This window comes from Mesorhizobium sp. BR1-1-4 (assembly GCF_020165375.1).
GTDB classification, from domain to species: domain Bacteria; phylum Pseudomonadota; class Alphaproteobacteria; order Rhizobiales; family Rhizobiaceae; genus Mesorhizobium; species Mesorhizobium australicum.
The window spans coordinates 1-57414 of the sequence record NZ_JAIUIB010000001.1; the positions used below are offsets into that span (position 1 = coordinate 1).

50 protein-coding genes and 1 pseudogene (1 of these 51 only partly in view) are annotated in these 57414 nt (G+C 63.4%); 27 read left to right on the forward strand and 24 right to left on the reverse strand.

Features of this window, described 5'->3' with window-relative positions; genetic code table 11:
* From LB571_RS00005 to LB571_RS00020, 4 genes are all read right to left on the reverse strand, one after another.
* The coding region (locus tag LB571_RS00005) for an E3 binding domain-containing protein (protein ID WP_224591446.1) at positions 1-746 on the reverse strand (746 nt) is incomplete at its 3' end.
* A 3-nt stretch (positions 747-749) separates the two neighbouring features.
* Positions 750-1748: an alpha-ketoacid dehydrogenase subunit beta gene (locus LB571_RS00010; protein WP_224591449.1), complete on the reverse strand. Its 999-nt coding sequence runs from the start codon at positions 1746-1748 to the stop codon at positions 750-752.
* Positions 1748-2776: a thiamine pyrophosphate-dependent dehydrogenase E1 component subunit alpha gene (locus LB571_RS00015; protein ID WP_140616772.1), complete on the reverse strand. Its 1029-nt coding sequence runs from the start codon at positions 2774-2776 to the stop codon at positions 1748-1750. The genes LB571_RS00010 and LB571_RS00015 overlap by 1 nt, the downstream gene beginning before the upstream one ends.
* Before the next feature lie 2 nt (positions 2777-2778).
* Entirely contained in the window at positions 2779-4107 is a 1329-nt protein-coding gene (locus LB571_RS00020; protein WP_015315453.1) for an NAD(P)H-dependent oxidoreductase, read from the reverse strand.
* A gap of 283 nt (positions 4108-4390) precedes the next feature.
* On the opposite strand from LB571_RS00020, the gene LB571_RS00025 reads away from it, so the two are divergent.
* Positions 4391-5446, forward strand: coding sequence for a phosphopantetheine-binding protein (locus LB571_RS00025; RefSeq protein ID WP_224591452.1), 1056 nt, complete (start codon positions 4391-4393; stop codon positions 5444-5446).
* Complete coding sequence (locus LB571_RS00030; protein WP_224591456.1) at positions 5443-6915, forward strand: class I adenylate-forming enzyme family protein; 1473 nt, start codon at positions 5443-5445, stop codon at positions 6913-6915. The genes LB571_RS00025 and LB571_RS00030 overlap by 4 nt, the downstream gene beginning before the upstream one ends.
* On the opposite strand, the pseudogene LB571_RS00035 reads toward LB571_RS00030, so the two are convergent.
* Positions 6912-8854, reverse strand: a pseudogene (locus tag LB571_RS00035) (tripartite tricarboxylate transporter permease). The gene LB571_RS00030 and the pseudogene LB571_RS00035 sit on opposite strands and share 4 nt — an antisense overlap.
* Positions 8855-8904: 50 nt before the next feature.
* On the reverse strand, positions 8905-9900 hold the full coding sequence (locus LB571_RS00040; protein WP_224591458.1) for a Bug family tripartite tricarboxylate transporter substrate binding protein: 996 nt from the start codon (positions 9898-9900) through the stop codon (positions 8905-8907).
* A 208-nt stretch (positions 9901-10108) separates the two neighbouring features.
* On the opposite strand from LB571_RS00040, the gene LB571_RS00045 reads away from it, so the two are divergent.
* On the forward strand, positions 10109-11008 hold the full coding sequence (locus LB571_RS00045) for a hypothetical protein (RefSeq protein WP_224591461.1): 900 nt from the start codon (positions 10109-10111) through the stop codon (positions 11006-11008).
* Here LB571_RS00045 and LB571_RS00050 read toward each other — a convergent pair.
* Positions 10995-11774 (reverse strand): phosphodiesterase, encoded by a 780-nt coding sequence (locus LB571_RS00050; protein WP_224591464.1) that lies wholly within the window; start codon positions 11772-11774, stop codon positions 10995-10997. The genes LB571_RS00045 and LB571_RS00050 overlap by 14 nt on opposite strands.
* Positions 11775-11840: 66 nt before the next feature.
* Positions 11841-12629 carry a 3-hydroxybutyrate dehydrogenase gene (locus LB571_RS00055; RefSeq protein ID WP_140662924.1) on the reverse strand — a complete coding sequence of 263 codons (789 nt, stop codon included), beginning with the start codon at positions 12627-12629 and terminating at the stop codon, positions 11841-11843.
* Between the two features lie 244 nt (positions 12630-12873).
* On the opposite strand from LB571_RS00055, the gene LB571_RS00060 reads away from it, so the two are divergent.
* Entirely contained in the window at positions 12874-13662 is a 789-nt protein-coding gene (locus tag LB571_RS00060; protein WP_140616765.1) for an acetoacetate decarboxylase, read from the forward strand.
* Positions 13655-14815, forward strand: coding sequence for a patatin-like phospholipase family protein (locus tag LB571_RS00065; RefSeq protein ID WP_140616764.1), 1161 nt, complete (start codon positions 13655-13657; stop codon positions 14813-14815). The genes LB571_RS00060 and LB571_RS00065 overlap by 8 nt, the downstream gene beginning before the upstream one ends.
* 63 nt (positions 14816-14878) lie before the next feature.
* Here the strand turns inward: LB571_RS00065 and LB571_RS00070 are convergent, their stop codons facing one another.
* The 3 genes from LB571_RS00070 to LB571_RS00080 all read right to left on the reverse strand — a co-directional run bounded on the left by LB571_RS00070 (position 14879) and on the right by LB571_RS00080 (position 18924).
* Positions 14879-15904, reverse strand: coding sequence for a transporter (locus LB571_RS00070; protein ID WP_224591467.1), 1026 nt, complete (start codon positions 15902-15904; stop codon positions 14879-14881).
* A gap of 89 nt (positions 15905-15993) precedes the next feature.
* Positions 15994-17604, reverse strand: a complete 1611-nt coding sequence (locus LB571_RS00075; RefSeq protein ID WP_224591470.1) for an inorganic phosphate transporter — start codon at positions 17602-17604, stop codon at positions 15994-15996.
* A 105-nt stretch (positions 17605-17709) separates the two neighbouring features.
* Positions 17710-18924, reverse strand: a complete 1215-nt coding sequence (locus LB571_RS00080; RefSeq protein WP_224591473.1) for an ROK family transcriptional regulator — start codon at positions 18922-18924, stop codon at positions 17710-17712.
* 216 nt (positions 18925-19140) lie between these two features.
* Here LB571_RS00080 and LB571_RS00085 point away from each other — a divergent pair, with 216 nt between their 5' ends.
* The 6 genes from LB571_RS00085 (at position 19141) to LB571_RS00110 (ending at position 25316) form a co-directional block, all read left to right on the forward strand.
* Complete coding sequence (locus tag LB571_RS00085; RefSeq protein ID WP_224591478.1) at positions 19141-20379, forward strand: extracellular solute-binding protein; 1239 nt, start codon at positions 19141-19143, stop codon at positions 20377-20379.
* 187 nt (positions 20380-20566) lie between these two features.
* Positions 20567-21451: a carbohydrate ABC transporter permease gene (locus tag LB571_RS00090; RefSeq protein WP_140720142.1), complete on the forward strand. Its 885-nt coding sequence runs from the start codon at positions 20567-20569 to the stop codon at positions 21449-21451.
* Positions 21451-22296 carry a carbohydrate ABC transporter permease gene (locus tag LB571_RS00095; RefSeq protein ID WP_140662936.1) on the forward strand — a complete coding sequence of 282 codons (846 nt, stop codon included), beginning with the start codon at positions 21451-21453 and terminating at the stop codon, positions 22294-22296. Before LB571_RS00090 ends, LB571_RS00095 begins: the two co-directional genes overlap by 1 nt.
* Positions 22293-23315, forward strand: coding sequence for an SIS domain-containing protein (locus LB571_RS00100; protein ID WP_041163308.1), 1023 nt, complete (start codon positions 22293-22295; stop codon positions 23313-23315). The genes LB571_RS00095 and LB571_RS00100 overlap by 4 nt, the downstream gene beginning before the upstream one ends.
* Positions 23315-24253, forward strand: a complete 939-nt coding sequence (locus LB571_RS00105; RefSeq protein ID WP_015315436.1) for a PfkB family carbohydrate kinase — start codon at positions 23315-23317, stop codon at positions 24251-24253. Before LB571_RS00100 ends, LB571_RS00105 begins: the two co-directional genes overlap by 1 nt.
* Positions 24240-25316, forward strand: coding sequence for an ABC transporter ATP-binding protein (locus tag LB571_RS00110; RefSeq protein ID WP_140616756.1), 1077 nt, complete (start codon positions 24240-24242; stop codon positions 25314-25316). The genes LB571_RS00105 and LB571_RS00110 overlap by 14 nt, the downstream gene beginning before the upstream one ends.
* A 54-nt stretch (positions 25317-25370) precedes the next feature.
* Here LB571_RS00110 and LB571_RS00115 read toward each other — a convergent pair whose 3' ends face one another.
* Positions 25371-25904, reverse strand: coding sequence for a TetR/AcrR family transcriptional regulator (locus tag LB571_RS00115; RefSeq protein ID WP_224591482.1), 534 nt, complete (start codon positions 25902-25904; stop codon positions 25371-25373).
* A 146-nt stretch (positions 25905-26050) separates the two neighbouring features.
* Between LB571_RS00115 and LB571_RS00120 the strand changes: the two genes are divergently transcribed.
* Together LB571_RS00120 and LB571_RS00125 are read left to right on the forward strand one after the other, a co-directional pair.
* Entirely contained in the window at positions 26051-27430 is a 1380-nt protein-coding gene (locus LB571_RS00120; RefSeq protein WP_224591486.1) for an efflux RND transporter periplasmic adaptor subunit, read from the forward strand.
* Positions 27427-30510: an efflux RND transporter permease subunit gene (locus tag LB571_RS00125; protein WP_015315432.1), complete on the forward strand. Its 3084-nt coding sequence runs from the start codon at positions 27427-27429 to the stop codon at positions 30508-30510. The genes LB571_RS00120 and LB571_RS00125 overlap by 4 nt, the downstream gene beginning before the upstream one ends.
* Before the next feature lie 103 nt (positions 30511-30613).
* On the opposite strand, the gene LB571_RS00130 is transcribed toward LB571_RS00125, so the two are convergent.
* On the reverse strand, positions 30614-31069 hold the full coding sequence (locus tag LB571_RS00130) for a L,D-transpeptidase (RefSeq protein ID WP_224587925.1): 456 nt from the start codon (positions 31067-31069) through the stop codon (positions 30614-30616).
* Positions 31070-31372: 303 nt separating this feature from the next.
* Here LB571_RS00130 and LB571_RS00135 point away from each other — a divergent pair, with 303 nt between their 5' ends.
* Complete coding sequence (locus tag LB571_RS00135) at positions 31373-31522, forward strand: hypothetical protein (RefSeq protein WP_224591489.1); 150 nt, start codon at positions 31373-31375, stop codon at positions 31520-31522.
* Positions 31523-31779: 257 nt separating this feature from the next.
* A complete protein-coding gene (locus tag LB571_RS00140) occupies positions 31780-31947 on the forward strand; it encodes a hypothetical protein (protein WP_015315429.1) in 168 nt (55 codons plus the stop codon).
* A 73-nt stretch (positions 31948-32020) separates the two neighbouring features.
* Here LB571_RS00140 and LB571_RS00145 read toward each other — a convergent pair whose 3' ends face one another.
* The gene (locus LB571_RS00145) at positions 32021-32722 is read right to left on the reverse strand and encodes a response regulator transcription factor (protein WP_015315428.1); all 702 of its coding nucleotides are present in this window, start codon (positions 32720-32722) and stop codon (positions 32021-32023) included.
* Positions 32723-32767: 45 nt separating this feature from the next.
* Here LB571_RS00145 and LB571_RS00150 point away from each other — a divergent pair, with 45 nt between their 5' ends.
* Positions 32768-33541 (forward strand): response regulator, encoded by a 774-nt coding sequence (locus LB571_RS00150; protein ID WP_224591492.1) that lies wholly within the window; start codon positions 32768-32770, stop codon positions 33539-33541.
* Positions 33542-33617: 76 nt separating this feature from the next.
* Positions 33618-35705, forward strand: coding sequence for a PAS domain S-box protein (locus LB571_RS00155; protein ID WP_224591494.1), 2088 nt, complete (start codon positions 33618-33620; stop codon positions 35703-35705).
* A 129-nt stretch (positions 35706-35834) separates the two neighbouring features.
* Here LB571_RS00155 and LB571_RS00160 read toward each other — a convergent pair whose 3' ends face one another.
* Complete coding sequence (locus tag LB571_RS00160) at positions 35835-36242, reverse strand: hypothetical protein (protein WP_140712743.1); 408 nt, start codon at positions 36240-36242, stop codon at positions 35835-35837.
* Positions 36243-36655: 413 nt separating this feature from the next.
* Here LB571_RS00160 and LB571_RS00165 point away from each other — a divergent pair, with 413 nt between their 5' ends.
* On the forward strand, positions 36656-37858 hold the full coding sequence (locus tag LB571_RS00165; RefSeq protein ID WP_140616752.1) for an aromatic ring-hydroxylating oxygenase subunit alpha: 1203 nt from the start codon (positions 36656-36658) through the stop codon (positions 37856-37858).
* Positions 37859-37970: 112 nt separating this feature from the next.
* On the opposite strand, the gene LB571_RS00170 is transcribed toward LB571_RS00165, so the two are convergent.
* The gene (locus tag LB571_RS00170) at positions 37971-39389 is read right to left on the reverse strand and encodes an aminotransferase (protein ID WP_140874882.1); all 1419 of its coding nucleotides are present in this window, start codon (positions 39387-39389) and stop codon (positions 37971-37973) included.
* Positions 39390-39657: 268 nt separating this feature from the next.
* On the opposite strand from LB571_RS00170, the gene LB571_RS00175 reads away from it, so the two are divergent.
* The 3 genes from LB571_RS00175 to LB571_RS00185 are packed head-to-tail and all read left to right on the forward strand — an operon-like array spanning position 39658 to position 42519.
* On the forward strand, positions 39658-40575 hold the full coding sequence (locus tag LB571_RS00175; RefSeq protein ID WP_140712737.1) for an ABC transporter permease: 918 nt from the start codon (positions 39658-39660) through the stop codon (positions 40573-40575).
* Positions 40572-41393 carry an ABC transporter permease gene (locus tag LB571_RS00180; protein ID WP_140616749.1) on the forward strand — a complete coding sequence of 274 codons (822 nt, stop codon included), beginning with the start codon at positions 40572-40574 and terminating at the stop codon, positions 41391-41393. The genes LB571_RS00175 and LB571_RS00180 overlap by 4 nt, the downstream gene beginning before the upstream one ends.
* Positions 41394-41445: 52 nt before the next feature.
* Positions 41446-42519: an ABC transporter ATP-binding protein gene (locus tag LB571_RS00185; RefSeq protein ID WP_224591497.1), complete on the forward strand. Its 1074-nt coding sequence runs from the start codon at positions 41446-41448 to the stop codon at positions 42517-42519.
* Here LB571_RS00185 and LB571_RS00190 read toward each other — a convergent pair.
* From LB571_RS00190 to betI, 3 genes are read right to left on the reverse strand one after another with little or no spacing between them, the layout of a single operon-like run.
* Positions 42483-43793, reverse strand: coding sequence for a flavin monoamine oxidase family protein (locus LB571_RS00190; protein WP_224591500.1), 1311 nt, complete (start codon positions 43791-43793; stop codon positions 42483-42485). The genes LB571_RS00185 and LB571_RS00190 overlap by 37 nt on opposite strands.
* On the reverse strand, positions 43790-44872 hold the full coding sequence (locus tag LB571_RS00195) for an ABC transporter substrate-binding protein (RefSeq protein ID WP_140616746.1): 1083 nt from the start codon (positions 44870-44872) through the stop codon (positions 43790-43792). Before LB571_RS00195 ends, LB571_RS00190 begins: the two co-directional genes overlap by 4 nt.
* Before the next feature lie 41 nt (positions 44873-44913).
* Positions 44914-45627, reverse strand: coding sequence for a transcriptional regulator BetI (gene betI, locus LB571_RS00200; protein WP_140662953.1), 714 nt, complete (start codon positions 45625-45627; stop codon positions 44914-44916).
* A 344-nt stretch (positions 45628-45971) separates the two neighbouring features.
* Between betI and LB571_RS00205 the strand changes: the two genes are divergently transcribed.
* The 4 genes from LB571_RS00205 to LB571_RS00220 are packed head-to-tail and all read left to right on the forward strand — an operon-like array spanning position 45972 to position 50682.
* A complete protein-coding gene (locus LB571_RS00205) occupies positions 45972-47591 on the forward strand; it encodes a phytoene desaturase family protein (protein ID WP_224591503.1) in 1620 nt (539 codons plus the stop codon).
* Positions 47578-49143 carry a phytoene desaturase family protein gene (locus LB571_RS00210; RefSeq protein WP_224591506.1) on the forward strand — a complete coding sequence of 522 codons (1566 nt, stop codon included), beginning with the start codon at positions 47578-47580 and terminating at the stop codon, positions 49141-49143. The genes LB571_RS00205 and LB571_RS00210 overlap by 14 nt, the downstream gene beginning before the upstream one ends.
* Before the next feature lie 43 nt (positions 49144-49186).
* Positions 49187-50419, forward strand: coding sequence for an aminomethyltransferase family protein (locus LB571_RS00215; RefSeq protein ID WP_224592204.1), 1233 nt, complete (start codon positions 49187-49189; stop codon positions 50417-50419).
* 2 nt (positions 50420-50421) lie between these two features.
* Complete coding sequence (locus LB571_RS00220) at positions 50422-50682, forward strand: hypothetical protein (RefSeq protein WP_015315412.1); 261 nt, start codon at positions 50422-50424, stop codon at positions 50680-50682.
* 6 nt (positions 50683-50688) lie between these two features.
* Here the strand turns inward: LB571_RS00220 and LB571_RS00225 are convergent, their stop codons facing one another.
* The 4 genes from LB571_RS00225 to LB571_RS00240 form a co-directional block, all read right to left on the reverse strand.
* Positions 50689-51747 (reverse strand): dipeptidase, encoded by a 1059-nt coding sequence (locus LB571_RS00225; protein ID WP_224587899.1) that lies wholly within the window; start codon positions 51745-51747, stop codon positions 50689-50691.
* A gap of 146 nt (positions 51748-51893) precedes the next feature.
* Entirely contained in the window at positions 51894-52193 is a 300-nt protein-coding gene (locus LB571_RS00230) for a GNAT family N-acetyltransferase (RefSeq protein WP_015315410.1), read from the reverse strand.
* 2 nt (positions 52194-52195) lie between these two features.
* Positions 52196-52816, reverse strand: a complete 621-nt coding sequence (locus tag LB571_RS00235) for an alpha/beta hydrolase (protein ID WP_224591509.1) — start codon at positions 52814-52816, stop codon at positions 52196-52198.
* A 4-nt stretch (positions 52817-52820) separates the two neighbouring features.
* The gene (locus LB571_RS00240) at positions 52821-53753 is read right to left on the reverse strand and encodes a VOC family protein (protein WP_140616739.1); all 933 of its coding nucleotides are present in this window, start codon (positions 53751-53753) and stop codon (positions 52821-52823) included.
* A gap of 226 nt (positions 53754-53979) precedes the next feature.
* On the opposite strand from LB571_RS00240, the gene LB571_RS00245 reads away from it, so the two are divergent.
* Positions 53980-55539: an alkaline phosphatase family protein gene (locus LB571_RS00245; protein ID WP_224591512.1), complete on the forward strand. Its 1560-nt coding sequence runs from the start codon at positions 53980-53982 to the stop codon at positions 55537-55539.
* Between the two features lie 64 nt (positions 55540-55603).
* Here the strand turns inward: LB571_RS00245 and LB571_RS00250 are convergent, their stop codons facing one another.
* Positions 55604-56893 carry a PRC-barrel domain-containing protein gene (locus LB571_RS00250; RefSeq protein ID WP_140712719.1) on the reverse strand — a complete coding sequence of 430 codons (1290 nt, stop codon included), beginning with the start codon at positions 56891-56893 and terminating at the stop codon, positions 55604-55606.
* Between the two features lie 288 nt (positions 56894-57181).
* Here LB571_RS00250 and LB571_RS00255 point away from each other — a divergent pair, with 288 nt between their 5' ends.
* Positions 57182-57414: the 5' portion of a diacylglycerol/lipid kinase family protein gene (locus LB571_RS00255; RefSeq protein WP_140662967.1), read on the forward strand. 688 nt of this gene lie beyond the right edge of the window; the window shows 233 of its 921 coding nt (coding positions 1-233); the start codon lies at positions 57182-57184; the stop codon falls past the right edge of the window.

Consider the following 57414-nt stretch of genomic DNA (forward strand, 5'->3'; position numbering starts at 1 on the left):
AGGCGCCGCGCGATGGTCTTGCGCATATTGTCGTGCGGGACGAGTTCGTAGGAGCCTTCCTCGAACAGTTTCAGCACGTCCCCTTCTCCCTTGAGGGGAGGGTGGCCGGCCGAAGGCCGGTCGGGTGGGGTCGCTTCGACGGGGCTCGGCGCAAAAGCGGTGCCTCCTGAGGCGACCCCCTCCGTCCGCTTCGCGGACACCTCCCCCTCGAGCGGGGAGGAGAGTACCGCATCAATATCCGCCTTTACGACGCGGCCATGTGGGCCTGTGCCTGATATGCCGGAGAGATTCAGTCCTGCTTCACGAGCCAATCGACGCGCCAAGGGTGTAGCGCGGGTTTTCCCCTCCCCCTCGAGGGGAGGGTGGTCGGCCAAACGCCGGTCGGGCGGGGTCGGTTCGACCGGACTCAGCGCGAGGGCGGTGCCTTCTGAGGCAACCCCCTCTGTCGACTTCGTCGACATCTCCCCCTCAAGGGGTGAGATTGGCGCCTTGTCCTTATAAGCCTCGCCGTCAGCATAAATCCAAGCCACCGCCGATCCGACCGCGATATCGACTCCTTCCTTGCCGGTCACGTCGCGCAACACACCGCTGGCCGGAGCGTCGATCTCCATCGCGGCCTTGTCGGTCTCGATCTCGAACAGCACGTCGCCCTTCTTGACCGTGGCGCCTTCCTCGGCGAACCAGCGCGAAATCTGTCCGGTCGCCATATCCATGTCGACCTTGGGAAGAATGACTTCGGTCGGCATGGATCAGCGAACCCCTTTGACGAGGTCGCGCGCGGCGGTGACGATGTCGGGAACCTGCGGCACCGTCGCTTTTTCCAGCTCCGGATTGTAGGGGATCGGCGTTTCCGCACCGCCCAGCCGCACGATCGGCGCATCGAGATAGTCGAACGCCTCGCTTTCGGCGATCATGGCGCTGACCTCGGCGCCGATGCCCAGCGTCTTGACCGCCTCATAGACGCACATCAGCCGCGAGGTCTTCTTGACGCTGTCGATAACGGTCTGCTTGTCCATCGGCCGAATGGTCCGGAGGTCCACGACTTCGACGTCGATGCCTTCGGCCTCCAGTGCGGCGGCGGCGTCGAGCGCCTTCTGCACCATGATCGAGGTGGCGACGATGGTGAGATCACGGCCCTCGCGGCGGATATCTGCCTTGCCGATCGGCACGGTGTAATAGCCTTCGGGCACCGGGCCCTTCATCTTGTAGAGCAGCTTGTGCTCGAAGATCATCACCGGATCGGGATCGGCGACCGCAGCCAGAAGCATGCCCTTGGCATCATGGGGCGTCGACGGCTGGATAACCTTCAGGCCCGGCACGTGGCCAAGCCAGGCTTCCAGGCTCTGGCTGTGCTGCGCGGCCGCCCCCGTTCCGGAGCCGGCGGGAAAGCGCATCACGACGGGCACCGAAACCTCGCCGCCCAGCATGAAGCGCATCTTGGCAGCCTGGTTGACGATCTGCTCCATCGCCAGCGTGGCGAAATCGGAGAACTGGAATTCGAAGATCGGCCGCATGCCGGTCAGCGCGGCGCCGACAGCGACCCCCGCACCGCCCAGTTCGGAAATCGGCGTGTCCAGCACCCGGTCCGCGCCGTAACGATCGACGAGGTCGCCGGTCACCTGGAAGGCGCCGCCATAGACGCCGATGTCCTCGCCCATCAGGAAGACGCGCTCGTCCATGTCCATGGCGGTCGCCATGGCTTCCTGGATCGCCTGGGCGTAGCTTAGTTCACGCACCATCGCGTCCATCACGCCTGCTCCGTATACACGTAGTTGCCGGTCTCGCTGACGTCAGGCGACGGGCTCGCCTTGGCGAACTCGATGCCGTCGGCGATCTCCCGCGCCACCACCTCGCGGATAGCTTCGATGCCCTTGTCGTCGATGAATCCGAATTCCCGCAATTCGTTCTCGAACAGCGTGATCGGATCGCGGTTCGACATCCAGTCCTCTATTTCTTCCTTGGTCCGGTAGCGGTTGCGGTCGCTCTTGGAATGGCCGCGATGGCGATAGGTCTTGGACTCGATCAGCGTCGGCCCCTCACCCGCCCGTGCCCGCTCGACCGCCTTGTACGAAGCCTCGGCGACCTCGGAAAAGATGTTGCCGTTGACGATGACGCCCGGCATCGAATAAGCGGCGGCGCGGTCGGCGATGTTCTTGACCGCGGTGGACCGGGCAGTCGATGTCGACATGCCGTAGCCATTGTTCTCGCACACGAAAATAACGGGCAGCTTCCAGACCGCCGCCATGTTGAGCGCCTCGTGGAAGGCGCCTTCATTGTTGGCTCCGTCGCCGAAGAAGGAGACGACAACCTTGCCGGTCTTCATCATCTTGGCGGAGAGCGCGGCGCCGACGGCGATCGGAATGCCGCCGCCGACAATGCCATTGGCGCCGAGATTTCCCTTGGCGACATCGGCGATGTGCATCGAACCGCCGCGGCCCTTGCAATAGCCGGTGGTCTTGCCGAAGAATTCCGCGAACATGCGCTTCACCTCGGCGCCCTTGGCGATGCAGTGGCCGTGGCCGCGATGGGTCGAGGTGATCTGGTCGTCCTCGCCAAGCGGCATGCAGATGCCCATGGCGCTCGCCTCCTGGCCGATCGACAGATGCATGGTGCCGTGGATGAGGCCGCGCGTGTAGCTTTCTTCCGCGCCCTCCTCGAAGCGGCGGATCAGGTACATCTTGTAGAGCACCTGCTTCAGCTGCTCGGCGCTGTACTGGCGATAGACGAAGGGCAGGTTGGCGCGGCTGTCCGCGACGGCTTTGCTGGCTCCGGCCATGGTTACGCCTCCACGGTTCCGTAGACGAGCTTGTCCTGACGGGCGCGCAGTTCGGCGATCTTGGAGCCCGCTGCCGGGGCGGCATTGGCGTAGGTGATGAGCTCACCCTTCTTGATCGGCGCCGTCACCGACCCGCCCTGCAGCAGGCCGCATGGAATGGCCCTCGCGGCATGCGCTTCCGGTGCAGTCATGATCCAGGCGCGGTAGCAATATTCGCCGATCGCATCGAGCTTCTCGCCGGGCTGCATGTCCTTCTTGGCCACGGCGGCCACTTCGGCTACCGGCTTGGCCAGCGGCACCATGTCGGCCTTGCCGTAGAGCACGACGCGGGCGCAGGTCAGCGGCACTTCGAGCGAGGTCAGGTGATAGGGACGATGGAACGTGAAGTACGGGCCCTTGCCCATCTTCAAATCTTCCATGCGCTCCGAAATGCGCGGATGCGACATGTCGGCGACGACGAAGACACCGGGCGCGACACCCTTGCCGATCGAATAGTCGACGACGCCGACCCTCGACAGCACGCCGCCATCCTTCTGCGGCACCAGCACCTTGTTCAATTCGCCGAGCGTCGCGGCCGGGCCATGCATGCCGGCCTTGTCGGGCACCAGCCCGGTGGCGTTGGCGATCGCCGCCATCTCGACCATGGTCTTCGAGCCGTCGACGAACTCCACCAGCATGCGCACATTCATGTGCCGGCGCCTGGCCTCCTCCTCATAGGCGGGCGGCGTGGCGTCGATGTTGAGCGGGTTGTTCTTGCCCTTGCCGGCGGCGACGATCGGGTGGCCCATGGCCGAAACGAATTCGATCAGCTCCATGCAGGAGGAGGGTTCGTCGCCGGCGCCCAGCGAATAGGTGACGCCGAGCCGATCGGCTTCGCTCTTGAGATAGGCGCCAATGGTGACGTCGGCCTCGACATTCATCATCACCAGATGCTTGCCATGCTCCATGGCGCGCAAGCCGATTTCGGCGCCGACGGCGGGAACGCCGGTGGCATCGATGACGACGTCGATAAGATCGTTGTTGATGACCAGGCTGGCGTCGTTGGTCACCGCCACCTTGCCGGCTTCCATGGCGGCCGTCATCGCCGAGGCGTTCGATACCTCGCGCGCATGGCCGGTTTCCTGGAAGGCGATATCCACCGCCTTGCTGGCGGCGGGCAGGTTCAGCTCGGAGATCGCGCCGATCTCTATGCCCGACATATGGGCGACGCGGGTGACGATGTCGGTTCCCATTTCGCCCGAGCCGATCAGCCCGATCCGGATCGGCTTGCCCGATTTGCCGCGTTCCTCGAGATCGCGGGCAAGGCCCGTCAACGAAACATTGGACGCCATACCGCTCATTCCTCCCATAATGCAGGCTTGTTCAATTGCCTGACGGGTATTGAACATCTGTATTTCTGTCAAGACTAATGTCCAAATCTGCGTGCTTTTGCAACACTTACACAACTGGACAAAAGGCCGTTGCGGAGCCGGCAAGTCGCGACTTTCCGCGTTGCCGTGGCGAGACAAGCACGCCAGCGGCGGCTCGACGCGCGGCGCACAGGACACTTGTTAGGGGCTCTCACCCTGCGTAAAAGCGTTAGCAGTGAACATCCGTCGGTTAGGGGCTTTTCCGATGAACGTCCTACAACGGGTTAGACCTGTGCCACCGCCGGGCGATGGACCGGCCCATGCGATTGCCGGCATCTTCGCCGCGGAATTGAAGGTGCCGGCCGTCGGCTTCGACGACAATTTCTTCGATCTCGGCGGCGATTCGCTGATGGCGGAGACTCTAGTGCTTGCCGTGCAGAAGCGGTTCGGCGTGAGATTGCAGACTTCCGTCCTGCTCGAAGCGCAGACACCGCGGGAATTCGGCCGTTTGATCGCATCGCTGGTGCCGGAGCATCCGGCCCGTGAGCTGATCGTGCCGGTGTCCGGCAGCGTCGGCCAGGAGCCGATCGCGATGATCCACGGCATCACCGGCTCGGCTTTGTTCGCCAATCGCTTCAGCAGGCGTCTGAAAGAGAAGTACGCGATCATGGCGGTGCGCGGCATGGGCACGGAACCCGGCGAGACGCCCTATTCCACCATGGCCGAAATTGGCACCAACTATTTTGAAGCCTTCACCTCGGTAACAGGCAGGCACCCCGAAGTCATCGGCGGCATATGCGTGGGTGGCCTGCTCGCGATCGAGGTCGGCCGGCTGAGCCATGAGGCAACGGGCAAGCGGCCGGCAATCGTGCTCATTGATCCGCCATCGCCAGGTTCGGCCTGGCTGAAGCCGATGCCCGACGATCGCCTCACGGAGAGGAGGCGGCGCGATATCGTGCGCAAGGTGGTCTACTGGCGCCTGTTGCGGGACACGCTGAAGGCGGTCGGTCTCGGACAGACACGCCTGGGGCGCCATCTGCGCAAGAAGGCATACAAGAGCGCGCTGCTGCAGGCCGCAGCCGGTTTTGTGCCCTCGTCCTACCCCTGCGACATCCTCATCCTCGCCAGTTCCGAATGGGGAGCCACCACCGTGAAGGACTACAAGGGCTGGGCGTCTAACGAGGCCAGCGTGAAAACGGTCGTCATGCCGGGTACGCACAACAAATTCCGCAAGGCCAACATGGACGCGATCGACGCGGAGATCTTGACGTTCCTCTCCGCCCGAAGCGAGGCCCCACGCGAAAACCCGCATCGTCAATGAGTTTTGGTCGGCAGATACTGGAGGCCTTCGCTGCCCATGGCGACAAGGTCGCGATGGTCAGCGGCCGTTCTGATATCACCTATTCCCAGGCCCTGACGCAGAGCGGACATCTTGCAGCCAATTTCGGCGCATCGGGCATCCGACCGGGCGACCGCGTCGGCCTCGCCATGCTCGACAACATCGACGTGATCCTTTCGATCCTCGCCTGTTGGAAAATCGGCGCGACCCCTGTTGTCGTCGACTTTCGAACGCCCAGGAGTCAGCGAGCCAGGCAGGCCCGCGACTTCGGTCTGAGCATCGTTTTTGAAAGCCGCGCCATGCCGGGCGATGAGGTCTATCCGAACGCCCTTTTCGACGCTGGCTGGAAATCGGCTTCGGCGCCGGGATCCGACGTCGGCCCCCCGGCGAGCGATGCCGTCCCGGCCTTTTTGATCTTTTCGTCCGGCACGACGGGCGATCCAAAGGCCTACACCCAGTCGCATGAGGCACTCGCCAGGCGCATCGCGGCGCGCCGGGGCGTGGTGGAGGGAACCGCCAAACGATTCCTGACGCCGATGGCCCTGTCATACTCGGCAATGCGTCACCAGGTCTTCGGCTATCTGCTTTACGGGGGAATCGTTCGGTTCTTTCCTCCCTTGTTCACCCCCTCGGAGCTCATCGAGGCGCTGCTCTCGTTCCAGGCAAGCGGCACGGCGCTGGCGCCATCAGTCATTGCCCGGATGGTCAAGGAGGTGGGCGAACGCGCAACCCACCTGCTTCCCCAACTTTCCGTTCTCTACAGCGTAGGCGGACCGGCCAGAGGCGAAGACAAGATCGCTGCCTACCGCTATCTCTCCTCTGGATACCGGATAAGCTACTCATCGAGCCTTACCGGCATCATATCCTCGCTATGGGGTGAGGATATTCTGGCAAAGCCCGAAAGCGCCGGCCGTCCGGTCGCCGGCGCACAGGTCGAAATCCTCGGTGCCGATGGCCGCGTGTTGCCGCAAGGTGAGCGCGGGCTGATCAAGGCATGGACGCCGACCATGGCATCCGCGGTCCTGATGCCCGGCAACCGCCTGTTCGTCGATCCGCAGATCATGAGCTCCGACTGGGGCATCCCCGGTGATATCGGATTTCTGGACGCCGACGGATTTATCACGATCGTCGATCGGGAGGCCGATATGATCGTTCGCGGCGGCGTCAGTGTCGCGCCGCAGGAGCTTGAAAAACTGATCCGCACCCATGCCAAGGTGCAGGACGTCGCCGTGGCCGGCTTTCCAGATGAGACCATGGGGCAGGAAATCGCCGCCTTCATCGTCTCCGACCGCGGAACCGTCGAGGAATTCCAGGCTTTCATGCGCACCAACATCGCGCCCGACCGGCGGCCGCGCGAGATCAGGCTGGTCGCCTCGTTGCCTTACAGCGGCAACGGCAAGCTGCTACGCCGCCAACTGGTCGAAACGCTGGCGCCGCATAAGGGTTCTTAGAAAATTCCGCTAATGCCTGTGAGCCACGGAGTCGGCCAGGGGTGGGATGCCAGCATGTCGAAGACCGAATAGACGAAGGCCGTCGCGGCGGCAGCGATCACCAGGGATGACCGCCTCGACTTCGTCCCAAGCACCATGATGCTGCCGGCAACGAAGATGAAGGTCGCTGCCAGGTGACCGACCAACAGGATGAGAAAGGCGAGGGCCAGACAAAGGCCGATGATTGCGAGATTGCCTTTCATGGTGGGTTCCGAAACCGGAGACCATTCGCCTGGTATCGCGGCAGGCACGGATAGGACAGGCGTGGCCCGCCTGCGCCATCGCAGCGACGCCTGCACTGTGGTCACCAGCGAAAACACCAACAGGAATCCAGCCGTGATGACCGGGAAAATGGCGGCCTCGAAGGGAAAGCCGGTCACGGCCGTCCCCAACGCCGCGGACGCCAGCAATGTCATGGTGGCGCCTGCGACAATGTCGGGCAGCGCGGGGGGCAGCGGCCCGCCGGGATTTCTGGCCCTGATCCACGACAGCGTCTGCCTGACGAGACCGACCACGGCCAGTCCAAGCAGGATGAGCACCAGCGGCTGGGCAAGCCACGACCAGCCGGAAATCTGATAGGCGAGAAAGAAATAGTTCTCGAGGCTCGGGCCGAGCACGAATCCCAATGAAAAGGCCGAGCGCGGCCAGTTGAGTTCCTTCATCGCCATGCCGACGGCGCCGACGCCGATGACCAGCGCGAAATCGAAGGCGCTCATATTGGTCTGGTATGCACCAACCACGATGAAGGTGACCACCAGCGGCACCAGGATGGCAGCCGGAACCTGCGCGACGCGCGCCAGAGGCCGGGTCAGCACAAGGCAGGTCACCGCGCCTACGATATTTGCCACGGCGATGCTGAACACCATCGACATGGTGAGCGCGGCATTCTTGCCCAGCATGTCGGGGCCGGGAACGAGCCCATGGACGACAAAGGCGCCGAGCAGGATGCTCATCGAGGCCGAACCCGGCACGCCGAAGGCGATGGTCGGGATGAGCGAGCCGCCTTCCTTGGCATTGTTGGCGCTCTCGGGCGCGATGACGCCCCTGACATTGCCTTCGCCGAATTTCGGTCCCGAGCCAGGCCGCCGTGACGCATGGCCATAGGCGATCCAGTCCAGCACCGCGATGCCGACACCGGGAACTGCGCCCAGCAGCGAACCGATGCTGCTGCATCGCAGCACCAGCGGCCACTCCCGCAGCGTGTCCCTGATGCCTTGCCACATGCCCGCATAAGTCGGTCGCTCCGCATTGCCCTGGATGGAACCTCGCAACAGGAGCGAAGCCAGCTCCGGTAGGCCGAACAGGCCGAGAAACACCAGGGCCACCGGCAGACCGTCCCAGAGATAGATTTCACCAAAGGTCCACCGGTCGATGCCGGCGATCTTATCGATACCGACAAACGAGGCGAGCATGCCGAACATGGCCGCGGCCAGCCCCTTCAGCGGCTGGCTCCCGGCCAGCATCGCGACGATGGAGAGCCCGAAGGCGCAGATGGCGAAGAAGTCCGGCGTCTTTAGATAGAGGACAAGCGGTCGCATGATGGGAATAGCCGCGGCAAGCACCAGAGCGCCGAACACGCCGCCAATCATCGACGCCGAATAGGAGGCGCCGAAGGCGCGCGCGGCTTCGCCTTTCTTGGCCATGGCATGGCCGTCGAGCACCGTCGCCGCCGCTCGACCGAGCCCGGAACCCCAAACAGGATGGCCGGGATCGTATCGGAGGTGGTATTGACCGATCCCATACCGAGCAGGAGCGCGAAGGCGGCATAGGCGTCCATGTTGTAGGTCATCGGGATGAGCAGGGCCATCGCGAACAGCCCGCCAATGCCCGGGACAACGCCGACGACGAGGCCGACGAAAACGCCGGTCACCAGCATCAGCATGCGAAACGGCTGGGCCATCTCGACGACGGCGGTGAGTATCAGATCCACCGTTGAGCCTCGCCGGGAATCTACTTCACCAGATTTCTGGCGGTCTCGAACACATCCGGATCCACCTTCAACTGCTCCGAGACAAGCCGGCTTATGTCTTCGCCGCTGGTGGCGTTGACGGTCATTTCGCTAAGCTTGCCGATGTCGGCCAGGAACGCCTTATCCCTGACCATCTCCATATATCCCTTGCGCAGCGTTTCGACCGTCTCCTTGGGCGTGCCCGGCGGGACAACCAACGGATGATGGAACTGCAAAGCGGTCTCGATCAGCGCGGCCGCTTCCCGGACCTTCGGGTCGTCGATCCTAGCAGTGAACTTCTCCTGGCCTGCAACGATGCCCTGGCCGAAGGTACCAATGAGGTTGAGCGCGTCGCGGTTTTCGGAGATGTTGTAACTGGAGACTCCGCACATTCCGGCGATCTCGCCTCGCTGCATCGCCAGTTCGATATCGGCTGTGCCTTCAAAGCCGGTGACGACCTTGAACTTTGCCTTCAAGCCGTTCTTGACCAGCGCCGCGAAAATGTAGGTCACGCTGCTCTTGCCGGTCGCCCCAATCAGGAAATCGGACTGCAGGAACTTGTCCATCGTGTCGATGCCGGAACTCTTGGCCGTCAGGCAATAGGCCGGCTCGTTGACGAGCGAGCCAATCCATTGCAGGGCAAGCGGATCGAAATTGGCGTTCCGGGGATCGAGCACCGGCGCATATGACATGGCTTCGCTGACGGAAGCGATGACGCTGCCGTCGGCCGGCTCGCTGCGCAACACCATCTTGGTGAGCTTCAGGCTGCCGCCCCCGGGCACATTCTGGACGACTATATCCGGATTGCCGGGAAGGAACTGGCCGAAGTGGCGGGCGATCAGCCGCGATGTCTGGTCATAGCCCCCGCCGGGGCCATAGCCGACCTTGATCGTGATTGTCTTGAATTCGACCGCTTGCGCCCGGGCGCCCGTGGCAAAGACAATGCTGGCGGCAACGAAGGGAATGGCGCGCAATGCGCGGAAGATCGCAACCAACATATCAACCCCGTGCAGAACCCGGATGGCGTTTTAGCGCTACGATGTCGCGATTGATAGCGCCCGCGACCAGATCAGGTTGAAATACAGCATGCGTGTACGACAAGCCGGTGGTCGCAAAAATTCTCGCGGCTCCAGGCCGGGGTTGTGGGAAGATGAGCTTCGCCTTATGGGAGCATGCATCCGATTTGGAGCAATGGCGAAGTTTGTAATGAGCTGGAAGCCGGCCAAGGGCCTTGTTGATCTGCTGAACCACAACTGGCCTGTCAGAAAGGCCAAGGCTTTTCGCAACGCCTTGATTGAGCGTGATTTTCGCGGGCGCGGCGTTCCCGAAGGCCTGAAATTCACCGAGGAGCTGCTGCAAACCGGTTCCCGGCGCTTCTGCTTTGTCATTGCCTTCAACACGCCCTGGGTCATCGATGCGCTCACCCGAGCCTGGCAATTGTATTCCTCTGGGATGACGCTGGTGGTCATAGACAATTCATCCGATCGATCGGCAAGGGTGCCTATCGCGGACATCTGCCGGGCGCGAAAAACCGCTTATTTCGGTTTGCCTCGGAACCGGGAAAGCCATCCCAACCGGTCGCACGGGATATCCATGAACTGGATCTTCCACAACATCGTTCGGCCTTTGCGGCCGGAGCTTTTCGGATTTCTGGATCACGACTGCTTTCCGACCGTCCCCGTGGACATCGCCGCGACGATGGAAGGAAAAATCGTCCACGGCTCAAAGCGCCCAGCGCAAGCGGACCCCGAGGCCTGGTTCATGTGGGCTGGGTTCTGCTTCTTCCGCTTCAGCGCCGTGCAAGGACTGGACCTGGACTTCACACCGCGTTTTGTCAGCGGAATGGACACCGGCGGCGGAAACTGGAGCCTGCTGTATCGCGGACTTGGCGAGAACGATGTTTCCGATGCGCAAAAGACGGCAGCCGATCTCGATGTTGATGGGATGGAAGCGGACCATCGGATGCTGGGCGGCGCCTTTTTCCACGTCGGCGGCGCCTCGCACAGAAAATTGGTCATGACCCCACAGTATCGGCGGCTGATCTCCGATTACGTATGGGAGACCCATCTTGGCGGCGGCGAAAGCCGCCTCGTCAAGGATCCTTGACCGGCTCGGGCCGGCCCGTCTCAAAATCGTGGAAATGGACGACCACTCCATCCGCATCGATGAAGATGACGGCATAGGCAGGCGGCTCGTGGCCCAGCCGCCAGCTGTCCGAAAAATCGAGGGCGCTCTGATGATTGGTGCTGCGCAGCGTGCTGACCGGTATGCCGCGCCAGCTGCCGGCGATCAGCCTGTGGACATGGCCGGCAAAGATGTGGCCGACATTGCCGTGGCGCCGGAGAATGTCATGGAAGGCATCGGCGTCGGCGAGCCTGACCTCGTCGAGCACCGGCATGTGAATGCGGAACGGCGGGTGGTGCATGAAGAGGAAGACCGGCCTGTCGCGCGCTTCGTGCAGCTTCTCGTCCAGCCAGTCGAGACGGGCCGCGCACAGCCTGCCCTCGACATGTCCGCTGTCCAGCGTGTCGAGCAGGATCAGGCGGCCATCGCCGCCATCGAAAACGCTCTGGACAAACCCGCGCTCGGCCGGCGCTTCCGGGAACATTTCGAGAAAAAGCGCCCTGTCGTCGTGGTTGCCGAGCATCAGCCGGCAAGGCGGCACGAACCGCGCCAGCGCCTCTCGCAACGCCGCATAGGCCGCGCGCTCGCCATCATTGCTCAGGTCGCCTGATATCACCACCAGGTCGGCATCGGCATGGTTCCTGCCGATATCCGCCAGGCAGGCTTCCAGCCGCGCGAGCGGATCGGAACCGTAGAGAAGGCCACCCGGCGCTATCAGATGCGGATCGGAGAGCTGGATTATTTTCATTGGCCGCGCACTGCCTTCCTGCCGGCGCCCTGGCGTTGGCCCTGAAGGCGGCATGTTTCGACCAATTTACTGTGCCGTCCAGCCGCCATCCATCGGTAACGTCGTGCCGGTGATCTGCCTGGCCGCATCCGAGCACAGGAACAATGCCAGTGCCGCAAGCTCTTCGACAGTAACGAATTCCTTGGTCGGCTGCGCGGCCAGCAGCACGTCGTGCTTGACCTGTTCCTCGGTCATGCCCCGCGCCTTCATCGTGTCGGGGATCTGCTTTTCGACCAGCGGCGTCCAGACATAGCCAGGCGCGATCGCGTTCACGGTGATGCCGTCCTGCGCGACTTCCAGCGCCACCGTCTTGGTCAGGCCTGATATGCCGTGCTTGGCCGAGACATAGGCCGACTTGAACGGCGAGGCGACCAGCGCGTGCGCGGAAGCCGTGTTGATGATGCGGCCCCATTTGCGTGCCTTCATGCCGGGCACCACCGCCTTGATGGCGTAGAAGGCGGCCAAAAGGTTGATGCGGATGATGGCTTCCCATTTGTCGTCGGGAAACTCCTCGATCGGCGCCACATGCTGGATGCCCGCATTGTTGACCAGTATGTCGAGGCTGCCGAGCGCCTCTTCCGCGTCATGGATCATGGCGGTGACCGCGGCGCCATCCATCATGTTGGCATCGGAATAGCGGCACTTGACGCCGAAATCCTTCTCGATGCCGGCGCGCTCCCGCTCGATGGCGGCAGCATCGCCAAGACCGTTGATGGTGACGTTGGCGCCCTCGGCGGCAAAGGCGCGGGCGATTGCCAGGCCGATACCGCTGGTCGAGCCGGTGACGAGGGCATTCTTCGAAGACAGGGAACCCATGGGAAATCTCGCGCGAGGTGGGAGGGAACATGACGATATAATTGTGCGTCGCAGCATGACAATGGCAGAGCCATATGTCGATGCGATTACAGCCAGACGACAACGCCTGCTTGTCCTCGCCCGGTTCGGAAACCATGGTCGTTAGGCTGACACGGCACTGTCATGGTGCCGTGCAACATAACCGTTGCGCATTCGCGCGGTCCTTCCTGAATGAATTCGTCCGACAGAACCTTGGGGCACCAGCATGGAAATCGCCGATGTCGTGAAGCGCGCCTATGCGATGCCGCTCACCAATCCCTCATTCCCGCCGGGTCCCTATCGCTTCTTCGACCGCGAATACATCATCATCACCTATCGCACGACACGCGAGGCGCTCGAGGCCGTCGTGCCGGCGCCGCTGGAAATCGACGAGCCGCTGGTCAAGTACGAATTCATCCGCATGCCGGACTCCACCGGCTTCGGCGACTACACCGAGACCGGTCAGGTCATCCCGGTGCGCTACAAGGGCCAGCATGGCGGCTACGTCCATTCGATGTATCTCGACGATGACGCGCCGATTGCCGGCGGTCGCGAGCTGTGGGGGTTTCCAAAGAAGCTCGCCAATCCCAAGATCGTCCATGAAGGCGAGGTGATCGTCGGCACGCTGCACTATGGCAGCGTTCTGTGCGCCACCGGCACGATGGGCTACAAGCATCGTGAGGCTGATCATGACCAGGTGCTCGCCTCGCTCGCCGCCCCCAATTTCCTGATCAAGATCATCCCCCATGTCGACGGCACGCCGCGCATCTGCGAGCTGGTCCGCTACTACCTCACCGATATCACGCTGAAGGAAGCATGGACGGCGCCCGCCGCGCTCGATCTGCGGCCCCATGTCATGGCCGACGTGGCGAAGCTGCCCGTGCTCGACATCGTGTCGGCGGTTCACTTCAAGGCCGATCTGACGCTCGGCCTGGGCGAAGTCGTGCATGATTACCTCGCTGACCACAGCCGATCCGCTGCCAGCGCAACCCAGCTGGAGAAAGTCAGTGCTTGATCGTAACCGCAACAAGGCAGCCGCCGCCACCATCGAGGAAATCACGGCGCAGTATGACCGTATCGCGCTGGTCTTTCAGGGCGGCGGCGCGCTCGGCGCCTATCAGGCAGGGGTCTATCAGGCGCTGGCCGATGCCGGCTGCGAGCCGACCTGGCTATCCGGCGTCTCCATCGGCGCCATCAATGCCGCGATCATCGCAGGCAACGAGCCGAGCCGCCGGCTGCAGCGGCTGGAACAGTTCTGGCAGACGATTTCCGGCCGCAAGATCTGGTCCTATACGCCCGAAGGCGACATCTACCGCGATATTCGCAACCAGACCTCATCGTTGATGACGATGACGATGGGCCAGCCCGGCTTCTTCAAGCCGCGCAATCCCAATCCCTGGTTCCAGCTGTCGGGCGCCGAAGGCGCCACCAGCTTCTACGACACCGCCGAATTGAAGGACACGCTGGAGAGCCTGATCGACTTCGACGTGCTGAATGACGGCAAGAAGCGGCTGAGCGTCGGCGCGGTCAATGTCAGGACCGGTAACTTCGTCTATTTCGACACCGAAAAGGTGCGTATCGAGCCGGAGCATATCATGGCCAGCGGTGCGCTGCCGCCGGCCTTTCCTTCGATCCGCATCGAGGGCGAGTACTATTGGGATGGTGGCATCGTCTCCAACACGCCGCTGCAATACCTGCTCGACCAGGAAGAGGACCGTTCCTCGCTGGTCTTCCAGGTCGATCTGTTCAGCGCCCGCGGCGTGCTGCCGCGCGGCATGGCCGACGTGCTGTCGCGCCACAAGGACATCATGTATTCGAGCCGCACGCGGCAGAACACCGACAATTTCGAGCGCATCCATGCGCTGAAGATGAAGCTGCTCGATGCGCTGAAGCGCGTGCCGTCGGAGCAGCTAAGGGAAGGCGAGCAGGAGTTGATCGCCGACTATTCCAACGCCGGCGTCGTCAACATCGTCCACCTGATCTACCAGCACAAAGGCTATGAGGGCCACGCCAAGGACTATGAGTTTTCGGGCACCTCGATGCGCGAGCATTGGGAGATGGGCCTCGAGGACACCGAGCGCACGCTGCGTCACAAGAAGTGGCTGATGCTGCCGACCAATGCCGACGGCGTCACCATCCACGACCTGCATCGCGAAGATCCGACCTGAGCGACCCAAGAGCGGTTCTCCGTTTCCTCGGAACGCAGAGCCGCTCTAGCTGTCTATTTTGGCTCAGAACCTAAGATTGGCGCCGGCTCTCAGCAGGAGCCAGTAGAACAGGCCGGTCGCGCCCCCCGCGATCAACAGCGCCAGTTCGAATCCGCCCGGCGTTTGCGTAAGCGGCAGCCCGGCGGTGTTCATGCCGAACATGCCGACAATCAGCGAGCCCGGCAGAAGCAGCGCGCTCATTACTGCCAGCGCCTTAAGGCTGCGGTTGGATTCGTCCGCGAGCTCGGCGGCGACCTCCTCCTGCAACAGCCGTGCACGGTCGTTGACCATGACGACTTCGCGGTCGAGCCTTTCCAGCCGCGTGGTAAGCCGGCGCAGGATCTCGTGCGCCCCCGCCGACAGCTTCCAGTCCGAGCGGTCCTCGTCCTGGAAAAGTGCCGCCTGCGCCGAGATCGGGCGGTGCAGGGAGACCGCCAGACGGCGAACATCTTTCAGCCGCCGCCTTTCGTCGGCAAGCCGCTCGGTCACCAAATGATCTTCCACTTCGTCGAGCCGCTTGGTGGCGGCAGCGAGCCGCAGGCTGGTGCTGCTGCAGAACGCCAGCACGATCGCCTCGAAAAGTTCGAAGGCGGTGGCGGGCCGCAGCCCCGCGGCCAGCGCCTCGTGCACCTCCTCGACCGCTGCCAGCGGATGGCGGCGGCCGGTCACCAGCAGCCGCTCCGAGACCGCGAAGCGCAACCTGCCGATGGTGGTCGACTGACGCGCGATCTCGCTGTGCAGGTCGGCGGAAATGCCATGGACGACACCATCCTCATGCGTCAGCGAGGGGCTGTCCTCATGGCCTTCGAGGATCGCGTTGGCCGAGGCCGGCAAGTCGCACGTACGGCTGACCCAGGAATGGGCACGCTGGTCGACGAGATCGACATGCAGCCAGACCCAGCCTTCACGCATCGCCAGTGCCGCGCCGATATCGCGCGGAGCAAGCGCCACCGGGGTTTTGCCTGGCAAGCGGTGATAAGCCCAGACCAGGCCAGGCGCCGGATGCTGGTCGTCGACGGCAAGCAGGGCCAGATGCGATGCGTCGTTCATGACTGCCGCCCGAAATCGTCGCGAACCTGTCGCCGGAAAACGAGACGGCGCCAATGTGGCGCCGTCGGTAGTGTTGTCGCTTCGCCCGCTCAGAACACCTGGCGGAAGATGATGAACAGCACGAAGGCCAGCGTGATCGAGCACGGCAGGGTCAGCACCCAGGCGAGCAGCAGGTTGCGCACCGTCGACCATTGCAGGCCCGAGCCATTGGCCGCCATGGTTCCGGCGACGCCGGACGACAGCACATGGGTCGTCGACACCGGCAGACCCAGACGGTCGGCCATGCCGATGGTGACCATCGCCACGAGTTCGGCGGCAGCGCCCTGGCCATAGGTCAGGTGGCTCTTGCCGATCTTCTCGCCGACCGTGACGACGATGCGTTTCCAGCCGACCATGGTGCCCAGGCCAAGCGCCAGGGCCACCGCGACCTTCACCCAGATCGGGATGAACTTCGTCGCGTTGTCGACGGCCTTGTGATAGTCGGTCACCGCCTTGAGATCGGCGGCCTCCATCGGCAGCAACTGCTTCTTGTCGATCAGTTTCAGCGCCTCGCCGATCAGATAAATGTCGTTGCGGGCGTTGCTGACCAGATCGGTCGGCACGGTGTCGACCGAAGCGTAAGGCTGCAGCTCGGCCGTCGTGTTGTGGATGTAGCTCTGCAGAGCGACGGTCGTCTTGTCGCTCCAGCTCCGGGTGCGCACGGCATCCTGCACGGCAGCCTTGGCATCCTTCGCATCGGCGACGGTGACACCGGGCTTCACATATTTGCCCAGCGCGGTCTCCACGCCGACCGAAGCCGACTTGTAGGCTTCGAGATAGTTGATATCGGGGGTGCGGTTGAGCGCATAGGCTGTCGGCACCACGCCGATCAGGATCAGCATGATCAGGCCCATGCCCTTCTGGCCGTCATTGGAGCCATGCGCGAAGCTGACGCCGGTGCAGGTGAAGATCAGCAGCGCGCGGATCCACCAGGGCGGCGGGGCATTGCCTTTCGGCGCCTCATAGAGCGCCGGATTGCGGACGAGAAGCTTCATCGCATAGAGCAGGATCGCCGCGGCGAAGAAGCCGATGATCGGAGACACCAGCAGGGTTACGCCGACATTGGTCGCCTGCGACCAGTCGACGCCGCTGGTGGCGCTGCCGGCAGGTGCCATGAACTGGTTGGCGAGGCCGACGCCGATGATCGAACCGACCATCGTGTGCGAGCTCGACGCCGGCAGGCCGAGGAACCAGGTGCCGAGGTTCCACAGGATGGCGGCCACCAGCAGTGCGAACACCATGGCAAAGCCGGAGGAAGAACCGACCTGCAGGATCAGCTCGACCGGCAGCAGCGACAGGATGCCGAAGGCGACCGCGCCGCTGGACGTGAGAACCCCGAGGAAATTGAAGGCGCCCGACCACATGACGGCGAACTCCGCCGGCAACGAGCGTGTGTAGATGACGGTCGCCACCGCATTGGCGGTGTCATGGAACCCGTTGACGAATTCGAAGCCGAGCGCGATCAGAAGGGCGATGCCGAGCAGGATCCACGGCACCGTCTTGGCCACCGCCAGATCCTGGCTCAGTGCGTAGCCGACATAGACCACGCCGACCAGCACCAGCACACCGAAGACCGGCAGGAACCACTTCGCGCCGCCCGAACTATCCAGCGGATGATCCGGCCTTGGAATGCCCGCCTCGCTAGAAACTATGTCCACCATGTCCCACTCCTATTGCATTGCAGCAAAGAACTGGAAAAGACGCTATGTCCGGACGATGAACCCTGTGTGACGCCGGGAGAGGCTTGGCCTTACGCGCTGTCTCCTTCAGGCGGGACTGGAGCGTGTCTTCAGGATCGCCGAGAACAGCGGATCGAAGGCGCGGCTGATCGGCGCCGCCGCGGCTCCCAACGCAATCGACCAGGGATCGGTGGTGCCGAGCTGCAGGCGCGGCAAGGTCCGGCCTGGCCGGTCGGCGATCGACGAAAGCAGCGGATGCATGGCCTCGACGAGCCGGCGCGCCAGCGCTTCCGGCGCGCCGCTGGTCAGGATGACTGTCTGCGGGTCGAAGATGGTTTCGATGAGATGCACGCTCCAGCGCAGGTCATGGGCCGCGCCCTCGATCCAGCGCATGATCTTCACATCACCCGCCGCGGCCAGCGCGCCGATCTTTCCGTAGAGGTCCTCGTCGGCGGGATCGAGGCCAAGATGCTGGTAGAGCGAGGCGAGCGACGCGCGATGTTCGAGCGGTGTCGAGCCGGGACCGGCCGGCGACAGCAAGGCCATGCCGATTTCGCCGGCATTGCCATGGCCGCCGCTGTACAGTTCGCCGTTGAGGATCAGTCCGGCGCCAATGCCATAGCCGACATAAAGACACACTGCGTGGTCGACGCCGTGCGCGGCGCCGACGATGCGCTCGGCCGTCGCGCAGGCGGCGGCATCGTTCTGCAGGCCGACATTCAGTCCCGTGCCCTTGGCCAGCATGTCCAGCAGCGGAAACTTCTGCCAGGCCGGCATCATCCATTTGTCATCCGAATTTTTCAGGCCAAACGGTCCGGGCATGGCGACACCCAGGCCGACGAGGCGTTTTTCCGACTGCAACGAGATACCGGCCAGTTCGCGCCGGACGCCATCGATCAGGCCGAGGATCACCTCGACGCCCCTGGAGGGCTCATCGAAAGGCAGGTTCGCCTCGGCCCGCGCCAGCACGCGGCCCATCAGGTCGACCGCGACCGCCCGCGTCAGGTGACGGTCGATCTGAAGGCCGATGGCGAAAGCGCCTTCAGGCACCAGCCTGTAGGGGGTCGACGGTTGCCCCCTGCCCTTGCGCACCGCATCGAGCGCAACGACCAGGCCGTCGCGTTCCAGGTCCTCGATGATGTTGGAAACCGCCTGCTTGGTAAGCTGCGTCGCTCGCGCCAGATCGGCCCGCGACAGCGCGCCGTTGAGACGCAGCGCCTCGACCATGACACGGCGGTTATGCGCGCTCGTGCCTTCCTGGTTGGTGCCGCTCTTGGCACGAATCGGGCTGATGTCGTCCACCGGCGTTTCCCCTCTTGACACCATTAGAATATTGATCGACTAATTAAGTCAAGCGAGTTGACTTAATGTAACCGAGCACCGCAAAACAAGAAGGCAAAGGCTTCCGCCTGTCGCCACTGGTCAGCCGGCACCATCAGGTCACGCGACATGGATCCGGGAAGACGATGCCAAACATCTGGCAGCGCCGGCCCGTCAACGCTGCAATGGGAGAAGAAAATGCTTAAGACGATCACCAAGACACTGGTCGGCGCGATTTTTGCCGGAGGACTGTTCGTCCCCCACGCTTTCGCCGAGACGACGCTCAACGCGCTTTTCATGGCGCAGGCCGCCTACAGCGAGGCCGACGTGCGTGCGATGACGGATGCCTTCACCAAGGCCAATCCGGACGTCAAGGTCAATCTCGAATTCGTCCCCTATGAGGGCCTGCACGACAAGACCGTGCTCGCCCAAGGGTCGGGCGGAGGCTATGACGTCGTCCTGTTCGACGTCATCTGGCCGGCCGAATACGCCACCAACAAGGTTCTGGTCGATGTGTCTTCCAAGATCACCGACGACATGAAAAAGGGCGTGTTGCCTGGCGCCTGGACCACGGTGCAGTATGACGGCAAGTCCTATGGCATGCCGTGGATCCTCGACACCAAATACCTGTTTTACAACAAGGATATCCTGGAAAAGGCCGGCATCAAGGCCCCGCCGAAGACCTGGGAAGAACTCGGCGCACAAGCCAAGATCATCCAGGACAAGGGCCTGCTGAAGACGCCGATCGCGTGGAGCTGGTCGCAGGCGGAAGCAGCCATCTGCGACTACACCACGCTGGTCAGCGCCTATGGCGGCGAATTCCTCAAGGACGGCAAGCCGGACTTCCAGAATGGCGGCGGCCTGCTGGCCCTGAAATACATGGTCGACAGCTACAAGTCGGGTCTCACCAATCCCAATTCCAAGGAATTCCTCGAAGAGGACGTGCGCAAGGTTTTCGAAAACGGCGATGCCGCCTTCGCGCTGAACTGGACCTACATGTATAACATGGCCAACGACCCGAAGGACTCGAAGGTGGCCGGCAAGGTCGGCGTCGTGCCGGCGCCGGGCGTTGCCGGCACCAGCGAAGTGTCGGCCGTCAACGGTTCGATGGGTCTCGGCGTCACCGCGGTCTCGAAGCATCCGGACGAAGCCTGGAAGTACATCACCTTCATGACCTCGCAGGCGACGCAGAACCAGTACGCCAAGCTCTCGCTGCCGATCTGGGCCTCGTCCTATGACGACCCTACGGTCACCAAGGGCCAGGAAGAACTGATCGCCGCCGCCAAGCTCGGTCTGGCCGCCATGTATCCGCGTCCGACCACGCCGAAATACCAGGAGCTGTCGACCGCGCTGCAGCAGGCAATCCAGGAATCGCTGCTCGGGACGTCTTCGCCGGAAGACGCCCTGAAGACCGCCGCGCAGAACAGCGGCCTCTGAGACAAGCCAGTCGTTCGATACGGGCGGCACTACAGCGTTGCGTCCCTTATGACGCGCAAAAGACGCTGTAGCACTTTCTATCTTGTGCATGATCCTTTCCGGAAATCGGCCTCCGATTTCCGGGGTCATGCGCGAGTGCCGCCCGTGCTATGTCCAGATCACAGATGAGAGAAGAGAGGCTGCTCTGATGTCGAGCACCTGGATGACGACCCGCGCATGGCTCTTGATGCTGCCTTTGCTCGTGGTCATGGTCGCCGTCATCGGCTGGCCGCTGGTCGATACGGTCGGGCTCTCCTTCACCGATGCCAAGCTGGTCGGCACGGCTGGCAATTTTGTCGGCTTCGACAATTATTCCAACATGCTGTCGAGCACCAACTTCTCGCGCACACTGATCACCACGACCCTGTTCGCGATTATTTCGGTTGCCGCCGAAATGGTGATCGGCGTCCTCGCCGCCCTGCTGCTCAACCAGGACTTTCGCGGCCGCGCAATCCTGCGCGCCCTGATGATCCTGCCCTGGGCATTGCCCACGGTGGTCAACGCCACGCTGTGGCGGCTGATCTACAATCCCGAATATGGTGCGCTGAATGCCGCCTTGACGCAGTTGCACCTCATCGACGCCTATCGGTCCTGGCTCGGCGAGCCGGGAACGGCGCTGGCTGCCCTCATCGTTGCGGACTGCTGGAAGAACTTTCCGCTGGTGGCGCTGATCGCGCTCGCCGCCCTCCAAGCGGTGCCGCGTGACATCACCGCCGCCTCGCTCGTCGATGGAGCGGGACCGTTCAACCGTTTCCGCTTCGTCATCCTGCCCTATCTCGCCGGCCCGCTGATGGTGGCGCTGGTGCTGCGCACCATCGAGGCCTTCAAGGTCTTCGATATCATTTGGGTGATGACACGCGGCGGTCCGGCAAACACCACGCGAACACTCTCGATCCTCGTCTACCAGGAAGCGTTCTCCTTCCAGCGCGCCGGCTCGGGCGCGTCGCTGGCGCTGATCGTCACCTTGCTCGTCACACTGCTCGCCGTCGCCTACGCCGCCCTGGTGCGAAAGACTGCCGGGAGCGCCGCCTGATGGAGCGCAAGAGCCTCGCCTTCACCGTCTTCATTTATGCCTGCGCGCTGCTGCTTGCCGCGATCATCCTGGCGCCTATCGCCTGGCTGTTCATCATGAGCATTTCGCCGGCCGCCGATCTCGCCGCCAAGCCGCTGCGCTGGTGGCCGCAGGCAGCCGACTTCTCCCGCTACCAGCAATTGCTGTCGACGGCCGAAAACAGCGCCGGCGCCGCCTTCACCTCGTCGCTGCGCAACAGTCTTGAGATCGCCGCCATGGCGACGCTGGCGGCACTCGCCTTGGCCATCCCCGCCGGCTGGGCGGTTTCGCGCACACCGTCGATCGGCTGGTCGCTGTCGATGGTCATCGCCACCTACATGCTGCCGCCGGTGGCGCTCGCCGTGCCGCTCTATATGGGCCTGTCGCATCTTGGCCTGCTCAACAATGTCTTCGGCCTGACGCTTGTGTATCTCACCATACTGGCGCCCTTCACCACCTGGCTGATGAAATCCGGCTTCGATTCCATCCCGCGCGAGATCGAGGCCGCGGCGATGATCGACGGCGCCGGCCTGTTCCAGACATTGCGCATCATCACCTTGCCGCTGGCCGCGCCCGTGATGGCGACATCGGCACTGTTCGCCGTGCTGCTGGCCTGGGACGAATTCTTCTATGCGTTGCTGTTTACCTCCGACCAGCGCGCCAAGACGCTCACCGTCGCCATCGCCGATTTGGCCGGCGGCCGTGTTTCCGACTACGGATTGATTGCCACGGCTGGCGTGCTGGCCGCCTTGCCGCCGGTGCTGATCGGCCTCGTCATGCAGCGGGCGCTGATCTCGGGCCTGACCAGCGGCGGTGTGAAAGGATGAACATGACTGCAGATAAAGAACGGCCGGCCGGACTGACCGCCATCGACCGCGAAATGGCGCGCCAGCACGCCGATGCGCGTGCTTCGTTCGAGAACAACGCTGCCATGGCGGCAGACGTCGCCGCTTCGATCAGGAAGAGCGGCCGCCTGCTTCTGCTTGGCATGGGCGGCTCGCACGCGGTCGGCCGTGCCGTCGAGCCGCTCTATCGTGCACTCGGCATCGATGCGCTGGCGCTGCCACTGTCCGAGCAGCTCGGCCAACCATTGCCGCTGGCGGACCGGACGGTGCTTGTGACTTCGCAATCCGGCGAGAGCGCCGAAGTCGTCAGATGGTTTGCGCAGGCCGGCGGCAGCTCGGACGTTTTCGGCCTGACGCTCGAAGGCGGTTCATTTCTCGCCCGCACCGCGCCTTGCCTGGTCGGCGCCGGCGGCACGGAGCTGGCTTTCGCCGCAACCCGCAGCCTGACCGTGACCCTGGCCCTGCACCTGGCCATCCTGGCGGCTCTGGGGGAGGATCCGGCCCCTGCCCTTGCCATGCTCGAAGCTCCGCAGGATTGCGATATCGCCCAAGCACTCGCCGCGATTGGCAAGGTGGATACGATCGTCACCTCCGGCCGCCGCCTGCAGGGCGTGGCCGAAGCCCTGGCGCTTGGCTTGACCGAACTGTCGCGGCTGCCCTGCTTTTCGCTCGAAGGCGGCCAGTTGCGGCACGGGCCGATGGAGATGCTTGGCCCGCAGATCGGTGTTGTCCTGTTTCGCGGCGCCGACCCGACTTCGGAGCTGGTGACCGCGATGGCACTTTCGGTGGTCGAAACCGGCGCGCCGCTGGTCATCTTTGACGCGTCCGGACAAGCGCCGGTCGCCGGGGCCGTCACGCTCACGTTCAAACCAGCCGCGGGGATGGCCGCTATCCTCGCAATGCTGCCGGTGGCACAGCGCCTGATGATCGCCTTCGCGGACGGTCGCGTCGACAATGCGGGCACGCCGGTGCGCACCACCAAGATCACCAGGAGCGAGTGATGCGCCCGCTCGCGGTGATCGGCAACGTCAATGTCGACCTGATCGTCGGCCCGGTCGCGCCATGGCCGAAGGCGGGAACCGAGACCGTCGTCGACCATGACGAATTGCGCGTCGGCGGCCAGGCCGGCAACACCGGGCTCGCCTGGCAAGCGCTGGGCGTCGACTTTGCGATTGCCGCCAATGTCGGTGACGACCAGTTCGGCCGCTGGCTTGGTGAGGCTTTTGGCGTCCGCGCCGCGAAATGGGCTATCCGGCCCGAAGGCACGACATTGTCGGTCGGGATGACCCACCCCGATGGCGAACGGACCTTCTTCACCACACGCGGGCACTTGCCACGCTTCGGCCTCGCCGATGTCTTGTCGGTTCTCGACGGCCCCGTACTCTCCGGTGGCTACGCCCTGCTCTGCGGCTCCTTCCTGACGGAAGACCTCACGCGCGACTACAATGCTTTTTTCGACTGGGCCGACAGCCACGGCGTTGCCGTGGCACTCGATACAGGCTGGCCGATCGATGGCTGGACCGCGGCCAATTGCGCCGCGACGAGGACATGGCTGTCGCGCTGCGCGCTGGCGCTGTTCAACGAGGTTGAGACGGTGACCCTGGCGGGGTTGCCAAGTCCGGCGGAAGCGGCGCGTGAAATCCGATCCAGCATGAGGCAAGGCGCGACCTTCGTCGTCAAGCGCGGGCCACGCGGCGCCATCGCCATCAGCCCGGACGGCACTCTCGTCGAAGCCGCCGCGCCCGACGTCAGGGTGGTCGACACGATCGGTGCCGGCGACGTCTTCAATGCCGCCTTCTTGGCCGCATTGGCACAGGAACGGCCGCTGTCCGCTTGCCTCCGCGCCGCTACGCACGTCGCCTCGCGCGCCATTTCCACCTTGCCCCGCAACTATGGCGGGCCAGTGCAGTTTGAGGGTCCCATGCATGAGCGCGCTTGAAATCCGCGGCATCCGCAAGAGCTACGGCAGCGTCGAGACGCTGAAAGGTATCGACATCGCGCTGCAGAGCGGTGAATTCCTGGTGCTGCTCGGCTCGTCGGGTTGCGGAAAATCGACGCTTCTCAACATCATCGCCGGCCTTGCCGAGGCGACCAGCGGCGACGTCCTGATCGGTGGCCGCTCGATCCTCGGCGTCCACCCCAAGAACCGCGATATCGCCATGGTCTTCCAGTCCTACGCGCTCTATCCGAACCTGACCGTGCGCCGCAACATCGGCTTTGGACTGGAGATGCGCGGCGTCGCGGCCGACGAGCGCGACAGGGCGGTGAACGAAGCGGCAAGGCTGCTGCAGATCGAGGCTCTGCTCGATCGCAAGCCGAGTCAGCTTTCCGGCGGCCAGCGCCAGCGCGTCGCCATCGGCAGGGCCCTGGTGCGCAAGCCGCAGGTCTTCCTGTTCGACGAGCCGCTGTCCAATCTCGACGCCAAACTGCGCCTGGAAATGCGCACCGAATTGAAGCGCCTGCACCAAATGCTGCGGACGACCGTCGTCTACGTCACCCATGACCAGATCGAGGCGATGACGCTGGCCAGCCGCATCGCCGTCATGCGCGACGGCAGGATCGAGCAGCTCGGCACCCCCGAGGAGATCTACAACGACCCGGCGACACTCTACGTCGCCGGCTTTGTCGGCGCGCCGTCGATGAACATGCTGCAGGCCACCGTCACCGACGGCAAGCTGGCCATTGCCGGATCCGATGTATGGATCCCCGTGCCGGCACGCTATGCGAATGCGGCACGTGAGGGTGCACAAATGGTCGTCGGCATCAGGCCGGAAGCGCTGCGTGCGGCGACCGGAGCCGCCGCGGAGCTGTCACTGCCCGTCGAGATCGAGGTCGTCGAACTGACCGGCCCCGAGCTGGTCACCACGGCGCGGATCGGCACGCAACGGCTGACGGCCAGCTTGCCGCCGCGCGCCCAATTCGCCAAGGGCGAACAGCGCAACCTCGCCTTCGACGAGGCCGCGCTTCGCTTGTTCGATCCTTCGACGGGCAAGGCCCTGTAAGCGCCGTCGATTGAACGATCGCGGCAGCGTCGTCCTCCTCGCGCGCAGGCAAGCCTATTTGGCGATATCGAGAAGTGACGACACCAGCAGGTCCCGTTCGTCCTTTGACAGCACGTCGGAATCGAACAGGTTCATGCTGCGCAGTCCTTCGATGGCGAGATAGCAGACCAGAAGCGATTTGAGGTCCGGCGCCTCGCCCTTCAACCGCTCGAAAAGCTGCCGCTTGAATGTCTTGATCGGCATCATGAAATCGGGATCCTCGGCGATCGCCGAGAATATCCAGGATGCCGATGGCTGCTTCTCCTCGCAATCCTCGGCTGACAGCCTGATATAGACGGCGAGGGGATTTTTGCCCTTGTCGTTCCTGTTGGCGGATTCCAGCGCTTGCTCGAAATCGCGCAGATAGCCTTCGACCAGGCCTTGCATCAATTTCGCCTTGGTGGGGAAGTTGTAGAGCAGCCCGCCCTTCGACACGCCGGCGCGGTTGGCAACGGCATCGAGCGACAGGCTGCCGGGCCCGGATTCCCGGGCAACATCAGCCGCCGCGGCGAGAATCTTCTCGCGCGAGTTCGGTCGTTGGGCTCTCATGGCGCCTCCCATCGCAAGCTTAGGCCCAATTGACAAGACCGTCCAGACGGTACAGTAAGACCGCCACTATTTGAAATCGGGACCCGCAGTCGATATGTGTCCCGATGTCCGCGCTTCGCGCCGGATTTTCGACTGAGGGGACTTCCTTGTTCAAGCGCATACTCCGTGTCTTTATCGTTATTGTGGTCCTTGCCGTGCTCGTCATCGTGGTCGGCGGGATAGTCGGTTTCAACTTCCTGCGCGACAACGGCATCAAGCAGTATTTCGCCACCATGAAGCCGCCGGCGGCGACCGTGTCGACAACCATCGCCAAGCCGTCGAACTGGACACCGGGCGTCGAGGCGATCGGTACGGTGCGGGCCGTGCGCGGTGTCGACCTGACGGTCGAGACCGCCGGCATCGTCAAGGAAATCGCCTTCCATGCCAACCAGAAGGTGGCGGCCAACGCAGTGCTGCTGCAACTCGACGACGCCGTCGAGCGCGCTGATCTCGATGCGCAGAAGGCGCAGGCGGCACTCGATCAGACCACGCTGACCCGCGCCGTCGAACTGACAAGGCGTGGTGTTGGCTCCGACTCGACGCTGGACACGGCGCGTGCGGCGGCCTCCGCTTCGGCGTCCCAGGTGACCAGGCTGCAGGCCGTGCTCGAACAGAAGCAGCTTACCGCACCTTTCGCCGGCACGGTCGGCATTCCGAGGATCGACCTCGGCCAGTATCTGGCACCCGGCACCGCGGTGGTGACGCTGCAGGACCTCGACACGATGCGGGTCGACTTCTCGGTTCCCGAACAGCAGCTGCCGCTGCTCAAGATTGGCCAGACGGTCCGCCTGGGCCTTGGCGGCAGCGACGACATGCCCTTTGCCGGCGCCATTCGCGGCATCGACCCCAAGATCGACCCCTCCAGCCGGCTGGTGAACATCCGGGCGGAAGTTGCCAATCCCGAAGGCAAATTGACCCCAGGTCAGTTCGTGCAGGTGCGTGTCGAACTGCCCGAGGAGCAGAACGTGCTGTCACTGCCGCAGACGGCACTGACCACCAGCCTCTATGGCGACTACATATTCGTGGTGCAGCCGGCGAAGCCCGCCGGGGCAGCCCCGGCGCAGCCAGCCAAGCCGGACGAAAAGCCGGCGGCGGCCACCGACAAGCCCGCGGATGCCAAGCCTGCGGATGCCAAGGCGGCAGACGCCAAGCCGGCCGACGCAATGAAGCCCGCCGCCGATGCCATGAAGCCGGCCGCTGACGCAGCCAAGCCAGCGGACAAGGCCGCTGCCGATGCCGCCAAGCCAGCAGCGGCCGATCCGGCCAAGCCGGCGGCGGAAGGCGACAAACCGGCGCTTGTGCTGTCACAGGTCTTCGTCAAGCCGGGCCGCCGCAATCAAGGCATGGTCGAGATCGTCGAAGGGCTGAAGGCCGGCGACGAGGTCGTCACCGCGGGCCAGAACCGCCTCTTCAACGGCATGACCGTCAACGTCGACAACACGATCGACCCGACCAAATCGGCGAACAAGCAGGCCGACCAGCAATGAGCTTTTCCGATCTCTTCATCCGCCGGCCCGTCCTTTCGACGGTTCTTGCCTGCATGATCCTGCTGCTCGGTTTCCAGGGCATCTTCAACCTGTCGATCCGGCAGTATCCGAAGGTCGACGAGACCGCGATCACGATCACGACAGCCTATCCGGGCGCCAGCGCCGACCTGATCCAGGGCTTCATTTCCGCCCCGATCGCGCGCGCCGTCGCCTCGACCGAGAACATCGACTACGTAACCTCGTCCAGCCGTCCGTCCTCCAGCACCGTGACGGTGCAGATGAAGCTCGGTTCCAACCCAGACGTCGCGTTGACCGAAGTGCTGTCCAAGGTTCAGGGCGTACGCGGCACCTTGCCGGACGCCTCCAAGGACCCGGTCATCGTCAAGGGTACGGGTCAGCAGTTCGCGATGATGTACATCTCGATGCAGAATCCGAACATGACCAAGGAGCAGCTGACCGAGTATATCGAGCGCGTCATCAGGCCCCGCATGTCGACGGTCGAAGGCGTCGCCGACGTGCAGATCTTCGGCGCCCAGGAATACTCGATGCGCGTCTGGATCGACCCGGTCAGGCTTGCCGCGCGCGGCGTGACGGCGGCCGAAGTGCTGGCGGCGATCAACAATTCCAACTTCCTGTCGGCGCCCGGCAACACCCAGAACGAATATGTCGTCTCGTCGATCACCGTGCGCTCGACGCTGCAGACACCGGAAGCCTTCGCCGCACTGCCATTGCGCTCGACCGACGGCAATGTCGTGCGCCTGCGCGACGTCGCCCGCGTCGAACTGGCCGCCGCGAACACCGACACCAGGGTTTCCTTCAACGGCAAGCCCGGCACCTTCCTCGCCATCTTCCCGACCCCGGCAGCCAATCCGCTGACAACGGCGGCGGCACTCACCAAGCTGGTCCCGCAGATTCAGGAGACGCTGCCGAAGGGCATGACGATCGAAGTCGTCTACGACGCGACCGGACAGATCAGCGCCTCGATCGACGAGGTGTTCAAGACCATCGGCGAGGCGGTCGCCATCGTCGTCGTCGTCATCCTCCTCTTCCTCGGTTCGTTCCGCTCGGTGCTGATGCCGATCATCACCATCCCGCTGTCGCTGATCGGCGTCTGCTTCCTTTTGTTCGCGGTAGGCTATTCGATCAACCTTCTGTCGCTGCTGGCCATGGTGCTGGCGATCGGCCTTGTGGTCGACGACGCCATCGTGGTGGTGGAAAATATCCACCGTCACATGGAAGAGGATCACATGCCGCCCATGCAGGCAGCCTTCAGCGGCATGCGCGAGATCGCGTCGGCCATCGTCGCCATGACCATGACGCTGGCCGCCGTGTTCGCGCCGCTGGCCTTCACCGGCGGCCTGACCGGCGCCCTGTTCCGCGAATTCGCGGTGACGCTCGCCGGATCGGTGGTGCTGTCTGGCATCATTGCTATCACCATCACGCCGATGATGTCGGCGCGCCTCCTGAAGCCCGGCAATGCCGGCCGTTTCCAGCGCATCGTCGACGGCACTTTCGCGCGCGTCGAGCATGTCTACGAGCGCGCCGTCACCGGATCTCTGAACTATCGCCCGCTGACGCTGCTCATCGTGCTGGCGCTTGTCGGTGTGACCGGCTTCATGTTCACCAAGACCTCGACGGAACTGGCGCCGGAAGAGGATCAGGGCTTCCTGCTCTCGCTGGTGACGGGGCCGCGCTATGCGACCTCCGATTACACCGAGACTTACGTCAATCAGATCCTGGGCCTGGTGAAGGACATTCCCGAGACCCGGGCGCAGTTCTCGGCCGTCGCCTTCGGCGGCACGACCAACAGCGCCTTCGTCGGTTTTGCCTTCAAGGATTGGGCGGAGCGGAAGCGCAATTCGAAGGAGCTGCAGGCCGACATTACGGCTCGTATCGCCAAGGTGGCGGGTGTCCAGGCCTTCGTCTTCGCGCCGCCGACTCTGCCGGGCTCCGGCGGCGGCTTGCCGATTTCCATGGTGGTCCGCTCGACCGGCGATTCCGCTCAGGTCTACGAGGAAGCCGAGAAAATCAAGAACAAGGCGCAGGCCTCGGGCCGCTTCATCGTCGTGCAGAATTCGATGGCCTATGACGCGCCGCAGGTGACGGTGACCATCGATCGCGACCGCGCCGCCGCGCTCAACCTGCCGATCGCCGATATCGGCCGGACGCTGACGCTGCTGGTCGGCGGTGCCGAAGTGGCGCAATTCGACCGCGACTCCAACTCCTACGACATCATCCCGCAGGTGCCGCAGGAATTCCGCGACAACCCTGAAAAGCTCGGCGAATACTTCGTGCGCAGCGTGACGGGCGAGATGGTGCCGCTGTCGGCCGTGGTGACGATTTCGAACAATGCGTCGCCGGCGGCGATCGAGCAGTTCAACCAGCTGAATTCGTCGACGATCTCGGCGCTGCCGCTGCCCGGCGTCACCACGGGCGACGGTTTGAAAGTGCTCGAGGACATCGCCAGGGAGAGCCTGCCCGACACTTTCTTCATCGATTATTCCGGCCAGTCCCGGCAGGAGAAGGAACAGGGCAACACGATCCTGATCGCTTTCGGCGCGGCCGTCATCGTCATCTACCTGGTGCTGGCGGCGCAGTTCGAAAGCTTCCGCGATCCGCTGATCATCATGATGGCGGTGCCACTGTCGATCTTCGGCGCGATCGTGCCGCTCAATCTGGGCCTCGGCACGCTCAACATCTATACCCAGGTCGGACTGATCACGCTGATCGGCCTGATCACCAAGCACGGCATCCTGCTGGTCGAATTCGCCAACCAGCAGCGAGAACTGCATGGCATGCGGCGGCGTGACGCCATCATCGCCTCGGCCAAGGTGCGCCTGCGGCCGATCCTGATGACGACGGCGGCGATGGCGCTGGGCGTGGTGCCGCTGATCGTTTCCAGCGGCGCCGGTGCCGCGGCCCGCTATTCGATGGGCCTGGTCATCTTCACCGGCATTCTGGTCGGCACCATGTTCACACTCTTCGTCGTGCCGATGTTCTATACTTTCATCGCCAGCAAGGACCTGCCGCATCTGGCGGAAAAGCCGGATCCCAAGCTGATGCCGGCGCTGCCGAGCTGAGGCACGGGGCGCAAGACACAAAAAGAGGCCGGGATTTCTCCGGCCTTTTTTTGGCGATCGCTCCAGCAACTCCGGCACATGGCCGAATGCGGCGACCTTCCTGCTACTTGACGATGACGATGCTGGTGTTGGCCGCTCCGAACGTCTCGACGAGCTGGTAGAAATCGGCGGCGTTGTCCGGGTGCAGCCGTACGCAGCCATGCGAGGCGGGCTGGCCGAGGCGCTTGATGGCATAGGTGGCGTGGACCGCGTAGCCGCCGCTGAAAAACACCGAATGTGGCATCGGCGCGTTGTCGTATTTCTTCGAATACCACATCTCATGCATGCGCGTCGGCTTGAACGAGCCGGTCGGCGTCACGTGCGCCCTGTCGCCAGTGGAAACCTTCCAGGCGAAAGTCGGCCGGCCGTCGACCGAGACTTCCATGACCTGCTGCGACAGCGAAACGCGGGCAACGATGCTGTTGGCGGCATGGGCGGCGTTGGCGCCGAACAGAAGTGCACTGCCCATGAGCGCGGCGGCGGTGATGTTGATGAACTTTGCGGAAATGGTGGTGTGCATGATGTCCCCTCTCTCTGCCGGCCCGGCCGGCTCCAATTTGATGACGCGGCTTATCCCAGCGGCATGTTTCGGAAAGACTTCGCTAAATGCTCGTTTGTGTTTCGAATCTGTTTCCGCTGATTAACAGGACAATCACCCTGTTTGATGGCGCTCCATTCCGGACACGGGGCCAAGGATGAAGGACACAGGCATTCACCCCGAACGAAAGTTCGAGTTGTCTCCTACATGAAAGAGTTTGTCTCAATCCGAAACCAATCTGCAACAAAGTGCGGTTTTGGGCGGCATGATCCGGATACCGACCGGATGCAAAAGTTGACGCAACGAAAGCAGACGGCAACGACCAAGGGAACGAAAACGAACATACGCTCCTGGCTCTCCAGGACCAGCATCACGGCGGCGGCTGTCGGCGGCGGCACCATTGCCGGCGGCCCCGTGCGCGGCTGGCGGCGATGAGTTCGAGCGACATTTCAACCCTGCACGTCGCCCTGTCTGCGCCACGGTCTGGATCGTTTCCAGCCTGCGCATCGCCCAGTTGAAGGCCCTCTGGCGGGTTGGCCTTCGGCTGCTGGCATTGCGCGGCCCCTCCGGCAACTTGCTGCCGAGAGGACCGAAGGCCCGCGCCGCGACGGGGGGCTCCGTGGGCGGCGCGGGCACTTCGGGAGTTCCTGAAGCGACCCGCTACACAGTCATCTTTTTGGGGAATTCAGATCATGAAGACAAAATTCGCGGCTTCCGTGCTTTCCGCACTGCTCTATGCGCAGGGCCTGCTCGGCTTTGCCGCACTCGCCAGCGTGCTGCTCAAGGAACGCGCTCACGCAAGCGAGTTCGCCGTCGGCGGCGAAATGGCCTCGGGCCCGTCATTGCTGGTGGTGCGCTGAACCTCGCGGGCATCGGCGCGGGAAAATGGAAAGTCCGATGCTCATCCGACGAACCAGCAGGAAAACACAGCCGTCAGTCGGCGAATTGCCGTGGCGGATCGAACCTGTAGCCGGCGCCGCGTATGGTGGTGATGGTCTCGGTGTCGAGCTTGCGGCGCAGTCGCACGATGCGCGAGTCGATCGAGCGATCGAAGGCGTCGGCATTCTCGGCCGGCGCGGCTGCGATAATGTCGTCCCGCGTCAGTACCTTGCGCGGGCTCGCCAGGAACAGCCTGAGGAGCGCCACCTGGCCGGGCGAGAGCTGCTCCTGCGTACCGGAGCGATGCATGACCATCGCCGATCTCAGGTCGACGGTTGCGTTCTCCAGCACGATCAGCTCCTGGGTACCCCTGCCGCGCCGCGAAAGCAGGCCACCGACACGCGCGGCGAGTTCCCTGACATTGAGCGGACTTTCGACGACGTCGGCGGCGCCGAGCTCGAGCGCCAACACCTTGTCGAGGAGATCGGCGGGCCGGCATATCAGGATGAAATCCGGTCCATGCTCCCCACCCCCAGCTTGGCCGCCAAAACGCCTGAGCAGATCCCGCCCTTCCGCCTGGCTGAGGCTGTCCCCGACAACGACAACGTCGATGCCGCCGCCCGACAGCAGCGATTCCGCCTCCCAGGGCTGCCGCGCCCGGCGCACGTCGTGGCCGCGCCGCTCGAGATGGTCGGCAAGCTCGCTCGCGACGACCTCGGCGACGGAAACAAGCGCAATGACGGCTCGTGCGGCCATGTTTTCCAACCGTTCCCTGGCAACCGGATATGAGTGCTGGACATCATGTTTATACCCAATCTACTTTCCACTGAAAGTGGGAGCGAGAGCATCGTGCGGGCAAGAATTGTCATCGTCGAGGATGAGCTCGACCTGAGGGACGCGGTCGCCGAATATCTCGGCGCCGCCGGCTATGATGTTTCGACCGCTGAAACCGCGGCCGCCGCGCGCGGCCTGATCGAGACGCAGTCCTTCCATCTGGCCATCCTCGACATCGCCATGCCGGGCGAGGATGGCTTGTCGCTCGGCCGCTGGCTGCGCTCGAAAATGCCGATCGGGATCATCTATGCGACCGCCGCCGGCACCGCGCTCGACCGCATCGTCGGACTGGAACTCGGCGCCGACGACTATATCGTCAAGCCGTATGAACTGCGCGAGGTGCTGGCCAGGGTGCGCAGCGTGCTGCGCCGTGTTCCCCAGCCGACGGAGCCGCGGGACAGGAAAGCCAGCACGGATCGTCGCTCCGTCGCTTTCGGCCCCTTCCAGGCCGATCTCGACGGCAGGATGGTCACCGGCGCCAACGGCACGGTGATCGACATGGCCAAGAGCGAATTCGACGTGCTGGAGGTTTTCCTGACCCGCGCCAACCGGCTGCTGACCAGGGCCGCGATCTCCGAGGCGATCGGCTTCACCGAGGATCCGGAATCGTCGCGCGCCGTCGATATCCGCATCATGCGCCTGCGCAAGAAGATCGAGACGGACCCGGCCAACCCGAAATTCCTGCGCACGGTGCGTGGCGAAGGCTATATTTTCTCGCTGCCGGCCGGCGACGGCAGCTGAGCGTCAGACCGAGGAAGTCCGCTCCGCAGCCGTTGCCAGCCGATCGATTGGCGTGACTCTGGACTAATGGCTGACAATGATGGGCGACACGGCAAGCACGGACATGCAGGGTTTCAGGCAGGGCGCGGCGATGGCCGCCGTGCGTGTCGTGCGCCGGCTGCGCGAGGCCGGCGACTGGCAGCGCGAAATGGACGGCATACTGGAGACGCTATGCCACGCCATGGAGTGCCAGCGCGGCATCCTGTTCCGCCTGCGCGAATTGCCCGGCCAGGGTTTCGCCCAGTCGGTCGCTGCCTACTGGATCGATCCCGACTTCGGCGGCGAACTGGCCTCACCGACCGTCATCATGCAATCGATCGTCAATTCGGATCCGCTGCTTGAGCGGCTGGCCGAGGATGAGCGGCAGGGCAAGATTTTCGCTGGCCATACGCGCGATCTCGAAGGATTCCTGAGGGCCGATTTCGAGAAGCAGAACATCAAGTCGTTCCTGTCGGTGTCGGTCTTCGCGCACGGCCATCTGTGGGGCACGCTGGCCGTCAATGACTGCGTCGAAGAGCGGGAATGGACCGACGAGGAGGAGGCGACGCTGCACATCGTCGCCCTCGCCATCGGCGACGCCATCGAACACTCCCCCTCCGACGCACATGCCAGCGAAGTGATCCGCCGCACCATGCTGCAGGCCTCGCTCGACGCCATTATCGTCATCGACGAGGCAGGGTCGATCATCGAATTCAATCCGGCCGCCGAGAAGATGTTCGGCTTCCTGCGCAGCGATATTCTCGGCAAGGACCTGCTCGACACGGTCGTTCCTGAATATTACCGCAAGGGCTACGCCTCGGGCGCCGACTACATGTCCGGCCGTGGCGCCCCGATGGTCGGCCAGCGGCTCGAGACCGTGACGCAGAATGCCGCCGGCGAGGTGTTTCCGATCGAACTGACGGCGACCGAGATGCGGGTCGCCGACCGCCGCCTGATCTTTGGCTCGATCCGCGACCTGCGCGACAGGCTGCGCGCCGAGGAAGAGATCAACCGGCAGCGCGAGAAGCTGCACCAGAACGAGAAAATGGCGGCGATGGGCTCGCTGCTTGCCGGCGTCTCGCACGAACTCAACAATCCGCTGGCGGTCGTCGTGGCCCAGTCGACGCTGCTGCATGAATTCGCCTCGGATCCGCAGACCAAGGTCCGTGCCGAAAAGGTGCGTGCCGCCGCCGAGCGCTGCGGGCGCATCGTCAAAAGCTTCCTGTCGATGGTCCGCCTCCATCCGGCGGCACATGCCGAGACCGATCTCAACCAGGTGATCCGCGCCGCTCTCGAAGTGACCGCCTACGGCGCGCGCTCGAGCGGCATCGTCATCGATACCGATTTCGCGCCAGGTCCGCTGCTCGCCATGGCCGATGCCGACCACGTGACACAGGTGGCGGCCAATTTCCTCATCAACAGCCAGCATGCCCTGGCCGGCGTCGCCGGCGACCGCCTGATCAAGGTGCGGAGCTTCCGCAGCGATCGGGGCAATCCCGGCTTCTCGGTCGAGGACAACGGGCCCGGCATTCCCGAAGCCATCCGTTCGCGCATTTTCGAATCCTATTTCACCACCAAGCCGGTCGGCGTCGGCACCGGCATTGGCCTGTCGATCTCGAAATCGATCATCGAACGACACAACGGCAATGTCTGGTTCGAGGAGGTGTTGCCGAGAGGCGCGCGTTTCGTCGTCCAGTTGCCGGCGATCTCTGCGGGCATCGCCGCCGCCGGCGAAAGCCAGCCACGATCGAGCGGCCTGCGCCATGCGCTGATCATCGATGACGAGCCTGACGTCGCCGGTTCCCTGTCCGATATTCTCGAACTGATGGGCATCAAGTCGCGGATCGCGCCGCTCTGGGAATCGGGCGCCGCCACCTTGGGTGGCCACATGCCCCCCGATATCGTCTTTTCGGATCTGCGCATGCCCGGCATATCAGGCATTTCGATCTACCGCGAACTGCTCGCCGAACGGCCCGACCTGGCGCAGCGTTTCGTGCTCGTCACCGGCGACCTGATCGGCGCGAAGGCGGAAGTCGAAGCCTTGCCGGCGCAGCAGCGGCCACAGATCCTCGAAAAACCGTTCAGCACGCTGGATGTACGCAGCGTGCTTTCGACCATCGCCGAGCAGGCCGCGTTGAAAGCATAAAAAAGGCTCCCGGCCGACATCGCGGCGGGAGCCGAAGCGAGCGCGAGAAGCGCTCGGGGAGGTAGGGCATGATCCCCAAACGGGAACCGGTTTCGGGATCATGCCCCGGCAGAAACGCAGAGGCAGAAATCAGAAGATGTTGGGCGTGCTGGTCAGTGGCGCGGCGTTGGCGATCATGCGGATCGCGCGGGTCTTGTGCGTTCCGGACTCCTCGGCAATGGCGCGCAGGCAATCCACGCTCTCGGCGCCCCAGGCCTGCCCCCTGCAGGCGAAATCGATTGTCGGCATAGGCAGGCGGGCGGTCGTGGTCGTGGTCGGCGCGCCTTCGATGACGTTGGCGGGCGGGTTCAACGAAGCGAAGGCTGGGCCGACCGTCGGCGTGAACGCCATGCCGGCGAAGGCGCAAGCAGCCAGCGCCATGAACATTCCCATCGGGTGGTCGCTGGCGCGCTGGCGAAGGGCCAGCTTCGGGCGGCGGCCAGCGCGCTCTGGAGCTTGAAAGCGGTTGCCGCTGGTGATCTGGACTTTCGCATGCATCATCATCCCCTTCGTTGATTTTCTTTTTGCGATTAAACGAATTTAATCGCGCCTTGTAACGGTGCAAAGGTGACGAGAGCTTGGCAATGTAACCGGATTGAAACATCGATACGGGCAAAACCGGGCAGGGTCGGTCATTGGCTGTTTTGGCCCGGGGGGTGGCGGTTGCAAGACGTGCACGACCGGTAGCCGCGTGAACGATTGGCGGCGCGAGCCAGCGATCGGGGGCAGTTACGGAACTCTGGCTAAGATCCGGATTTTCCGGGGTTTTCGAAGCCCGCAACGGCGCGGGATTCCCATGGAACCAGCGCCGACATTTTCGCTGCGGAACAGTCACATTTCCACAAGCCATTGCATTTCAATGCAAAATATGATTATATTGAATGCATATTCAATAAAAGAAGAGACGTTTTATGAACCCGCACCTCCGTGACGTGGCAATCCCGAACGATTGGGACCGGCGGGGACTGCCGGGCTGGAGCTACCATTCCGACGCCCTTCTCGAACTGGAGAAGGAGCATGTGTTCCGCAATCATTGGCAAATCGTCGGGCATGTCTGCGACATCCCTGACGCCGGCGATTACCTCACCATGGATGTCATTGGCGAACGCGCCCTGATCGTGCGCGGCAAGGACGGCGTGGTACGCGGTTTCAACAACATGTGCCGCCATCGCGGCAGCCGCGTCGTCGCCGACAGCCAGGGCAATTGCAAGAACGCGCTGATCTGTCCGTTTCACGGCTGGGTCTACAATCTCGACGGCACGCTGCGCGGCGCCGCCCGCCCGCGCTCCTTCCCCGACCTCGACAAGACCGAGTTCGGCCTGATGCCGCTCGACCTCGAAATCTGGATGGGCTTCATCTTCATCCGCTTCCGCAATGGCGGGCCACAGCCCTCCGTCGCCGAGCTGCTGAGGCCAATCGAACCCGAATTCGCGCATTACAAGGCCGCCGACATGGTGCCTTCCTGGGGCATTTGGACCCAGAAGACGCCGGTCAACTGGAAGTCGGTGCGCGACGTCGACAATGAAGGCTATCATGTCGCCATGGCGCATCCGGCCTTGCAGGATCTCTATGGCGCCACCTATTTCGACGAGCCCTTCGTCAACGGCGTCTCACGCTCCTTCGCCACCTACAACCCGCATGCCGGCCGCCGCTGGAGCGTGAAGAACTACGTCAAGATCGCGCCGGAGCCGACGCATCTGCCTGACCATCTCAGGAAGGCCTGGGTCTATTACGGCATCTTCCCCAACGCCGTTCTGTCGGTGATGCCGGAATCAGTGCAGTTCTATCAGGAGTTCCCGCTGTCGACGGGTGAGACGCTGCTGCGCGGCGCCATCTATCGCTACCGCGACGAGAGCCGAGAGCAGGCCGCCGCCCGCTACCTCTCCTTCCGCATCGATCGCGACACCATGTCGGAAGATGTGCAGCTCTCGGTCTGGTCGAACGAATCCATGCTGTCCGAGGCTTTCGAGGGCTTTTATCTCTCCGACCTCGAATATGGCGTGCGCACCCACCACGACCACCTGCGCCAGCAGGTTCCGGTGCTCGGCCTGGAAACAGCGCCGGAAGAAAAGGACATGTGGAATTTGAACGACGCGCTGCGGAGCCGGGCGTAACAACCCTGCTGATTGGCGAAGCCGCCGATGACAGCGCCCCTCTCCCCGTCAGCGCTGCTCCTCATCCGCCTTCGAGCACCTTCTCCCCGTAAAAACGGGGAGAAGGAGAAACTCACCCCTGCCACACACCCTCTTTCCTGAGATCTTCCATCGTGCGTGAAATACCCTCGCGCAGGATGCCGACCATGTCGTCGATCTGCTCGCGCGTGATGACGAGCGGCGGCGACATAACGCACATGTTGATCAGCGGCCGCACCAGCAGGCCAAGCTCGTGGCAGTGGGCGTCGATGCGTTTGCCGACATCCTTGTCGAGCTGCAGCGGATCCTTGCTTTCGCGATCGGCGACGCATTCGACACAGCCCATCAGCCCGACGCCGCGCACTTCGCCGACCAGCGGCAGCTCTTCCAGCGTCTTCAATTGCGCCTGGAAATAGGGCGCGACCGCCTGCGTGTGAGCAAGCACGCTCTCTTCCAGCAGGTCGAGATTCTTCAAGGCCACGGCACAGCCGACCGGATGGCTGGTGTAGGTCAGGCCATGGCCGAACATCGCGTCGGGATGGTTGGAACGGCGTAATTCCTCCAGCAGCCGCTCCGAGATGATGACGCCGCCAAGCGGGAAATAACCCGAGGTGACGCCCTTCGCGAAAGTGATCATGTCGGGGTCGATGCCGAACACGTCGCCCGAGGCAAAGACATGGCCCAGACGTCCGAAGCCCGTCACCACCTCGTCGGAGATATAAAGAATATCCTTGGCGCGGCAGATCTCGCGGATGCGCCTGAGGTAGCCGTCCGGCGGAATGATGACGCCACCGGACGCCTGTATGGGTTCGCCGACGAACGCGCCTATTCTGTCGGCGCCGACACGCGCGACCGTGTCGCGGAACTGGTCGACAAGGAAATCGGTGAAGGCGGCGATGCTCATGCCTTTCGGCCGGCGGAACGGGTCGGGGGAGGCGAGCTTGACCACCAGTTCGTCGGCGCCATCCATCCAGTCGCGGTCGCGCGGGCGGCCGTTGAGCGAGGCCGAGAGATAGGTTGAGCCATGATAGGCGCCGCCACGGCTTAGGATCAGCTTCTTTTCCGGCCGGCCGCGCACATTGTTGTAAAACTGCATGAAGCGCAGCGCCGTCTCGACCGCCGAGGAACCGCCCGTGGTGTAGAAGACGTGGCTGAGGTCGCCTGGGGCATGGCCGGCGATGCGCTTGGCAAGCTCCGCCGACGGCGCGTTCATCGTGTACCAGGGCGTGTTGTAGGACAGCGCCATCGCCTGGTCGTACATCACCTTGGCGAGTTCCTCGCGACGATGCCCGACATTGACGCACCACATGCCGGCCGGGCCGTCGATCAGCCGCTTGCCGGTGCTGTCGGTAATGTAGATGCCATCGCCCTCGCCGATCAGCGCGCGCGCCTCCGAACCGACGGAGCCGGCGTAGGGCCAGGGCTGGATGAGATGACGCCTGGCCAGCTCGACCGCATCGTCGCCGCCAGAACCAGCCGTTTCGCGTGCCTTCAGATCCCTCACAGCCGCCATTATCGCCTCCACATCATCCCCGAATTTTCCGGGCATCAATCCGGTTCGCCACGGCCGAAATCGCCGCCCCGCTCGCATGATTTTGAATGTCCGTTCAATCAATATTGCAGAATTAGCGCTTGATTTCAATCCGCGGATGCGCGCATGATGAAAGAAAGCCGGCAAGGGGAACAATAGCCGGCGCCAGCCCAATGGGATGCCGTATGGCGGGACAGTCCAGGCCAGCAATCGAGATCACACCCGGAGCCCGTCCCCCCGGAGTCTGGCAATGACGGTGGCTGCGGAAGGGTCGCCCCCGTTGGGCCTGACGCGGGCCAGACGAAATGCCCTTCTGCAATCCGAGCCTGTACAAGGCTTTGCCCTGATCAGCCCGACCTTTCTCTACGCTCTCATCCTTCTGGTCCTGCCGATCCTGGTGGTCATCGCCCATTCCTTCTGGACGCAGCACTACCTGACCATCGACCGCACCTTCACGCTGGAAAACTATCGCGTCGCACTGACCGAGCCGATCTACCGCGATCTGTTGTGGCGCTCGCTCTACATCTCGCTGACGGTCAGCCTGTTCACCGTCGTCCTCGCCTACCCGATCGCCTATTTCATTTCCTTCCATGGCGGCCGTCACAAGAGCCTGTGGCTGTTCCTCATAACCATCCCGTTCTGGACCAGCTATCTCTTGCGCGTGATGTCGTGGAAGGTCATCCTGGGCTATAACGGCGTCTTGAATTCCGGCCTGATGGGTCTGGGCATCATCGACGAACCGTCGACCGCCCTGCTCTACAATTCGAGCGCCGTCATCATCACGCTCACCCATGCCTGGGCGGCCTTCGCCATCCTGCCGATTTTCGTGTCCCTGGAGAAGGTCGACCGCACGCTGGTCGAAGCGGCCACCGACCTTGGCGATGGACCCTTCCGGTCGTTCCTGCGCGTGACCTTGCCGCTGTCGGCGCCAGGCATCATTTCCGCGGCGCTGATCGTCATGATCCCGACTGTCGGCGACTATGTCACGCCAAAGCTCGTCGGCGGCAAGGATGGCGTCATGATCGCCAATGCCATCCAAGCGCAGTTCGGCAAAGCCGCCAACTGGCCGCTCGGTGCCGCACTTTCCGTCACCACCATGCTGATCGTCTCTCTGATGGCCGGCGGCACGGTGCTGATCATCCGCGGCTTGCAAAGGATGGCGCGATGAAGGCGCGGCGCTTCCTGCCGGGCGGCTGGCTGTCGGCCTATGCGTTCCTCTATATCGTCTTCCTCTATCTGCCCGTCATCTTCCTGCCGATCTTCTCGGTCAACACGGCGGCGACGCCGAAATTCCCGCTGACCGGCTTCACCCTGCAATGGTACGAAGACCTGCCGCGCACGCCGGCGCTGCTCGATGCCGCCTGGAACAGCCTGATCGTCGGCGTCTCGGCGGCCATCCTCTCCACCGTACTCGGCATCCTCGCCGCCCGCTCGATCACCCGCTACCGCTATCCCGGCCGCCGCGCCATCAACGGTCTGATCATGGCGCCGCTTGTGCTGCCCGAAGTGATCGTCGCCATCTCGATGCTGCTGGTGATGCTGCAGTTGGGCCTCGGTCTTTCGCTGTTCACCGTCGTGCTCGGCCACGTCCTGGTCTGCATTCCCTATTCGATGACGGTGCTGACTTCCGGCTTCGAGGGTTTCGACCGCAGTCTCGAGGAAGCCTCCGCCGATCTCGGCGAAAGCGCCTTCGGCACTTTCCGGCGCGTGACGCTGCCGATGGTGGCGCCGGCGATCATTTCCAGCCTGCTGGTCTGCTTCACCATCTCGCTGGACGAATTCATCATCGCCTTCTTCCTCACCGGCACCGAGGCGACGCTGCCGATCTACATCTGGGGCCAGTTGCGTTTCGCCTCGAAACTGCCCGGCGTACTGGCGCTCGGCACGCTGCTTTTGGTTGCCTCTTTCCTGTTGATGACAATCGCCGAAATCCTGCGTCGCCGCGCGGCCAGACGCACCCAGAACGAGGGAGGCCTCTATGCCTGAGCAGCCGCGGATCGAGCGCCCTCACGCGGACGGGATCCAATCCGAAAGAGCGATGATCGAGATCCGCAATGTCACCCGCAGCTATGGGGCGTTCAAGGCGCTGGACGACGCCTCCCTGACCATCAGGGAAGGCGAGTTCTTCTCGCTGCTCGGGCCGTCGGGCTGCGGCAAGACCACGCTCTTGCGCATGATCGCCGGCTTCGACAATCCGACCAGCGGCTCGATCGCGGTTGGCGGCCAGCCCATGGAAGGCATACCGGCCAATCGCCGGCCGACAAACATGGTGTTCCAGAGCTACGCGATCTTCCCGCACCTCAATGTCGAGCAGAATGTCGCCTACGGACTGAAGCGGTTGAAGCTGCAGGGTGGCGAAGAGAAGCGCCGGGTCGAGGAGGCGCTTGCGCAGGTCTCGCTCACCGGCCTCGGCAAGCGGCTTGCCACGGAGCTTTCCGGCGGCCAGCGGCAGCGCGTCGCGCTCGCCCGCGCCCTGGTGATGCGACCTAAGGTGCTGTTGCTCGACGAGCCGCTGTCGGCGCTCGACAAGAAGCTGCGCGAGCAGATGCAGGTCGAACTGCGCCGCCTGCAGCAGGCCGTCGGCATTACCTTCGTCCTGGTCACCCACGATCAGTATGAAGCGCTCGCAATGTCCGACCGCATCGCCGTGATGTTCGGCGGCAAGATCGCGCAGGTCGCCTCCCCGAAGGAAATCTACCAGCGCCCGGTAAACCGCCAGGTCGCCGACTTCCTTGGCGGCATGAATTTCGTCAAGGCCGAGATCGTCGAGGAGAACGGCGCCTCGCTGATCGTCGACACGCTGGGTTTCGGCCGTATCAAGACCGACAAGCCGAAGGCTTTCGTGCGCAATGGCGGCGGCGCGACGCTCGGCATCCGACCGGAGCGCCTGCGCGTGCTGTGGGACAATGCGACGGCCAAGTTCGAGGTCGCCGGCAAGGTGGTGGAACGCCACTATTTCGGCGAGATCACCCATCTGATCGTCGAAATCCCTGGCCTGGAGAAGCCGCTCTCGGTGACCGAGACCAACGATTTCGGCGCCGATGATATTCCAGTCGGCACCTCGATTCGCCTCGCCTATGATCCGGAAGCGCTGGTCGCGATGGCCGACTGAACTCCGGCGATGATCCTGCGCGCCGCGATACGCCCGGCCACGATCGCGCCCTCGACATAGCCCGGGAATGACGGCGACAATTCCGACGACGCGAAATGCATCGGCGGTGCGCCGGCAAGAATGGTGGCCTCGGCATCCCTGGCCGACACATCGACGATCAGGTCGCTATAGGCACCGCCGCTCCAGCGATCATGCGTCCAGTCACGGCGGCTGAAATCGAGAACATCCGCCGCCTCCGGACCCAGCGCCTCCACAAGCTTCGTCGTCACCTGTGTCCGCAGATCCGACTCGCCGAGTTCGTGCCAGCGCAGCGCCAGCGGTCCGCCAACGAAGACGACAAGCACCGCATGATCGGGATCCCTGCTGGCGTCGCAGGCAAACAGCCCCGGCAGATCGCGCCACATCATCATCCCGCTCAAATCCCGCTCGCGCCAAAATGGCTTGGGATAGCGCACCAGGACCTTGATCACCGCGCCGCTTTCCCAGGCGCCGAGCGCCGCTTCCAGGGCTGCCGGCAAGGCGGGCGTAAAATCGAGCTTCGCGGCTGTCGCCGGCGGCACGGCGACCAGAACTTCTCGCGCTTCGATCACGCTATTGCTCGAGACGACACGAACCCCTGGCGGACCGTATTCGATGCGGGTGACAGGTTCGCCGAGCCTCACCCGGTCGCCGAGGTCCTCCGCCAGATCATCGGCCAACGACTGCATGGTCTCGCGTAGGGAATATTGCAGCTCCGGCACCTCATTGGTGATACGCCGGTCATTGTCGATCAGATACCAGAGCGGCACCCTCTCCAATGCCAGGCACCACAGGCCCTCGATCATCGACCGGAAGGCCGCCTTGACCTCGCCCACGTCATCCTGCCGCTCCAGCCACTCGGCAACGGTCAATCCCGCAATGGCGGGATCGTTGGGCTCGATGCTGTTCATGCGTTCGCGGATCGCCATCGAGGCGTGATAGGTCCGCTCGGCCCGGCCGACCGACATTGACGGGCAAGTGATGAAATCGCCCTCGACATAAGTCTCGACGAAGGTCTTGCCGCGAGCCTGGGCCAGTTCCATCAGCTGCGGCATGTCCTCGCACAGGAACTGGCCGCCGCTGTCGATGCGCTCGCCAAGCCCGTTCCACATAGCCTCGACCCGCCCACCGACGCGGTCGCGTGCCTCGAGCAGCAGGAAGCCGACGCCGGCCCTCTTCAGCTCGAGCGCCGCCGACAGCCCGGTGAAGCCGGCGCCGACGATGACGACGTCGGTTCTTTCTGTCTTGTCGTTCAATAGCCAGCCTTGATCTTCTCGAACTCGGCGATCATCTTGAGCTTGAGATCTGACGGGAGCGGCTGCTGGAACAGCGTCTTGTCGACGAATTTCTGCACGTCGTCATAGCCCTTTTCCTTCAGGATGGCCTGATCGACGCCGGCCATGCCCTTGGCGTTGGCCTGGCCGTAGCCCCAGTCCTTGACCAGCACCTTGGCGGTCTCCGGATCGTTGACCGCGTTGAGATAGTCATAAGCCTTGTCGGTATTGCCGGGCGCATCCTTGAACAGCACGTAGCCGCACACCCAGGTCGAGATGCCTTCCGCCGTGTCCTTCTTAGACTTGATCGGCACGCCGGCAGCGACCGACTGTACGGTCGCATCGTTCCAGGCCCAGGCGAGATCGACTTCGCCACCGCTCAGAAGCTGGACGACGTCGGTGGTATCAGTCCAGTAGGAGCGCACGTTCTTGTGCACCTGGCGCAGGAAGTCGGAGGCCTGCTTGAACTGGTCGTCGGTCATCTTGGTCCAGTCCTTCAGGCCGATGGCGAGGCTCGCCAGCGCATAGGCATCGTCGACATTGTCGCCGATCGAAACGCGGCCCTTGAACTTCGGATCGGCGAACGCCTTCAGCGACTGCACGTCCTTTTCGTCGATCTTGGAGGAGTTGTAGGTAAGCTGCGTGTTGCCCCAGTCCCAGGGCATGAACCAGGCTTTCCCGTCCTCCGTCGTGGCGAGATTTTTCATCGCCATGATGCCGGGATTGAGATCCTTCCAGCCCGTGATCTTCGAGGTATCGAGCGGTTGCAGCAGGCCCGCCTCGCGCCACTTCGTCACGCTCTGCGAGCAGGGATGGCCAAGGTCGGCCTTGAAGCCGGAACGGACCTTTTCGAACGCCTCGTCCTCATCGCCGAAGAAGGCAAAGGTCGGCGAATCGCCGTTTTTCTCGACATATTTCGGGTGGAAGCTCGGATCCTCATAACCTGACCAGTCGAACACGATCAGATCCTTGTCGGCCGCGATCGCCAGCGCCGCGGCCGAAGCCGCCAGTGTTCCCGCCAGCGCGAGCGTCAGCGTCAGGCGCCTTGTCAGTGTCTTCATTGCTGTTCCATCCTCTGCGGTTTCTTATGGTTCGTCTCTTCTTATGATCTCGTTGGGCTGGCGGCCTTCAGCGGGTAGTGTTTCGGAAAAGCCGCCGACAGGAATTCATTGGCCGCCTGCAAGGAGGTCTCCCGCGTGGTGTCCTCGGTTCCCATCATCAACCGCAGCCACAAGCCTTCCAGCATGGCGCTGAGCGCCAGCGCCATGACCTGCGGCTCATAGGCGTAGCCGCCGCTCTGTTTCAGAGCCGCGCACAGGTCGATGAATATATTCTGGTAAACGGCATCCCGCGCGCTGCTCAGCGCCTGGTAGGTCGGCCGCGACTTGGCCTCTCCCCAGAAGGCGCACCATGCGGCAAGCTTGCGCTTGTTGCAGATGGAGCGGTCGAAATCGGCCGCGACGAGAACCTGGAGTTGACGCGCGGGATCGTCTCCTGCCTTTTGCAAGGCATTGCGCCAGTGCGCGGAATACTCGTCGTACATATATTGCAGCGTCGCGACGAGCAGCTTTTCCTTGCTCTCGAAATGGAAATTGACGATGCCGCGCGACAGGCCGGCGCCGTCGGCGACATCGGCCATCGTCGTTTCCGAATAGCCGCGCTTGGCGAGCGAATCGATCGTCGCCTCGATGAGCTGAAGCTGCCTGACCTCCTTCGAGGCCTTGCGTCCGCGCTTCTCGGATTCGGCTTTCCGCGCCGGTTCAAGAAGCGCGTCCCTGGCGTCTGCCGTTTTCATGCGTGTGATGGTCTCCAGCATCGCCGGCTAGCCCTTTGCATCCGGCTTCCACCCGCGAAGATGAGTGGGACGGTGCTCGCACTGTCAAGCACCTTCTGCATGGCCTCCCAGCTCATGATGGCGGCCTCGTCATATTCCGGGGTGGCGTCTGCCATTCAAATCATCAGCCTCGGTTCCCAATAGACGGATTACTGGGTTCGAACGTCGGCAAAGCGTAACTCATGTCCGGAAAAACGCAACATCATTTGTTGAACATTCATTCAGAATGGCTGGACACAATGGCTGGTGCCGTGCCAAATTCCACGCATTAGGGGACAGATCACGCAGAAAATGAAGAGCGGGACGCAGATGAGCACTGGGCCACAATGAAAGCTTGGGATGCGATCATCATCGGCGGCGGACACAATGGCCTGGTCAACGCCTGTTACCTGCAGCGCGCGGGTCTCGACGTGCTGGTTGTGGAAAAGAACGACTGGGTCGGGGGTGCGGCCACCAGCCGCGAGCTGACGCCGGGCTTCCTCTACTCCAACTGCTCCTACGTCTGCTCGCTGTTCCGACCCGAGATCATGCGCGATCTGGAGCTCCCCCGCTTCGGCCTGCAAGTCATCTCCTATGAGGGCGGCGCGGTGTTCACCCGGGATGGCGACTATCTCGCCAATTATCGCGACCACGACGCGCACCGGCGGGAATTCGCTCGTTTCTCCAAAAGGGATGCCGAGGCCTATGACCGCTACGCCCGCGACGTGACGCGGCAGTGCCGCTTCATCCAGCCGCTGTTGATGCGCACCGCGCCGGACCCAACCAGCCTGCGCCCGCGCGACCTCGGCGAACTGCTCTATCTCGGCAAGAAATTCGCGGGTCTCTCCGCCGAGGAAATGGCACTGACGCTGCGCTTCTGGACCATGTCTATCTCTGAGTTCCTCGACGAATATTTTGAGACCGACGTCATCAAGGCGAACTTCGCCCTGTCTGGCATCATCGGCACGGCACTCGGGCCGATGTCGCCCGGCACCGCTTACGTGCTGCTGCACCACTATATGGGCGAGGTCGACGGATCGGTCGGCGCCTGGGGCTATGCGCGCGGCGGCATGGGCGCCGTGACCAAGGCGCTGGCCGCCTCGTTCAAGGCCTCGGGTGGAACCATACGCACCGGCGCCGAGGTCGACCATGTGCTGGTGAGCCGTGGCAAAGCCAGGGGCGTCGTGCTGGCCGGCGGCGAGGAGGTTTACGGCAAGCTGGTCGTCTCCAATGCCGACGTGAAGCGCACTTTCCTGAAGCTGGTCGAGGAGAAGGAACTGCCCGACATCTTCCTTCGCCGGGTGAAGAACTTCAAGATTCGCGGATCCTCCGGAAAGGTTAACATAGCACTCGATTCGCTGCCGGAATTCCCGGCGCTGCCGAAGGACTCGCCGGTCTATCGCGGCGACATGCATTTCACCGATTCGATGGAGCGCATGGAGCGCGCCTATGACGACTGGAAGGCCGGCCGCTGGTCCGCCGATCCGTTCCTCGACATGGTCATCCCGACGACGCTCGACCCGACCATGGCGCCGCCAGGGAAGCATTTCATGAGCTGCTTCGTTCAGTACGCTCCGCCCAAGATCGCTGGTCGCGAGTGGACGGACGCCGATCGTGACGGTTTTGCTGAAAGCGTGATTGCGCAGATATCGGATTATTCACCCGGGTTCCGCGACCGCATCGTCCATATGGAGGTGCGCACGCCACGCGAGATCGAGGCCGAGGTCGGCCTCACCGAAGGCAACATCTTTCAGGGCGAGCTGACCTTCGACCAGTTGCTGTTCAACCGTCCGGTGCCCGGTTATGCACAATATTGGTCGCCGGTCGGCGGCCTCTATATGTGCGGCTCCTCGACCCATCCCGGCGGCGGCGTCATGGGTGCGCCCGGCCGCAACGCAGCCGCCGAAATCCTGCGCGATCTCGCAAAATCCACCTCGCATATGAGCCCGGCCCATGACGTCATCTGATGCCATCGTCATCGGCGGCGGCCACAATGGGCTTGTCGCTGCCGCCACGCTGGCGAAGGCCGGCCGCAAGGTGCTGGTGCTGGAAGCAGGAGCCGAACCCGGCGGCGCCGCGCGGACCGAGGAATTTGCGCCCGGTTTTCGCGCTTCGTCCATCGCGCATGTGTTGAACCGGCTGCATCCCGATGTGGTGAAAACGCTGGAACTGGAAAAGCACGGGCTGCAGATCGCTCGCGCCGACTTCCTGCCGTCGGTCGCATTGTCGAAAGATGGACCGCCGCTTGTCCTGCATGGCGCTTATGGCGAGGTGCTGACCGGCGCCAGTTCGTCGGAACAGTCCGCCTGGAAGGAACTACGCGCACAACTGCTGCGCTATGCCGGCATCCTGAAACCCTTCCTGTCGCGCCGGCCGCCCGATCTCGGCGGCATGTCGCTGCTGGAGGCCGCTTCGCTCGGCCACACCGCGGTGGCGCTGAAGAAACTTGGCAAGGAAGACATGCGCGACTTCCTGCGCGTGCTTTTGATGAACGTTGCCGACTTGCTTGACGAACAACTCGCCGATATCAGGCTGAAGGGGCTGCTCGCCTTCGACGCCACGCTCGGCAGCCATCTCGGCCCGCGCTCGCCGACCTCGCTGCTCGGCCTCTATTATCGTCTGACCGGAGAGAGCGGCGGTGTTGCCGGAGCGCAATTGCTGCCAAAGGGCGGCATGGGCGCGGTGGTCGCCGCCATCCGCACGGCTGCCGAAAAGGCTGGCGTCACGATCCGCGCATCGGTGCCCGTCGCCAGGATCATTGTCGAGAAAGGCCGCGCCGTCGGCGTTGCCCTCGACAATGGCGAGGAGCTTCGCGCCCGAACGATCGTCTCGGCCATCAATCCGACGACCACCTTCCTCGATCTCGTCGGACCGCGCGAGATCGACACCGGCTTCGTGCGCAAAGTGAAAAACATCCGCATGAGGGGCGATGCCGCCAAGCTCCATCTGGCGCTCGACCGGCCGCCGCGGTTTGCCGGTGTCGACGCCGCCGGCCATAAGGGCCGACTGGTGATCGCGTCCTCTCCCGACCACGTCGAACGTGCCTTCAATCCATCCAAATATGGCGAGTTCTCGCCCGAGCCGGTGATGGAAATCACGCTGCCCAGTCTCGCCGATCCGTCGCTCGCGCCCGACGGCGCCTGCGTGCTGTCCGCCGTGGTGCAATACGCGCCCTATCGGTTGAAAGAGAGCTGGGATGCCGGCAAGCCGAAATTCCTCGAGGCAATCATGGCCCAGTTGGAAGCCTATGCGCCTGGCATCGGCAAGACGGTGATTCATGCCGAACTGCTCACCCCTGCGGACATCGAGAAGCGCTACCGCATGCCGGGTGGCCACTGGCACCACGGTGAATTGCAGGCCGATCAGATGCTGATCTCGCGTCCCGTGTCCGGCTGGTCGGGCTACGACACGCCGCTCGACGGGCTGTTCCTGGCCGGCGCGGGTTCGCATCCTGGTGGTGGAGTTTCCGGTGCGCCAGGATTGAATGCCGCGCGGCGCGTCATTGCGATGAAGGGGTGACTTGATGTCTCAACTGGCCGACGCTGCACTCCATGGCGCCATCATGACCCATCAAGCCTCCATTCCGTTGACAGCCCGCATCGCAGCCCAATCCCACTTCCGCACGCTGCGCCTCGGCACGCCGTTCCAGCCGCGCCTCGACGCGCTGGCCAAGACCCAGGACTGGTACAATTGGGCCGGCTACCGCGCGCCGCATTCGCTTTGGGACGAGGAGCTCGAATATTTCGCCATCCGCAGTCAGGCAGCACTCTTCGACATCTCGCCGATGACCAAATACCGGATCGAAGGACCGGATGCCCAGGCCTTCCTCGACCGCGTCACCTTGCGCGATGTCACCAAGCTCAGGACCGGCCGCGTTCATTACACCGCTTGGTGTGACGACGAGGGTTTTGTGCTGGACGACGGGACGCTGTTCCGACTTTCGCCGACCCGCTTCCGGCTGTGTTCGCAGGAGCGGCATCTGCCGTGGCTGCTGGACAGCGCCCTTGGTTTCGACGTCATCGTCGAGGAAGAGACCGAGGCCGTCGCCGGGCTCGCCTTGCAGGGGCCCACATCCTTCGCTGTGCTGCGCGACGCCGGTTTTGCCGGTGTCGAGAGGCTGAAAATATTCGACCTTGCCGAATTCCCGCACGACGGCGGCACGGCCATAATTTCACGCACCGGCTTTACCGGCGATCTCGGTTACGAACTGTTCGTTCCGGCCGAAAAGGCGCTGAGCCTGTGGGATCGGCTGATGACAGCTGGGGAACTGCGCGGCATCAGGGCAATCGGCTACACCGCCCTCAACCGTGCCCGTATCGAGGCTGGGCTGATCGTCGCCAACGCCGATTTCACCACCGCCGAACATGCCATCCGCGCCGACCGGTTGCGCATGCCCGACGAGATCGGGCTCGGCTTCATGGTCGATCTGGACAAGGGCCATTTCAATGGCCGCCGCGCCATCCTCGAGGCCCGCGCCAAACGCAAGCTTCGGCATGTCCTCGTCGGACTGGAGATTGAAGGCAACATCCCGGCCGAACACGCGATCGTCTATCACGGGAAGAGCCAGGAGGTCGGCCTGGTCAGCGCCGCCATGTGGTCGCCGATGGCCAAGCGCAACATCGCCATCGCCTCGCTGGCGCGGCCCTATGGCGATACCGTCGTGGAAGACCTCTGGGTCGAGATCTACGCCATGCGCGAGCTGCGGTACCAGAAGCTGATGAAACGGGCCAAGGTGGTGGCGCGACCCTTCATCAAGCTCGACCGCCGTACCGCCAATCCGCCGGCGGATTTCTGACCATGACCGAGGAAGCGGGCAAGCAACAGGAAGAAGGTGAAGCCGCCGAACAGTGGGAGCTGGTCAACACGCCGCTCGGCGAGAAATGGTCTGGCCGCACGCGCTATGCCGCCGCCATGTTCTTCTACAAGCGCGGCGAGATGAGCGCCGAGACGCTGGAGGTCTATCGCATTTGCGCTCGGCTCGATGCGGAAAACCCGCTGCCGATCATTCGCGATCGCGGCGTCGGCAAGGACTGGCTGAAGCGCATGGGCTTCGAATAAGGCGTCCTAACCTATCGTTCTTTCCAGCATGCTTAGCCAGTTGCGGTAGGCAATCTTTTCGATCAGCGCCCGGCCAAAACCGCGCGCCGCCAGCGCATCGATGAGTTTCGGCAGGCCGGCGACGTCGCCGATGACCGCCGGGATCATGGCGCCGTCGAAATCCGAACCGAGACCGACGCCATCCTCACCCAAGGCCTGCAGCAGGGAATCGATATGACGCACCATGATGTCGAGGCTGGTGTCGGCATTCATGCGGCCGTCCTCGCGCAGGAAGCCGGTGGCGAAGTTCAACCCGACCATGCCGCCGGAGTCGCGGATCGCGCCGAGCTGCCAGTCGGTGAGGTTGCGCGAATGGCCGCAGATCGCATGCACGTTGGAATGGGTGGCGACCAGCGGCGCATCGCTAAGCGCTGCGACGTCGCGAAAACCCTTCTCGTTGAGATGCGAGAGATCGATCATGATCCTCAGTTCATTGCAGGCCTTGACCAGCGCCTTGCCGGCATCGGTCAGGCCCGGACCGGTGTCCGGCGAGGACGGAAAGCGAAACGGCACGCCGTGACCGAACGCATTGGGCCGGCTCCAGACGATGCCGAGCGAGCGCAGGCCCGCGGCATGCAGCACGTCGAGCATGGTGAGTTCGGGATCGATGGCCTCGACGCCTTCGATGTGGAACACCGCGGCAATCGTGCCTTGCGCCATGGCATTGCGCACATCGTCGGCGCTGCGGCAGATCGCCAATGCACCGGCACGCTCCAGCCGGAACAGGATGGACGCCATCGCGATCGTCGAGTTGAGCGCATCGGCGCGCGGCACCTCGGGCGGCAGCGGTTCGCTGTCGCTCGGCGCCGAAGGCACGGCGCTGCGCCGCGCTTTCTCGACCGGCGGCGGGAAGATGGCGAACATGCCGCCGGCGAATCCGCCGGCCCTGGCGCGCGGCAAGTCGATATGGCCGCCCGATTTCCCTTCGATGAACAGCTTTTCGACGTCCGCGTCTTTCGCCTGGTGCAAACGCAGCAGCGTGTCGTTGTGGCCGTCAAAGACGGGGACGAGGTCTGTTTCGGTCATATGGGGGATCATTCGGTCTGTTTGTCGGCAGGGCGATATATCATATCTAGGCAAGATGTGCCGCCGGGGCAAATTACAAAGCCAACGGGACGGCAATGGCCGCCCGTTTAGCTCTGTTCCTGCACATCCGCTTTGTGCTTGCGGGGCTACTGCTTCAGCACATCCGCCCATTCCGGGTGACGGCGGAACTGGGCGTTGGCGAACGGGCAGAGCGGGATGATCTTCTTGCCTGCCGCCCGCGCGTCCTCGACGGCGCGGGTGACGAGCCGAAGCCCGGCGCCCTGGCCGCGAAAGGCGTCCGGCACTTCGGTGTGATCGATGATCAGCTGGTGCTCGCCGATCTTGGTGAAGGTCATCTCCGCCTCGGCGCCGCCTGCACCGCGCAGGACGTAGCGACCCTTGGAGCCGCGATCTTCAAGTTCGATCTCTGGCAATTGATCGGGCATCTCTACACTCCTTGGGCGATGGTGGCGAAAAGCCGCCGCGCCGCTTCGATTTCGTTTGGCCGCACCTCGTGCCCGCCTTCGTGCCACTCCACTGTGACATCGGCTCCGTCGGCGCGCAAATAGGCTTCGAGCCGCGCCGTCAGGTTCGGCGGGCAGATCGGATCGCGCCTGCCGGCGGTCACCAGGATGTGACGACCGGCAAGGCTGCCCTTCACCTGCGGCTCGAACGGGATCAGCGGATGCATCAGCACCGTGGCGTCGAACAGGTCAGGGGTTTCGAACACCAGCGAAGCCAGGACGTTGGCGCCATTGGAATAGCCGAGGCCGAGCACGGCCGATGGCTTCGCCGCCTCGACATGGGCCTGGATGAAGCCCGCCATCTTGGCCGTGGCCCGCGCCAGGTCGTCCATGTCATAGACGCCCTCGCCGGTGCGGCGGAAGAAGCGCGCGGCACCTTGCTCCGACACATCGCCCCGCGGCGAGACAATGGTGGCCTGGGGCGCGAGATCGCGCCCCAGCGAGACAAGCTGGCTCTCGTCGCCGCCAGTGCCATGGAAAACGAAAAGCAGCGGACCACCCGGCGAACCAGGCAGCACCCTATGGGCGTAAGCGTCCTTGCTCATCGTCTCAGCCCTCCAGCTTCTGCAGATGCTGTTCGAGATATGGCCGCAGATGCTGATGCTGCGTCGGCAGCTTCAGCGCCTCGCCGAGATGGGCGGTGTCCTCGTCCTTGTCGAAACCCGGCTCATTGGTGGCGACTTCGAACAGCACGCCGCCCGGCGTGCGGAAATAGATCGCCCAGAAATAATCGCGGTCGATCACCGGCGTCACCCCATAACCCGTATCCATCAGCGCCTTGCGCACTTCGAGCTGCTTGGCGCGATTCTCGACGGCGAAGGCGACATGATGAACGGAGCCGGCGCCGAGATCGGCGAAGGGTGCGGTCGGCAGCGTTTCGATATCGACGAAATCGGCGCCATTGCCGTTCTTGACGGCGAGCCGCCTGACATTGCCTGACTTGTCGACCTCCTCGTAACCCATGAACTTCAACAGCTCCTCGGTGGCGCCGCCATCCTTCAGTCTCAGCGAAACCGAGTGAAAGCCGCGGATCGCCTCGTCCGCGGCAATACCGCCCTTCACCCAGGGCGCTCTGCCGTCGGCCTTGTCCTCGACCAGTGCAAAGCCATCGCCGTCCGGGCCGGCAAATGCGAGCCGCTTCTCGCCAAAGCTTTCCTCGCGGGCGACATTGGTTACGCCTTCGTCGGTGAAGCGTTTTTCCCAAGAGGCGAGCGCGCCTTCCGGCACGGAATAGACCGTGGTGCCGACTTCGCCGACACCAGGACGGCCCTTGCCGATGTTGGGAAACGGGAAATAGGTCATCACCGAACCGGGTGTGCCGGCCTCGTCGCCATAATAGAGATGGTAGACGTCGGGCGCGTCGAAATTGACCGTCTTCTTGACCCGGCGCAGGCCGAGCTTGTGGGTGAAGAAATCATTGTTCTGCCGTGCATCCCTGGCCATCGAGGTGACGTGATGCAGGCCCTTGATCTGGTCGAGCATGGTCTCTGCTCCTTCCCTTGGTGCTTGTGCGGCCCTCGCCGCTCTCCTGGCCAATATGAGGATACGAGCGAGTATGGCAAAGGCTGCAAACACAGGATGGACTGTGCCTTAAAAGTGAACAATCCCAAGATCCTTGTTCACCGTTTAGCAAACAGCCCTGGTCTTGCGCGTTGGATGGAATCGGTTCCATGTGCGCATTCGACGTGCTGGAGAGGGGTAAGCGCAAGTGACTGGAAAAGGCAGGCGGCCAAATGTCCTTCTCATCACTTGCGACCAGTGGCGCGGCGATTGCCTGTCGGCTGTCGGCCATCCCCAGGTGAAGACGCCGAATGCCGATGCGCTGGCCGCCGACGGCGTGCTGTTCAAGCGCCATTATGGCGGCGCGGCGCCTTGCTCACCGGCCCGTGCCTGCCTCTACACCGGCCTCTATCAGATGAACAATCGTGTCTGCCGCAACGGCACGCCGCTCGACGCCCGCCATGGCAATATTGCGCTCGCCGCGCGCAGCGTCGGTTACGATCCGACCTTGTTCGGCTATACCGATGTGTCGCTCGATCCGCGCCAGCTTGCACCGGCCGATCCGCGGTTGCACAGCTATGAGGGTGTTCTGCCCGGCTTCACGGCGCGCCAATTGCTGCCCGAACATCAGAAGCAGTGGCTGTCTTGGCTGAAGCAGCAAGGCATCGATGCCGGCGCTGGAAGTCCTGACATTCATCGTCCGGTGGGCGAGGTCGACGGTGCGGTGACCGAAGCGCCACCCGTCTACTCCAGGGACCAGACGCCGACGGCCTTCCTTGCCGGCGAGTTCATCCGCTGGCTGGGCGAGCAGGACGAGGCCACGCCGTGGTTTGCGCATCTCTCCTTTATCAGCCCGCATCCGCCCTTCATCGTACCGGAACCGTACAACACTCAATACGATCCCGCGGACGGCCCCGCTTTTCACCGCGCGGAAAGTTGGCGCGCCGAATCTCAGGGCCACCCCTACGTCGCCTATGATCTCGATCGCCAAAAACGAGCGAAGTTCCGCCCCGGCGCCACGGGCAAGGTGCACGACTGGAGCGAGGATGATTTCCGCCGCATCCGAGCGATCTATTACGGCATGATCTCGGAGGTGGACGCGCAGCTCGGCCGCCTGTGGCAAGCGCTGAAGACCGAAGCCGCGTGGGACAACACCATCATCGTGCTCACCTCCGACCATGCTGAAATGATGGGCGACCACTTCATGCTGGGCAAGGGCGGCTATTTCGACGGCAGCTACCATATCCCGCTGATCATCCGCGATCCACGCCACCGCAAGGCTGCCGGCGGCGCTGTCGATCGCTTCACCGAAGCGGTAGACATTTTGCCTACGCTCATCGACCTGCTCGGCGTGGCTCCCGAACCGCACCTTGACGGATGCTCGCTGAAACCCTTCCTGAGCGGTGGAACGCCCGCCATTTGGCGCGACGCCGCGCACTGGGAGTTCGACTTTCGCTCGATCGCCGGCGGTGAAGCCGAACGGCACTTCGGCATCACCTCGCGCCAGTGCAACCTCGCTGTCATCCGCACGAAGAAATTCAAATACGTGCATTTTGGCGGCGGCCTGCCGCCGCTGCTTTTCGATATGGAGGAAGACCCCGGCGAATTGAAGAACCTCGCCGGCAGCCCGGTACATCGGTCGACCCGGCTGGAATTCGCCGAAAGGCTGCTCGCCTGGCGGGCCGAACACCTCGACCAGTCGCTTGCCCTCTTGGAACTGACGGAAAACGGAGTGGCTGGATATTCCAGGTCGCAAACAGGGCGGTAGGGATTACCCTACCGCCCTGTATCCTTGCCTATCGGAGTATCCTTCCCTATCGAAGTATCCTTGCCTACCGAACGATCAGACGCTGCTCGTCGCGCTTCTGGGCGTAGGAGCCTTTATCGTAAGCCGCTTGCTTCTCGAGCTGCTCCTTGGTGAAGGTCGTATAAAGGTACTTCTTGCCGTCCTTGTCGGTCATGAACTTCAAATTATCCATGCCGACCGCGACCTCCTTCTCGCCAATGCCGAGGAAGCCGCCGACATCGACGATCACGGCGTCGGGTTTCTTGTCGGGGGTCAGCACCACATCGCCGATCTCACCGACCTTGGCGTCATTGGCGCCATAGACCGTCGTGCCCTTCAGGTCGTCGCCCCTGATCTCTCCAACCGGCATCTCGGTAAGCTTGGACTTGTCGATGGCCGCGGTCTGTGTCTGGTCAGGAGCCGTGGCGTCAGCCGGCGCAGCCGCGGTCTTGTCCGCCGGAGCGGCGGCGGGAGCTGTCGCGGCGGGCGCGGTTGGCGCCGGTTCATTGGATGCCGTCGTTGCCGGTGCCGGATCATAGGCCTTGCGGTTGAAATCCGGCTGCGCCTGCAGCTCTTCCTTGGTGGTCTGCGCCACCAGCCAGCGGTCGCCGTTCTTCTGTGCCCACTGCGCCTTGGCGAAATCATAAGCCACGTTCTTTTCGCCCATGCCCAGGAACCCGCCGACGCCGATAATCAGCGACTGCGCCTTGCCTTCCTTGGTCAGCACGATGTCGTTCACATCGCCGATCTTCTGGGCGTCATCGCCGGTGCCGTTGTAGACATTTTCACCGATGATGTTTGTGGCCAGGTTGCCATCAGCCTGTTTGACCGGCTCGGCGTTCGTGGACTGCTGTGCGGTGTCGGTCGATGTGGCCGGCGCCTGTGCGGTCGTCGCTGGGGCCGGGGCCGGCGCGTAAGCCTTACTGTCGAACTCCGGATGCGCCTTCAGTTCGTCCTTGGTGGTCTGCGCCACCAGCCAGCGATCGCCGTTCTTCTCGGCCCATTGCAGCTTGTCGTAGTCGAAGGCGACATTCTTGGTTCCCACGCCAAGGAAACCGCCGACGCCGATGACGACGGATTTCGCCATGCCGTCCTTGTCGAAGACCACGTCAGTGACCTTGCCGATATTCTCGGCATTGTCGCCAGTGCCATTGTAGACGGTTTCGCCGATGATGTTGGTGACGATGCTGCCTTCAGCGCGCGGCACCGGCGCCGTCGCGGCCGGCTCCTGGGCGGCGGGCTGGTTCGCTGGGGCTGGGGTTGCAGCGCTCTGCGCGAAGGCGCCGGTTGCAACCATTGTCGCAAGGGCGGTCGTCGCTAAAAGGGTGCGGATCATGATGGTCTCTCCTCGTGCCTGATTTCGTACATGCCGCGCCCGGTTGAACCCCTCGCTGGGGATCGGACGCGACATCTCTGCAGGTTCACAACGTCGTGACCATGCCGTTGTTCCGACAAAAACCGCGATGGCCGAAGCCAAAACCCAAGAAGCGGATCTGACTGCCCATTGCCGAAAACCTGGGTCTGGCCGGAGTTTCCGCCCTGCCGGAACTATTCCTGGTTTGACGCGTTTCAGCCGCTGGCTGGGGTACCCCGGTCGGGTTTGAGGTGATCAGCGGAGCGGGGCATGAAATTCGCGGCGGTGCTGAACCGGGACGGCGGCACCTTGCGCACCACCGATCTCGCCGCCTTTTCGGACCGGATGCGTCAGACGCTGGAATCGGCGGGCCACTCTCTCAGCATCGACATCGTTGCCGGCAAGGACGTCGTGGACACTCTCGACAGCGCTGCGTCGCGCCACACCGTCGACGTCGTGCTCGCCGGAGGCGGTGACGGCACCATCTCGGCCGCGGCCGCCAG

Bases quoted from the DNA above. Each gene is read 5' to 3' on its own strand.
- LB571_RS00010 (WP_224591449.1), bottom strand. From the start codon at position 1,748: ATGGACGCGATGGTGCGTGAACTAAGCTACGCCCAGGCGATCCAGGAA.
- LB571_RS00015 (WP_140616772.1), bottom strand. From the start codon at position 2,776: ATGGCCGGAGCCAGCAAAGCCGTCGCGGACAGCCGCGCCAACCTGCCC.
- LB571_RS00020 (WP_015315453.1), bottom strand. From the start codon at position 4,107: ATGGCGTCCAATGTTTCGTTGACGGGCCTTGCCCGCGATCTCGAGGAA.
- LB571_RS00025 (WP_224591452.1), top strand. From the start codon at position 4,391: ATGAACGTCCTACAACGGGTTAGACCTGTGCCACCGCCGGGCGATGGA.
- LB571_RS00030 (WP_224591456.1), top strand. From the start codon at position 5,443: ATGAGTTTTGGTCGGCAGATACTGGAGGCCTTCGCTGCCCATGGCGAC.
- LB571_RS00040 (WP_224591458.1), bottom strand. From the start codon at position 9,900: ATGTTGGTTGCGATCTTCCGCGCATTGCGCGCCATTCCCTTCGTTGCC.
- LB571_RS00045 (WP_224591461.1), top strand. From the start codon at position 10,109: ATGAGCTGGAAGCCGGCCAAGGGCCTTGTTGATCTGCTGAACCACAAC.
- LB571_RS00050 (WP_224591464.1), bottom strand. From the start codon at position 11,774: ATGAAAATAATCCAGCTCTCCGATCCGCATCTGATAGCGCCGGGTGGC.
- LB571_RS00055 (WP_140662924.1), bottom strand. From the start codon at position 12,629: ATGGGTTCCCTGTCTTCGAAGAATGCCCTCGTCACCGGCTCGACCAGC.
- LB571_RS00060 (WP_140616765.1), top strand. From the start codon at position 12,874: ATGGAAATCGCCGATGTCGTGAAGCGCGCCTATGCGATGCCGCTCACC.
- LB571_RS00070 (WP_224591467.1), bottom strand. From the start codon at position 15,904: ATGAACGACGCATCGCATCTGGCCCTGCTTGCCGTCGACGACCAGCAT.
- LB571_RS00075 (WP_224591470.1), bottom strand. From the start codon at position 17,604: ATGGTGGACATAGTTTCTAGCGAGGCGGGCATTCCAAGGCCGGATCAT.
- LB571_RS00085 (WP_224591478.1), top strand. From the start codon at position 19,141: ATGCTTAAGACGATCACCAAGACACTGGTCGGCGCGATTTTTGCCGGA.
- LB571_RS00090 (WP_140720142.1), top strand. From the start codon at position 20,567: ATGTCGAGCACCTGGATGACGACCCGCGCATGGCTCTTGATGCTGCCT.
- LB571_RS00095 (WP_140662936.1), top strand. From the start codon at position 21,451: ATGGAGCGCAAGAGCCTCGCCTTCACCGTCTTCATTTATGCCTGCGCG.
- LB571_RS00100 (WP_041163308.1), top strand. From the start codon at position 22,293: ATGAACATGACTGCAGATAAAGAACGGCCGGCCGGACTGACCGCCATC.
- LB571_RS00105 (WP_015315436.1), top strand. From the start codon at position 23,315: ATGCGCCCGCTCGCGGTGATCGGCAACGTCAATGTCGACCTGATCGTC.
- LB571_RS00110 (WP_140616756.1), top strand. From the start codon at position 24,240: ATGAGCGCGCTTGAAATCCGCGGCATCCGCAAGAGCTACGGCAGCGTC.
- LB571_RS00115 (WP_224591482.1), bottom strand. From the start codon at position 25,904: ATGAGAGCCCAACGACCGAACTCGCGCGAGAAGATTCTCGCCGCGGCG.
- LB571_RS00125 (WP_015315432.1), top strand. From the start codon at position 27,427: ATGAGCTTTTCCGATCTCTTCATCCGCCGGCCCGTCCTTTCGACGGTT.
- LB571_RS00130 (WP_224587925.1), bottom strand. From the start codon at position 31,069: ATGCACACCACCATTTCCGCAAAGTTCATCAACATCACCGCCGCCGCG.
- LB571_RS00135 (WP_224591489.1), top strand. From the start codon at position 31,373: ATGCAAAAGTTGACGCAACGAAAGCAGACGGCAACGACCAAGGGAACG.
- LB571_RS00140 (WP_015315429.1), top strand. From the start codon at position 31,780: ATGAAGACAAAATTCGCGGCTTCCGTGCTTTCCGCACTGCTCTATGCG.
- LB571_RS00145 (WP_015315428.1), bottom strand. From the start codon at position 32,722: ATGGCCGCACGAGCCGTCATTGCGCTTGTTTCCGTCGCCGAGGTCGTC.
- LB571_RS00150 (WP_224591492.1), top strand. From the start codon at position 32,768: ATGTTTATACCCAATCTACTTTCCACTGAAAGTGGGAGCGAGAGCATC.
- LB571_RS00155 (WP_224591494.1), top strand. From the start codon at position 33,618: ATGATGGGCGACACGGCAAGCACGGACATGCAGGGTTTCAGGCAGGGC.
- LB571_RS00160 (WP_140712743.1), bottom strand. From the start codon at position 36,242: ATGCATGCGAAAGTCCAGATCACCAGCGGCAACCGCTTTCAAGCTCCA.
- LB571_RS00165 (WP_140616752.1), top strand. From the start codon at position 36,656: ATGAACCCGCACCTCCGTGACGTGGCAATCCCGAACGATTGGGACCGG.
- LB571_RS00170 (WP_140874882.1), bottom strand. From the start codon at position 39,389: ATGGCGGCTGTGAGGGATCTGAAGGCACGCGAAACGGCTGGTTCTGGC.
- LB571_RS00175 (WP_140712737.1), top strand. From the start codon at position 39,658: ATGACGGTGGCTGCGGAAGGGTCGCCCCCGTTGGGCCTGACGCGGGCC.
- LB571_RS00180 (WP_140616749.1), top strand. From the start codon at position 40,572: ATGAAGGCGCGGCGCTTCCTGCCGGGCGGCTGGCTGTCGGCCTATGCG.
- LB571_RS00185 (WP_224591497.1), top strand. From the start codon at position 41,446: ATGATCGAGATCCGCAATGTCACCCGCAGCTATGGGGCGTTCAAGGCG.
- LB571_RS00195 (WP_140616746.1), bottom strand. From the start codon at position 44,872: ATGAAGACACTGACAAGGCGCCTGACGCTGACGCTCGCGCTGGCGGGA.
- betI (WP_140662953.1), bottom strand. From the start codon at position 45,627: ATGCTGGAGACCATCACACGCATGAAAACGGCAGACGCCAGGGACGCG.
- LB571_RS00205 (WP_224591503.1), top strand. From the start codon at position 45,972: ATGAAAGCTTGGGATGCGATCATCATCGGCGGCGGACACAATGGCCTG.
- LB571_RS00210 (WP_224591506.1), top strand. From the start codon at position 47,578: ATGACGTCATCTGATGCCATCGTCATCGGCGGCGGCCACAATGGGCTT.
- LB571_RS00215 (WP_224592204.1), top strand. From the start codon at position 49,187: ATGACCCATCAAGCCTCCATTCCGTTGACAGCCCGCATCGCAGCCCAA.
- LB571_RS00220 (WP_015315412.1), top strand. From the start codon at position 50,422: ATGACCGAGGAAGCGGGCAAGCAACAGGAAGAAGGTGAAGCCGCCGAA.
- LB571_RS00225 (WP_224587899.1), bottom strand. From the start codon at position 51,747: ATGACCGAAACAGACCTCGTCCCCGTCTTTGACGGCCACAACGACACG.
- LB571_RS00230 (WP_015315410.1), bottom strand. From the start codon at position 52,193: ATGCCCGATCAATTGCCAGAGATCGAACTTGAAGATCGCGGCTCCAAG.
- LB571_RS00235 (WP_224591509.1), bottom strand. From the start codon at position 52,816: ATGAGCAAGGACGCTTACGCCCATAGGGTGCTGCCTGGTTCGCCGGGT.
- LB571_RS00240 (WP_140616739.1), bottom strand. From the start codon at position 53,753: ATGCTCGACCAGATCAAGGGCCTGCATCACGTCACCTCGATGGCCAGG.
- LB571_RS00250 (WP_140712719.1), bottom strand. From the start codon at position 56,893: ATGATCCGCACCCTTTTAGCGACGACCGCCCTTGCGACAATGGTTGCA.